At 65.4% G+C, this 53,492-nt stretch carries 52 protein-coding genes (1 of these 52 cut by a window edge); 13 read left to right on the top strand and 39 right to left on the bottom strand.

Annotated features, from left to right (window positions below):
* The 3 genes from QPK29_RS12320 to QPK29_RS12310 form a co-directional block, all read left to right on the top strand.
* On the top strand, nucleotides 1-418 hold a 418-nt coding region (locus tag QPK29_RS12320; protein WP_400189762.1), incomplete at its 5' end, for a helix-turn-helix domain-containing protein.
* Nucleotides 419-827: 409 nt separating this feature from the next.
* Nucleotides 828-3,329 (top strand): cellulose binding domain-containing protein, encoded by a 2,502-nt coding sequence (locus QPK29_RS12315; protein WP_371768425.1) that lies wholly within the window; start codon nucleotides 828-830, stop codon nucleotides 3,327-3,329.
* 19 nt (nucleotides 3,330-3,348) lie between these two features.
* Nucleotides 3,349-3,933 carry a PEP-CTERM sorting domain-containing protein gene (locus QPK29_RS12310; protein ID WP_371768424.1) on the top strand — a complete coding sequence of 195 codons (585 nt, stop codon included), beginning with the start codon at nucleotides 3,349-3,351 and terminating at the stop codon, nucleotides 3,931-3,933.
* Between the two features lie 77 nt (nucleotides 3,934-4,010).
* Here the strand turns inward: QPK29_RS12310 and QPK29_RS12305 are convergent, their stop codons facing one another.
* The 3 genes from QPK29_RS12305 to guaB form a co-directional block, all read right to left on the bottom strand.
* Entirely contained in the window at nucleotides 4,011-4,172 is a 162-nt protein-coding gene (locus QPK29_RS12305) for a site-specific integrase (RefSeq protein ID WP_371768439.1), read from the bottom strand.
* A gap of 396 nt (nucleotides 4,173-4,568) precedes the next feature.
* Nucleotides 4,569-6,179 (bottom strand): glutamine-hydrolyzing GMP synthase, encoded by a 1,611-nt coding sequence (guaA, locus tag QPK29_RS12295; RefSeq protein ID WP_371768423.1) that lies wholly within the window; start codon nucleotides 6,177-6,179, stop codon nucleotides 4,569-4,571.
* 52 nt (nucleotides 6,180-6,231) lie between these two features.
* Complete coding sequence (gene guaB / locus QPK29_RS12290; RefSeq protein WP_056135180.1) at nucleotides 6,232-7,692, bottom strand: IMP dehydrogenase; 1,461 nt, start codon at nucleotides 7,690-7,692, stop codon at nucleotides 6,232-6,234.
* 133 nt (nucleotides 7,693-7,825) lie between these two features.
* Between guaB and QPK29_RS12285 the strand changes: the two genes are divergently transcribed.
* Nucleotides 7,826-8,293, top strand: coding sequence for a DUF4124 domain-containing protein (locus QPK29_RS12285; RefSeq protein WP_371768422.1), 468 nt, complete (start codon nucleotides 7,826-7,828; stop codon nucleotides 8,291-8,293).
* Between the two features lie 4 nt (nucleotides 8,294-8,297).
* On the opposite strand, the gene QPK29_RS12280 is transcribed toward QPK29_RS12285, so the two are convergent.
* Nucleotides 8,298-8,597 carry an RnfH family protein gene (locus QPK29_RS12280; RefSeq protein WP_056135185.1) on the bottom strand — a complete coding sequence of 100 codons (300 nt, stop codon included), beginning with the start codon at nucleotides 8,595-8,597 and terminating at the stop codon, nucleotides 8,298-8,300.
* Nucleotides 8,590-9,021 (bottom strand): type II toxin-antitoxin system RatA family toxin, encoded by a 432-nt coding sequence (locus tag QPK29_RS12275; protein ID WP_056135187.1) that lies wholly within the window; start codon nucleotides 9,019-9,021, stop codon nucleotides 8,590-8,592. Before QPK29_RS12275 ends, QPK29_RS12280 begins: the two co-directional genes overlap by 8 nt.
* A 101-nt stretch (nucleotides 9,022-9,122) precedes the next feature.
* Between QPK29_RS12275 and smpB the strand changes: the two genes are divergently transcribed.
* A complete protein-coding gene (smpB, locus tag QPK29_RS12270; RefSeq protein ID WP_036228601.1) occupies nucleotides 9,123-9,572 on the top strand; it encodes an SsrA-binding protein SmpB in 450 nt (149 codons plus the stop codon).
* A gap of 45 nt (nucleotides 9,573-9,617) precedes the next feature.
* Here smpB and QPK29_RS12265 read toward each other — a convergent pair whose 3' ends face one another.
* The 8 genes from QPK29_RS12265 to QPK29_RS12230 form a co-directional block, all read right to left on the bottom strand.
* A complete protein-coding gene (locus tag QPK29_RS12265; RefSeq protein WP_371768421.1) occupies nucleotides 9,618-10,022 on the bottom strand; it encodes a hypothetical protein in 405 nt (134 codons plus the stop codon).
* A 140-nt stretch (nucleotides 10,023-10,162) separates the two neighbouring features.
* Nucleotides 10,163-10,576 carry a nuclear transport factor 2 family protein gene (locus QPK29_RS12260; RefSeq protein ID WP_371768438.1) on the bottom strand — a complete coding sequence of 138 codons (414 nt, stop codon included), beginning with the start codon at nucleotides 10,574-10,576 and terminating at the stop codon, nucleotides 10,163-10,165.
* A gap of 93 nt (nucleotides 10,577-10,669) precedes the next feature.
* Nucleotides 10,670-11,407, bottom strand: a complete 738-nt coding sequence (locus QPK29_RS12255) for a hypothetical protein (protein WP_371768420.1) — start codon at nucleotides 11,405-11,407, stop codon at nucleotides 10,670-10,672.
* A gap of 81 nt (nucleotides 11,408-11,488) precedes the next feature.
* Nucleotides 11,489-12,685, bottom strand: a complete 1,197-nt coding sequence (locus QPK29_RS12250; RefSeq protein WP_371768437.1) for a multidrug effflux MFS transporter — start codon at nucleotides 12,683-12,685, stop codon at nucleotides 11,489-11,491.
* A gap of 164 nt (nucleotides 12,686-12,849) precedes the next feature.
* Nucleotides 12,850-13,536: a signal peptidase I gene (gene lepB, locus QPK29_RS12245; protein ID WP_371768419.1), complete on the bottom strand. Its 687-nt coding sequence runs from the start codon at nucleotides 13,534-13,536 to the stop codon at nucleotides 12,850-12,852.
* A gap of 99 nt (nucleotides 13,537-13,635) precedes the next feature.
* Nucleotides 13,636-14,604: an alpha/beta hydrolase family esterase gene (locus tag QPK29_RS12240; RefSeq protein ID WP_371768418.1), complete on the bottom strand. Its 969-nt coding sequence runs from the start codon at nucleotides 14,602-14,604 to the stop codon at nucleotides 13,636-13,638.
* A gap of 55 nt (nucleotides 14,605-14,659) precedes the next feature.
* Nucleotides 14,660-14,851 (bottom strand): hypothetical protein, encoded by a 192-nt coding sequence (locus tag QPK29_RS12235; RefSeq protein ID WP_056135200.1) that lies wholly within the window; start codon nucleotides 14,849-14,851, stop codon nucleotides 14,660-14,662.
* Nucleotides 14,848-16,020, bottom strand: coding sequence for a PepSY-associated TM helix domain-containing protein (locus tag QPK29_RS12230; protein ID WP_371768417.1), 1,173 nt, complete (start codon nucleotides 16,018-16,020; stop codon nucleotides 14,848-14,850). Before QPK29_RS12230 ends, QPK29_RS12235 begins: the two co-directional genes overlap by 4 nt.
* Before the next feature lie 105 nt (nucleotides 16,021-16,125).
* Between QPK29_RS12230 and QPK29_RS12225 the strand changes: the two genes are divergently transcribed.
* Nucleotides 16,126-18,300, top strand: coding sequence for a TonB-dependent receptor (locus tag QPK29_RS12225; RefSeq protein WP_371768416.1), 2,175 nt, complete (start codon nucleotides 16,126-16,128; stop codon nucleotides 18,298-18,300).
* On the opposite strand, the gene QPK29_RS12220 is transcribed toward QPK29_RS12225, so the two are convergent.
* The 6 genes from QPK29_RS12220 to QPK29_RS12195 all read right to left on the bottom strand — a co-directional run bounded on the left by QPK29_RS12220 (nucleotide 18,297) and on the right by QPK29_RS12195 (nucleotide 21,066).
* On the bottom strand, nucleotides 18,297-18,551 hold the full coding sequence (locus tag QPK29_RS12220) for a hypothetical protein (protein ID WP_371768415.1): 255 nt from the start codon (nucleotides 18,549-18,551) through the stop codon (nucleotides 18,297-18,299). The two genes, QPK29_RS12225 and QPK29_RS12220, sit on opposite strands and share 4 nt — an antisense overlap.
* Before the next feature lie 90 nt (nucleotides 18,552-18,641).
* Nucleotides 18,642-19,565: an SPFH domain-containing protein gene (locus QPK29_RS12215; RefSeq protein WP_056135209.1), complete on the bottom strand. Its 924-nt coding sequence runs from the start codon at nucleotides 19,563-19,565 to the stop codon at nucleotides 18,642-18,644.
* A 25-nt stretch (nucleotides 19,566-19,590) separates the two neighbouring features.
* Nucleotides 19,591-19,950 (bottom strand): hypothetical protein, encoded by a 360-nt coding sequence (locus tag QPK29_RS12210; protein ID WP_371768414.1) that lies wholly within the window; start codon nucleotides 19,948-19,950, stop codon nucleotides 19,591-19,593.
* Entirely contained in the window at nucleotides 19,947-20,369 is a 423-nt protein-coding gene (locus tag QPK29_RS12205; protein WP_056135214.1) for an NfeD family protein, read from the bottom strand. Before QPK29_RS12205 ends, QPK29_RS12210 begins: the two co-directional genes overlap by 4 nt.
* A 142-nt stretch (nucleotides 20,370-20,511) precedes the next feature.
* On the bottom strand, nucleotides 20,512-20,874 hold the full coding sequence (locus tag QPK29_RS12200; RefSeq protein WP_371768413.1) for a hypothetical protein: 363 nt from the start codon (nucleotides 20,872-20,874) through the stop codon (nucleotides 20,512-20,514).
* Nucleotides 20,875-21,066, bottom strand: a complete 192-nt coding sequence (locus QPK29_RS12195; RefSeq protein WP_056135220.1) for a hypothetical protein — start codon at nucleotides 21,064-21,066, stop codon at nucleotides 20,875-20,877.
* Between QPK29_RS12195 and QPK29_RS12190 the strand changes: the two genes are divergently transcribed.
* Nucleotides 21,065-22,018 (top strand): tetratricopeptide repeat protein, encoded by a 954-nt coding sequence (locus tag QPK29_RS12190; protein WP_371768412.1) that lies wholly within the window; start codon nucleotides 21,065-21,067, stop codon nucleotides 22,016-22,018. The two genes, QPK29_RS12195 and QPK29_RS12190, sit on opposite strands and share 2 nt — an antisense overlap.
* A gap of 61 nt (nucleotides 22,019-22,079) precedes the next feature.
* Here the strand turns inward: QPK29_RS12190 and ppsA are convergent, their stop codons facing one another.
* A complete protein-coding gene (gene ppsA, locus QPK29_RS12185) occupies nucleotides 22,080-24,533 on the bottom strand; it encodes a phosphoenolpyruvate synthase (RefSeq protein ID WP_371768411.1) in 2,454 nt (817 codons plus the stop codon).
* 274 nt (nucleotides 24,534-24,807) lie between these two features.
* Here ppsA and ppsR point away from each other — a divergent pair, with 274 nt between their 5' ends.
* The gene (ppsR, locus tag QPK29_RS12180; RefSeq protein ID WP_056135226.1) at nucleotides 24,808-25,656 is read left to right on the top strand and encodes a posphoenolpyruvate synthetase regulatory kinase/phosphorylase PpsR; all 849 of its coding nucleotides are present in this window, start codon (nucleotides 24,808-24,810) and stop codon (nucleotides 25,654-25,656) included.
* 178 nt (nucleotides 25,657-25,834) lie between these two features.
* Here the strand turns inward: ppsR and QPK29_RS12175 are convergent, their stop codons facing one another.
* The 17 genes from QPK29_RS12175 to rpsB form a co-directional block, all read right to left on the bottom strand.
* Complete coding sequence (locus QPK29_RS12175) at nucleotides 25,835-27,046, bottom strand: EAL domain-containing response regulator (RefSeq protein WP_371768410.1); 1,212 nt, start codon at nucleotides 27,044-27,046, stop codon at nucleotides 25,835-25,837.
* A 51-nt stretch (nucleotides 27,047-27,097) separates the two neighbouring features.
* Nucleotides 27,098-27,889 (bottom strand): TrmH family RNA methyltransferase, encoded by a 792-nt coding sequence (locus tag QPK29_RS12170; RefSeq protein ID WP_371768409.1) that lies wholly within the window; start codon nucleotides 27,887-27,889, stop codon nucleotides 27,098-27,100.
* Nucleotides 27,886-28,557, bottom strand: a complete 672-nt coding sequence (rnhB, locus tag QPK29_RS12165; protein ID WP_371768408.1) for a ribonuclease HII — start codon at nucleotides 28,555-28,557, stop codon at nucleotides 27,886-27,888. The genes QPK29_RS12170 and rnhB overlap by 4 nt, the downstream gene beginning before the upstream one ends.
* A complete protein-coding gene (lpxB, locus tag QPK29_RS12160) occupies nucleotides 28,554-29,726 on the bottom strand; it encodes a lipid-A-disaccharide synthase (protein WP_056135238.1) in 1,173 nt (390 codons plus the stop codon). The genes rnhB and lpxB overlap by 4 nt, the downstream gene beginning before the upstream one ends.
* Complete coding sequence (gene lpxA, locus QPK29_RS12155) at nucleotides 29,710-30,498, bottom strand: acyl-ACP--UDP-N-acetylglucosamine O-acyltransferase (RefSeq protein ID WP_056135241.1); 789 nt, start codon at nucleotides 30,496-30,498, stop codon at nucleotides 29,710-29,712. Before lpxA ends, lpxB begins: the two co-directional genes overlap by 17 nt.
* Nucleotides 30,498-30,983, bottom strand: a complete 486-nt coding sequence (fabZ, locus tag QPK29_RS12150) for a 3-hydroxyacyl-ACP dehydratase FabZ (protein WP_056135243.1) — start codon at nucleotides 30,981-30,983, stop codon at nucleotides 30,498-30,500. The genes lpxA and fabZ overlap by 1 nt, the downstream gene beginning before the upstream one ends.
* Nucleotides 30,980-32,038, bottom strand: a complete 1,059-nt coding sequence (lpxD, locus tag QPK29_RS12145) for a UDP-3-O-(3-hydroxymyristoyl)glucosamine N-acyltransferase (RefSeq protein ID WP_056135245.1) — start codon at nucleotides 32,036-32,038, stop codon at nucleotides 30,980-30,982. Before lpxD ends, fabZ begins: the two co-directional genes overlap by 4 nt.
* Before the next feature lie 91 nt (nucleotides 32,039-32,129).
* Nucleotides 32,130-32,651 carry an OmpH family outer membrane protein gene (locus tag QPK29_RS12140; RefSeq protein ID WP_082577389.1) on the bottom strand — a complete coding sequence of 174 codons (522 nt, stop codon included), beginning with the start codon at nucleotides 32,649-32,651 and terminating at the stop codon, nucleotides 32,130-32,132.
* A 35-nt stretch (nucleotides 32,652-32,686) separates the two neighbouring features.
* Nucleotides 32,687-35,047, bottom strand: coding sequence for an outer membrane protein assembly factor BamA (bamA, locus tag QPK29_RS12135; RefSeq protein WP_160407675.1), 2,361 nt, complete (start codon nucleotides 35,045-35,047; stop codon nucleotides 32,687-32,689).
* 140 nt (nucleotides 35,048-35,187) lie between these two features.
* Nucleotides 35,188-36,546, bottom strand: a complete 1,359-nt coding sequence (rseP, locus tag QPK29_RS12130; protein WP_371768407.1) for an RIP metalloprotease RseP — start codon at nucleotides 36,544-36,546, stop codon at nucleotides 35,188-35,190.
* A gap of 28 nt (nucleotides 36,547-36,574) precedes the next feature.
* On the bottom strand, nucleotides 36,575-37,750 hold the full coding sequence (ispC, locus tag QPK29_RS12125; RefSeq protein ID WP_056135957.1) for a 1-deoxy-D-xylulose-5-phosphate reductoisomerase: 1,176 nt from the start codon (nucleotides 37,748-37,750) through the stop codon (nucleotides 36,575-36,577).
* A 121-nt stretch (nucleotides 37,751-37,871) separates the two neighbouring features.
* A complete protein-coding gene (locus tag QPK29_RS12120) occupies nucleotides 37,872-38,699 on the bottom strand; it encodes a phosphatidate cytidylyltransferase (RefSeq protein WP_056135253.1) in 828 nt (275 codons plus the stop codon).
* Between the two features lie 13 nt (nucleotides 38,700-38,712).
* Nucleotides 38,713-39,465, bottom strand: coding sequence for a polyprenyl diphosphate synthase (uppS, locus tag QPK29_RS12115; RefSeq protein WP_056135256.1), 753 nt, complete (start codon nucleotides 39,463-39,465; stop codon nucleotides 38,713-38,715).
* A gap of 108 nt (nucleotides 39,466-39,573) precedes the next feature.
* On the bottom strand, nucleotides 39,574-40,134 hold the full coding sequence (frr, locus tag QPK29_RS12110) for a ribosome recycling factor (RefSeq protein WP_036228560.1): 561 nt from the start codon (nucleotides 40,132-40,134) through the stop codon (nucleotides 39,574-39,576).
* Nucleotides 40,135-40,162: 28 nt separating this feature from the next.
* Nucleotides 40,163-40,879 (bottom strand): UMP kinase, encoded by a 717-nt coding sequence (pyrH, locus tag QPK29_RS12105; protein ID WP_036228558.1) that lies wholly within the window; start codon nucleotides 40,877-40,879, stop codon nucleotides 40,163-40,165.
* A gap of 101 nt (nucleotides 40,880-40,980) precedes the next feature.
* Nucleotides 40,981-41,889 (bottom strand): translation elongation factor Ts, encoded by a 909-nt coding sequence (gene tsf, locus QPK29_RS12100; protein WP_056135960.1) that lies wholly within the window; start codon nucleotides 41,887-41,889, stop codon nucleotides 40,981-40,983.
* Between the two features lie 146 nt (nucleotides 41,890-42,035).
* Complete coding sequence (rpsB, locus tag QPK29_RS12095) at nucleotides 42,036-42,782, bottom strand: 30S ribosomal protein S2 (protein ID WP_036228556.1); 747 nt, start codon at nucleotides 42,780-42,782, stop codon at nucleotides 42,036-42,038.
* 255 nt (nucleotides 42,783-43,037) lie between these two features.
* Between rpsB and map the strand changes: the two genes are divergently transcribed.
* From map to QPK29_RS12080, 3 genes are all read left to right on the top strand, one after another.
* Nucleotides 43,038-43,862, top strand: a complete 825-nt coding sequence (gene map / locus QPK29_RS12090; protein ID WP_160407671.1) for a type I methionyl aminopeptidase — start codon at nucleotides 43,038-43,040, stop codon at nucleotides 43,860-43,862.
* A 9-nt stretch (nucleotides 43,863-43,871) separates the two neighbouring features.
* Nucleotides 43,872-46,463: a [protein-PII] uridylyltransferase gene (locus QPK29_RS12085; RefSeq protein WP_371768406.1), complete on the top strand. Its 2,592-nt coding sequence runs from the start codon at nucleotides 43,872-43,874 to the stop codon at nucleotides 46,461-46,463.
* Nucleotides 46,464-46,626: 163 nt separating this feature from the next.
* A complete protein-coding gene (locus tag QPK29_RS12080; RefSeq protein WP_160407666.1) occupies nucleotides 46,627-47,373 on the top strand; it encodes a pseudouridine synthase in 747 nt (248 codons plus the stop codon).
* Between the two features lie 3 nt (nucleotides 47,374-47,376).
* Here QPK29_RS12080 and QPK29_RS12075 read toward each other — a convergent pair whose 3' ends face one another.
* A complete protein-coding gene (locus tag QPK29_RS12075) occupies nucleotides 47,377-47,697 on the bottom strand; it encodes a hypothetical protein (RefSeq protein ID WP_056135262.1) in 321 nt (106 codons plus the stop codon).
* A gap of 150 nt (nucleotides 47,698-47,847) precedes the next feature.
* Nucleotides 47,848-51,141 carry a PAS domain-containing hybrid sensor histidine kinase/response regulator gene (locus QPK29_RS12070; protein ID WP_371768405.1) on the bottom strand — a complete coding sequence of 1,098 codons (3,294 nt, stop codon included), beginning with the start codon at nucleotides 51,139-51,141 and terminating at the stop codon, nucleotides 47,848-47,850.
* A gap of 568 nt (nucleotides 51,142-51,709) precedes the next feature.
* Here QPK29_RS12070 and QPK29_RS12065 point away from each other — a divergent pair.
* Together QPK29_RS12065 and QPK29_RS12060 are read left to right on the top strand one after the other, a co-directional pair.
* Entirely contained in the window at nucleotides 51,710-53,212 is a 1,503-nt protein-coding gene (locus tag QPK29_RS12065) for a peptide MFS transporter (RefSeq protein ID WP_371768404.1), read from the top strand.
* 176 nt (nucleotides 53,213-53,388) lie between these two features.
* Nucleotides 53,389-53,492: the start of a phosphate/phosphite/phosphonate ABC transporter substrate-binding protein gene (locus QPK29_RS12060; protein WP_056135271.1), read on the top strand. Its footprint extends 748 nt past the window's final position; only the first 104 of its 852 coding nucleotides appear in the window; its start codon is at nucleotides 53,389-53,391; its stop codon lies off the right edge, out of view.

Below are 53,492 nucleotides of genomic sequence, written 5' to 3'. Positions count from 1 at the left end.
TTTACCTTCACTCATTCGCTGTCATCCTTTCGCGGACGACAGCTTAAACCACCGTCTCAAATTCGGGGTCCACTATACTCCGCCCAGCGCTGGCAGGCATTGGTACGTCACATCGTCAACAAAATTCTTGACGCAGATAGGCCTCCGACCTTCGTCACGGCCACGCTGGCGCCCAGCCAACAGAGGAATCCAGGATAAATTGCGGCTGACGGAAGCGGCCCGCTTATTGTCCGAAAATAGCGGCGCCGCGATCTTGGAGATTGCGTATTCCGTTGGTTATGCCAATGCTTCCTGCTTCAATAAGCTGTTCAAAGAAGAATATGGCTGCACCCCGAAATTGTTTCGATCGATTTCGGCGCAACAATCAGTGCCCGCCTTGGATTTCCCGGCGAAGCCAGCCGCGCACTCGCCGCCCTGACCCTCGTGCACTCCTGACAGTACCAATCGCAATTTCTACAGTTTTATATAGGTTTCGCCTCTATCGTTAGATTCTCTTGGCGCCTCTACGTATGCTCGGGCTGTCGGTCGACGTCCGTCGTCGAGAAAACGCACCGAAAAAAGCGCACTGAATTGTATTTCATATATGTGCCGCCGCTCTGCCCGCGAAAGAAGCCTCGCAAGCAGAGCGGCTACCGCGCCTCGCTCCGCTACCAGTTCCAGGGAGCGGCGGGGCGGCCCAGGGAGCGGGCCGCCCCCACCTTCGGCGCGATGTTCGGACCACCTCGATGAGGTGGGGTGGTCCGTGCCCGCGCAATCATCGATTCGGACTTGTGCGCCGCCGATGGCGGCGGATTGTGAGTTTGAGAATAACAACAAGGGAGATGTATATGCAATTGAAGAAAATGACGGTCTGCTTGGCGGCGGGCTTGCTGATGTCGTTCGGCGCCACGGCTGAGAATTATCACTGGGACAACGTCGCGATGGGCGGAGGCGGTTTCGTCTCGGGCATCGTGGCCAGCAAGAGCGAACGCGGTGTGGTGTACGCACGCACCGATGTGGGCGGCGCCTACCGCTACGACAGCCGGAACGGCCGCTGGGTGGCATTGACGGACTGGATCTCCGAAAGCGACAACGGCCTGATGGGCGTGGAATCGCTGGCGATCGACCCGCGCAACGCGGCCATCGTGTACATGCTGGCCGGCACCGATTACGCCAGCAGCGGCAAGACGGCGATCCTGCGCTCGACCGATTACGGCAAGACTTTCACGGTGACCGACGTGACGGCGCAGTTCAAGACCCACGGCAACGGCATGGGCCGCTCGAACGGCGAGCGCCTGCAGGTCGACCCGGGTTCGAGCAATGTGCTGTTCGTCGGCACCCGCCACAACGGCCTGTTCAAGAGCGTCGATTCGGGCACCACCTGGACCCATGTCGATGGCTTGAATGTGACCGAGACGGACAACGGCAACGGCATCAGCTTCGTGCTGCTCGACCCGGCAAGCGTCAGCCAGGGCGTGGCCAAGCGCATCTATGTCGGCGTGTCGCGTTACGGCTCGGTGGGACCGAACCTGTATCTCAGCAAGGACGGCGGCGTCACCTTCGCCCCGGTCGCCGGCGCGCCGGGCGGCCTGATGCCCCAGCGCGCGGCCATCACCAACAAGGGCCGCCTGTACCTGACCTACGCTAACGGCGCCGGGCCACACCCGCAGTCCGTAAGCGAGCCGATGAACACCGGCGCGATCTGGGAGTACAACACCATCGGCGGCGCCTGGACCAATGTCACGCCGGCTAACAGGACCCATCCGTTCGGCGGCATCAGCGTCGACCCGGCCAATCCGAAACACCTGATCGCCTCCAGCGCGAACACCTATTGGACCCAGTCCACGCAGCCTAGCTACACGTATGGCGACCGCATCTACACTTCGCTCGACGCAGGCCGCAGCTGGACCGACTTGATGGACGGCGGCGGCATCACGATCGACGCCAATGGCGCCGACTGGGTCCACTCATCGATGATCCACTGGGCTGGCTCGATCGAGTTCGACCCGTTCGACACGAAGAGCGCGTGGGTCATATCGGGTAACGGCGTGTACAGGAGCAGCAACATCGACGCGCCCAATAGCGTCTGGAAGTTCGATGTGCACGGCATGGAAGAGACCGGCGTGTACGCCGCCGAAAGCATCCCGGGCGGACCGCTGGTAACCGCCATTGGCGACTACGACGGTTTCATCCAGGACGATCCATCCCAGTACGGTCCGCGCCACACCCCGTCGATGGGCTCGACCACCGGTCTTGCGATAGCGCCACTGGCCACGAACGTGATGGCGCGGGTGGGCAGCGAGCTGTACACCTCGACCAATACGGGGGGCAGCTGGGAAAAGGCGCCGTCGATGATGGCTTCGCGCGGCAACGTGGCCCTGTCGGCCGACGGTTTCGTGCTGCTGCATAGCCCGGAAAATTCGACCACCATCTACCGCTCGACCGATGCCGGTGGCAGCTGGACCGCAGTAGCCGGCCTGTCCGTCAACAACGCGCGGCCGATCGCCGATGGCGTCAACCCGGCCAAATTCTATGTCTACGACAGCGACACCGGCAAAGTGATGGTCAGCACCGATGGCGGCGTCTCGTTCAGCGCCCAGGCCGTGCTGGGCAGCGGCGGCTCGACCTTCCTGCGCGCCACCCCTGGCATCGAGGGCGACCTCTGGGTGTGCCTGGGCAGGAGCCTGAACCACTCGACCGACTCGGGCGCCACCTTCACCCAGCTTGCGGGAGTCGCTACTTGCGGCGGTGTGGGCCTGGGCAAGGCGGCGCCGGATGCCTCCTACCCGACGCTCTATATGTGGGGGTCGGTCGGGACGGCGCGCGGCTTGCTGCGTTCCACCGACAAGGGCGTCAGCTGGGTCCGTGTCAATGACGATGCGCACCAGTATGGCGGCGCCGGCCGCTTGGTCACCGGCGATATGAACACCTACGGCACGGTCTACATGAGCACCAATGGCCGCGGCCTCGCCTACGGCAAGATCGACCCGGCCGGCGACGTCGAGGTGGTGCCGCAAGTGTATGTGGCGCCGCCCAAACCGGCCGAATGCAAGTACCTCGTGACCAACAATTGGTGGGGCGGCGGCATCGCCGAAGTGGACATCACCAACAAGGGCACGGACGTCATCCGCGGCTGGACGGTGAGCTGGACCTACGCCGACAAGTCTACGGTGGGCGACTACTGGAACGGAACCGTCACGGGCACCACGCCGACCTTCAACGCGACTCCCACCGACTGGAACCACGACATCTATCCGGGCCAGACCGCCTCGGTCGGCTTCGTGTTCGGCAACGAGTCGACCGAGAACCCCGTCTCGACGCCAGTCGTGACCGGCGACGTCTGCAAATAATCATCCCAAAGGTATTGTCATGAAAAAAATTCTTACATTCATCGCCAGCCTGGTGCTGGCAGGCGCCGCCCAAGCCGCTCCGATCGGTTTCGAGGACGTGGCCACCGGCGGCGACTTCGCCAGCTTGAGCGATCTGAACCCGTACGCCGGCCTGAACTGGAGCTCCGACTGGTTCGCCGGCGACACCAGCATCGACGGCTACGCCAACGGCGCCCATTCCGGCTCGAACTTCGCCGTCAATGGCTTCGGCGACAACCTGATGAGCGTCAGCAGCGCGTCCGGCTTTAACTTTGCCGGCGCCTGGTTCGCCACGCCGGCAGGCGTTGGCGAGAAGGCTGGCTGGATCAATATCAGCGCCTACGACGCCGCCAACCACCTGATTGGCAGCACCGGCAATTTCGCCATCGGCGACGATTACACGTGGCTGTCCGCGGGCTTTAGCGACGTGGCGCTGTTGAACATTACCAGCGACAGCGGCTGGTATGCGATGGACGACTTCACCACCGCCGCCGCCGCCGCGACGGTGCCCGAGCCCGGCACCCAATTGATGCTGGGGATCGGCCTGCTGGCGCTGGTAGCGGGCCGGCGCAGGTCTTCACTCTGAGATCGCGCATCCCGGCTTTCACACACTTGTGCTCGGGGAGCACACAGAATTCGGAAAAAATCGGGCGCTAAGATAAATTAGGCCGGTTTGATCCGCGTGCGCAGCAGACTGCCGGCCGCATTCTCCTCAAAGCGGCTTGCCTCCTCGATATATCCTTGCGTCGTCCTGTCATGGCGCCAGCCGCCTTGCTTCTTGATGTCGCGGAAGTAGGCGCCGGCGCGGTGCGCGCTGGTGGCCATGCCGCGCCGCAGACAGGCCATCCCGGTCGTTCACCTTGTAAAGCTTGTCCTGTGGTTTGAGATTGCGGAGTTTGTATCGGTCAGCATGGCGTCTGTTCATCAAGGGCTAGAAATGCCATGATCGAAAAGCGCATCATATTTTCATATAAAGCCTTGAATTTAAAGCCTTTATAGAAAACTGATACCATGACAGAACCCGTACGCATCGCATGGTATCGACTGCCGATCATGGCATCGTTGCGAGATCATACCATTAAGAATGCCATGAAAAAACATTGCTTAACCATGCTAATCGTTCCCAGACAGGTGCCAGATAAAATAACAAAAAATCCCGAAAAATCAAGGGCTTAGGTTTTGTTTACTGTCTATCACTGCCAGCAGTTGCTAGACATCAAATCATTCCCACTCAATCGTCGCCGGCGGTTTCCCGGAAATATCGTACACAACGCGATTGATGCCCCGCACCTCGTTGATGATGCGATTGGAGACTTTACCGAGCAGTTCATGCGGCAGATGCGCCCACTGTGCCGTCATGAAGTCCAGCGTCTGCACCGCACGCAGCGCGACGACGTATTCATAGGTGCGGCCGTCGCCCATCACGCCCACCGATTTCACCGGCAGGAACACGGCGAACGCCTGCGACGTCGCTTCGTACCAGTTGGTCGGCGCCTTGCCGGCGTCGATGCCCGGCACGTGCGGCACTTCGAACGGGGTCTTGCGCAGCTCTTCGATGAAGATCGCGTCCGCTTCGCGCAGCAGGTCGGCGAATTCGCGCTTCACTTCGCCGAGAATACGCACACCGAGGCCCGGGCCCGGGAACGGGTGACGGTAGACCATGTCGTGCGGCAGGCCCAGGGCGACGCCCAGCTTGCGCACCTCATCCTTGAACAGTTCGCGCAGCGGTTCCAGCAACTTGAGGTTCAGCGTTTCCGGCAGGCCGCCCACGTTGTGGTGGCTCTTGATCGTCTGGCCCTTCTTGCCCTTGCCGGCCGATTCGATCACGTCCGGGTAGATCGTGCCCTGCGCCAGCCAGCGCGCGGCCGTCAGCTGCTTGGCCTGTTCCTGGAACACTTCGACGAATTCGCGGCCGATGATCTTGCGCTTCTGCTCCGGATCGTTGACGCCGGCCAGGTGGCCCATGAACTGGTCGGATGCGTCGATGCGCAGCACCTTCACGCCGAGGTTCTTCGAGAACATGTCCATGACCATCTTGCCCTCGTCCTTGCGGAGCAGGCCGTGGTCGACGAAGACGCAGGTCAGCTGGTCGCCGATGGCGCGGTGGATCAGCGCGGCGGCCACGCTCGAGTCGACGCCGCCCGACAGGCCCAGGATCACTTCATCGCTGCCGACTTGCGCGCGGATCTTCTCGACGGCCTCGCTGATGTAGTCCGGCATGTTCCAGTCGCTCTTGCAGCCGCAGATCTCGTGCACGAAGCGGCCGATGATGGCTTCGCCCTGCGTCGTGTGCGTGACCTCCGGGTGGAATTGCAGCGCGTAGAAGCCGCGCTCCTCGTCGGCCATGGCGGCGATCGGGCAGCTCGGCGTCGAACCCATCAGCTTGAAGCCCTGCGGCATGTCGAGGACCTTGTCGCCGTGGCTCATCCAGACCTTCAGCATGCCGTGGCCTTCGTCCGTGACGAAGTCGTTGATGCCGTTCAGCAGTTTCGTATGGCCGCGGGCGCGCACCTCGGCGTAGCCGAATTCGCGGACTTTGCCGTTCTCGACCTTGCCGCCCAGTTGCGCGGCCATCGTCTGCATGCCGTAGCAGATGCCCAGCACGGGCACGCCCAGTTCGAACACGGCCTGCGGGGCGCGCGGCGAATCGCCTTCCAGCGTGGAGTTGTGGCTGCCGGACAGGATCACGCCCGAGGCGCCGTAGTTGCGGACGAAATCGTCGCCGATGTCGTAGGGATAGACCTCGGAGAACACGCCGGCGTCGCGCACGCGGCGGGCGATCAGTTGGGTGACCTGGGAACCGAAGTCGAGGATGAGGATTTTCGAGTGCATGTAATTTGACGTTGTATGCAAAAACGCGGCCCGCAGGCCGCGTTGAAGGAACTTATTCGGTACGGTAGTTCGGCGCTTCTTTGGTGATCTGCACGTCGTGCACGTGCGATTCACGCATGCCGGCCGACGTGATCTCGACGAACTCCGCCTTCTCGCGCAGTTCTTCGATCGTCGCGCAACCGCAGTAGCCCATCGACTGGCGCACGCCGCCGACCAGCTGGTAGATGATCGCCAGCACGCTGCCCTTGTAGGCGACGCGGCCTTCGATGCCTTCCGGCACGAACTTGTCGGCCTTGCTCGACGCTTCCTGGAAGTAGCGGTCGGCGGAACCTTCGGCCATCGCGCCCAGCGAACCCATGCCGCGGTAGCCCTTGTAGCTGCGGCCCTGGTACAGGATCACTTCGCCCGGCGCTTCTTCCGTGCCGGCGAACATCGAACCCATCATGACGGTGTGCGCGCCGGCGGCCAGCGCCTTCGAGATGTCGCCCGAGTAGCGGATGCCGCCGTCGGCGATGCACGGCACGCCCGTGCCGGCCAGCGCTTCGGCCACATTCGAGATCGCGGTGATCTGCGGCACGCCCACGCCGGCCACGATACGCGTCGTGCAGATGGAGCCCGGGCCGATGCCGACTTTCACTGCATCGGCGCCCGCTTCCACCAGCGCGCGTGCGGCGGCGGCCGTCGCGATGTTGCCGCCGATGACGTCCACGTGCGGGTACGTCGTCTTGATCCATTTCACGCGGTCGAGGATGCCTTGCGAGTGGCCGTGCGCCGTGTCGACCACCAGCACGTCGACGCCGGCTTTCACCAGCAGGTCCACGCGTTCCTTGTCCTTGTCGCCCACGCCGACGGCCGCGCCGACGATCAGCTTGCCCTGCGCATCCTTCGACGCGTTCGGGTGTTCGTGCGACTTCAGGATGTCCTTGACGGTGATGAGGCCGCGCAGTTCGAACTCGTCGTTGACGACCAGCACGCGTTCCAGGCGGAACTTGTTCATCAGGCGCTTGGCCTCGTCCGTGCCGGCGTCTTCCTTGACGTACACGAGCTTGTCGCGCGGGGTCATCTTGGCGCGCGCCTCGGCGTCCAGGTCCTCTTCGAAACGCAGGTCACGGTTGGTGATGATGCCGACCACCTGCTTGCCCTCCACCACCGGGAACCCGCTGATGCCATGCTGCTGGGCCAGGGCCAGAACTTCGCGGATCTTCATCGTCGGCGGAATCGTGATCGGGTCGCGCAGCACGCCGGCTTCGAAACGCTTCACACGCGCCACTTCGCGCGCCTGGTCGGCCGGTCGCAGGTTCTTGTGGATGATGCCGATACCACCTTCCTGGGCCATCGCGATCGCGAGGCGGGCTTCGGTCACGGTGTCCATGGCGGCGGAAAGCAGCGGAATGTTCAGCGAGATATTCCGGGTCAGCTTGGTGCGCAGTGACGTGTTGGCCGGGAGGACGTTGGAGTAGGCCGGGACGAGCAGCACGTCATCGAACGTGAGTGCTTTCTGGAGGAGACGCATAGTTTATTTCCTATAGGCGCAAAAGCGAATTATACAGAAACTCCAGGAAAACGTCGCAAGCTTGGCAAAAAACGACTGAAATCACCCATAACCGGCGATTGACAGTGGCCGTCCGGCATGGCGAAATCGGACCATGAACCGTTACTCTCTCCTGCTGCTGGCGGCCGTCGCCGTGTCCGCGCCCGCCCTCGCCCAGTACTCCTGGATCGACGACCACGGCATCCGCGTGTTTTCGGACCGCCCGCCGCCGCCCGGCACGCCGCCGTCGCGCATCCTGAAAACGCCGCGCGGCGCGGCGTCGACCGAGGCCACGCCAGCCGAGGCCACCAGGCCCACGGCCCCCACCCTGGCCGACCGCGACGCCGACTTCCGCAAGCGTGCGGCCGAGCGCGAAGCGGACGAGCGCAAGGCCACGCAGGACGCGCAGCGCAAGGCCGACAACGACGCGCAATGCGCCGCGGCCCGCCGCAGCGAGGTCGTGCTGACATCGGGCGTGCGCATCGCGGACATGGACGACAAGGGGGAGCGCGTCTTCGTGACGGACGAAGAAAAGGCGCGCCGGCTGGTGCAGGTCCGGCGCGTGCTGGCCGGATGCCGTTGACGCGTCAGGCAGCCGCCTGCTTCTTGGCCGCGCGCTTGCGCCGCGAATCCTTCGGGTCGGCCACGAGCGGGCGATAGATTTCCACGCGGTCACGGTCGCGCAGCGCGGTCTCCAGCGTCTTCTTCTTGCCGTAGATGCCCACCGGCTGAGTCACGAGATTGATATCCGGGAACGCCGCCAGCACGCCGCTCTGCTCGATCGCCTGCCCGACCGTCGTGCCGGGTGCGACACGCAGCGGCCGGATGAACTCGTTCTGCGGCAGCGCGTACATGACGTAGACTTGCAATTCCGCCTGCTCAGCCATAGATCACCTCGGCACGCTTGCAGAACGAATCGACCATCGTGTTGGCGATCATGCCGAACACGGGTCCGACAAGCTGTTCGAGGATAATGCTCGAGAACTCGTACTGCATGTCGAAGTCGATCTTGCAGGCGTCGGCGCGCAGGGGCTTGAAGCTCCACGTGGCCTCCAGCATCTTGAAAGGGCCGTCGACGAGATGCATCTTCATCTGGCCCGGACGCTGGTTGTGATTCGATGTGGTGAAGCTCTGCTTGACCCCGTGGAAGTTGATTTGCAGGCAGGCCACCAGCTTCTCGTCGCTGTGTTCGAGCACTTTGACGCCGCTACACCAGGGAAGGAATTTCGGATAGTCCTCGACTTTTGCGACCAGATCGAACATCTGTTCCGCGCTGTACCCGAGGAAAACTGATTTGTGCACTACTGCCATTGGTCAACCGTTTGTTATGATGTTGGTTACGTTGCGTCGCGCTCGACATTTCAGAAGCGCGACGACGGTAGTTTAACCGACGCGCGGAAATTAGCGATTTCATGAGTATTATTGACAATAAAAAAGCCTTTTTCGACTACTTCATCGAGGACCGCTACGAGGCCGGCCTCGTACTGGAAGGGTGGGAAGTGAAGGCGATCCGCGACGGCCGCGTGCAGATCAAGGAAGCGTACGTCGTCGTGCGCAACGGCGAACTGTACCTGTTCGGCGCGCACATCAGCGCCCTCACGACCGCCTCCGCCTGGAGCCATCCGGAAGCCCTGCGCACGCGCAAGCTGTTGCTGCACAAGGCCGAGATCGACAAGCTGGTCGGCAAGGTCGAGCGGTCCGGCTACACCCTCGTCCCGCTCAACCTGCACTTCAAGGGCGGCCGTGTGAAATGCGAAGTCGGCCTCGCCAAGGGCAAGAAACAGCACGACAAGCGCGACACGGAGAAAGACCGCGACGCCAAGCGCGAGGTCGAGAAGGCGATGAAGCAGCATCGCCGCTGAGGCTGGCGCCGCGTGGCGCCGGCGCCAGGCCCACGCGTGCGTGCATTAGTAGGTCCGCCTGATATTGACGTTCGGCTCTGGCGTCGCGTCTACCCCGATCGATGTATCGTCGTCGGTCTTCAAGCGGCGGTCGTGCGACTTGTCCCGCATGATTTCGTTCTGCTCCTCACGCTTCTGCGCCTCATACCCTTTTTGCGCTTCTCTTTGGTTCCGGTCCTGTTCCTGCTGAGAGTAGGTTCTTTCATCCTTTGGAAAAATGTCGATTTTCGATCCGGACTGGGTCGATCCGGAGTCGCTGGATCCAGACTGGGCTGAATCGGAATCCGGTGATCCAGACTGGGCCGGTTCGGACTGAGCCGGCTCGGATTGCGTACCTGATTCTGTCTGTGCGTTTGCAACACCCATCATTGCGAGCGACAAGACGAACACACCCCGTTTTTCGAGCATCATGACGTCCTCCAGTGATTGACCCGAATTAGACAGGCGCCGGTAATCCGCGTTCCTGACGGTGTCCTGGCCTGCGATCACGGCCTTGAAAGGCCATCATGTCGTCGATATCGGAGCAGGTACGAGGGTTTGCCAGGCGCTCTTCAGTGCGGCGTTGCCTCCGGCATGGCCGACGAATGGTGGCTCGTGATCAGCCATTTCCCGCCTTCCCACCGATACGTGAACGTGTAGCGGGCATGAACCACCTGCCCCGTCGCGCCGAACGTGAACGTGTACAGGCCGGCGTCCACCGCCGTGTCGCAGGCGATGTCGACGAAGCGCAGGTCGATGACGCCGGACGGCCGGCTCTCCAGGAAGTGCCTGAAGTAGTCTTCCTTGTCGGCCGGCGTCAGGCGCGGCCCGTTCGACACGGTCGGCAACAGGATCGAACGTTCAGCGTAATTGGCAACGACCTGGTGCGGATCGCCCGTCTTGAGCGATGCGTTCCAGCGGTCGAACAGATCGCGGTTGGGATGCCGAGTCCAAAGACCCTGGACGCAAGCGTCTGGCGTGCGCAGACACGCATTGGATGCTCCTTTCGGCGACCATGCCGGTGCATGACAACCGTTGGACAGCACCGATGCTGATCCGTTCCGCGCCCGCGCAGGGCTTTACCGATAACTCTGCAATTCCCGCGATCCCGTCACCAGCGAGCCCGCGGCCGGCGTACCGCCGCTGTAGGCGATTGCCCGCACCATCTTGAGGGTGCGCGTGTCGCCGCCGGACGCATCGCGCCAACGCGTGGCGCTTTCCGTCCGCGTGATGCCGTTGACGGTCCAGGTCGTCGTCGACACGAACTTGTAGGCGCTGAAGGTGCCCGCGGCGATCGTGATCGTCTCGATGCCGGACAGCGTGCCGCTCTGGGTGTAAGTCACACCGGTGCCGCCGTTGCAGGTCTCGGTGTATCGCGTGGCCCAGCCGGCGCCGACGGCCAGCGTTGCCGGTGCTCCCTGGTTGCCCTGGTACGTGCAGTGCGTGACGGCCGGGCCGTTATCGATCGTCATCGCGGCCACCTGCCCGGCCGCGTCGTACTGGAAGTCCGTCGGGTACAGGGTCTGGTCGACCGCGCCGGACACGACGCGGTTGTGCGATGGATCTTCTTCGTGCACGGCGAACGTGCCATCGGCATCGACCGCCGTGACGTCGTCGTCCGCCGTGCGGTTCAACGTGTTGTCCAGGGTGTCGGCCAGCTGGTCGGCATAGACGAGATGTGCGCCCGCTTTCGGCGGCACGAAACGGTAAGTGACCGTTGCCGCCGCCTGCGCCGCGGCGCCGCTGCTACTTCCTCCGCCCCCGCAGGCGCTCAACAGCGTCGCCGCAACCAGACCCGCCAATATCGTTCGCTGCATCGTTCCCTCATTCCACCAAGTCGAATGAGGGATTATTGCCGTGATGATCCCGCCTGGCCACTTACTAATTGGTAACGTTCGTCAGGCCGCCGCCACGCGCTCCCGCGCCATCGCATTGCCCAGCCGGCACGCGCAGAAGCTGGCCACGAGCCCCACCGCCACGCCGCACGCGAGCTTGAAGGCGCTGTCGAACAGCAGCGGCGCGACGAGGCCGGACACGAGCGCGAACGACATCATCTGGATGAACGCCAGCATCGACGACGCGAGGCCGCGGTTGTCGGGGAACAGTCCGAGCGCACTCACCTGGATCGCGGGCATCGCGACGGCGAGACCGAACGTGTAGACCATCAGCGGCAGCACGGCCCACGGGATCGTCACCGTGCCGCCGGCGGCCGCCGTGTAGCCGACGTTCAGCACGCACGCGAGGAGCATCGTGCCGAAGCCGATGGCGCGCATGCGCGGCGCCGGGATGCGCGCGGCGCGCTTGCCGCCCCACGCGGAGCCGATCACCATGCCGCTGATCAGCGGGATGAACATCCACGCGAACGCCGTCTCGGGCAGGTGCAGGATCTCCATCACGAAGTTGGCGGCGGAGCCGATGTACAGCGACAGCCCGCCGAACGCGAGGCCCACGGACAGCGACAGCAGCACGAATTGCGGATGCCCCAGCACCTTCAGGTAGTTGCGCGCGATGGCCACGCCGTGGAACGCGTGGCGCTTCTCGCGCGGCAGGCTCTCGGGCAGCAGCTTCCAGGTCGCGAGCAGCATGACGGTGCCGAACAGCGCGAGGAACACGAAGGTCGCGCGCCAGCCGAATGTCACGTGCAGCCAGCCGCCCAGCACCGGCGCGATCGCGGGCGCGAGGCCGAACACCATCATGATGTGCGACATGATGCGCTGGGCCTCGGCGCCCGTGAAGCGGTCCTGCACGATGGCCTGGCCGATGACGGAGCCGGCGCCCGCCGACATGCCCTGCAGCGCGCGGAACAGCAGCAGCCAGCCGAACGTGGGCGCGAGCGCGGCGCCCGCGGAGGCCAGCGTGTAGACCGTCAGCGCGACCATGATCACGGGACGGCGGCCGAACGAATCGGACAGCGTCCCGTAGAACAGCATCATGAACGCGAACATGAAGAGAAAGACCGACAGCGTCTGCTGCACGGCCACGGGGCCGACGTCGAATGCCCGGCCGATGGCGGGAATCGACGGCAGATAGGTGTCGATGGCGAGGGCGCCGACCATGCCGAGGCAGGCGAGGATGACGGTGAGGAGTCTTTGCATATGCATGCCTTGAATAAAACATCGGCTCTGCAGGATGCGAGCGTCCGAAGGACGAAATTGTAGCGGGATTTACATCAACCGTGCAGCGCGCCGCCGTTCACGAGGCGGCGCGCCGGAACACCGAGGGCACGCAGGCGCAGCCAGTGCCGCCTGCGCGCACGCGATCAGTCAGGATGGTACAGCGACATGCCGAAACGCTCGGTGCGCGGCATCCAGTTGCCCTGGTAGTCGGCCGAGACGAGCACGCGTTCGGCGCGGCCCACGAGCAGCTTGCGCGGCACGAGGCCGATCACGCGCGAGTCGGCGCTGTTGTCGCGGTTATCGCCCAGCATCAGATATTCGCCCCGCGGCACCGTGACGGGACCGAAGGTGCGCGGCGCCAGCACGTCCGGCATGATCTGGATGTGGCGCGGTCCGCGCGCGGCCTTGCCGCCCCACGTCTCGGCCAGCTGCAGCGCGCGCATCGCGGTGCCGCCGACGGAGTCGAGCGAGTGTTCGACGACGCGGTAGTCGGCACCCTTCCCGTTGATGTACAAACGTTCGTTGCGCATCTCGACGACGTCGCCCGGCAGCGCGACGACGCGCTTGATCAAGAGGGTGTTGTCGCGCGGGGAGCGGAACGTGACGATGTCGCCGCGCTGCGGCTCGCCCAGGTGCGCGAGCACGACGTTCGTCAGCGGCACCTTGAGGTCGAACGCGAGGCGGTTCACGAGCACCACGTCGCCTTCCAGCAGGTTCGGATGCATCGACGCGGACGGGATCGGGTTCCAGTCCGCGACCGCCGTGCGGAACACGCCGAACAGGACGAGAAACGCCAGAAAGCCCTTGTTGTTGCGCGCCCAGTTCTTCATTCAGGTCTCCCGCTCGTGGAATGTTCTTGTCGCTCTGCCGATGTTATACGCGCCTTGCCTTAACCGAGAATTAAGCCGCCCGTATGCATGCGCGCCGCGTCACCTGGATTTCGTGCGGAAGAAGCGCCACGCCTCGTCGGCGGTGTCGACGTCGTGATTCATGGGGCCGAGGATTTTCTTCAACAGCCAGGGCAGCTCCTCCTCCGTCGAGGCGCTGATATGGCCGCCGCCGTCGACGCGCAGGAACTCGACCTGCACGCCGGCAGGGTCCGGGCCCCACACCATGCGCGTGGCCGTCGTCGGGTCGTCGGTGCGCAGATGCGGGAAGCGGAAGGTGGCCGGCGCGTCGGACAGGCCGTCCGCCTGCCGCCATGCCGCCACCGTCGCCTCCGCGCCGAGGCCCGAGCCGCGCCCGCGCGTGAGCCAGTTGCCGACCTCGCCCCCGCCGTACGGCGCGATCGGATCGCCCGTCCCGTGCAGGATGAACACGGAGACCGGCCGGGCCGGCGCCGCGCAGCGGCTCCTGGCCGGCATCAGGGCGCTCTGCACGCCGATGGCCGCGAGGCGCGGCGCGAGTTCGATGCCGAGCCGGTACGCCATGCCGCCGCCGTTCGAAAAGCCGAACACGTAGACGCGGCGCGGATCGACCTTGAAGTCCGTCACGGCCTTGTCGATCAGCGCGCCGATGAAGCCGACGTCGTCGGTCGTGGCATTGGTCGCGGCATCGCCGCGGCAGTCGTTCCATGCGACCTTGCCGTCGCTGCCTTTCACGCCCTCCGGTGCGATCAGGAGCAGGTGCTCGCGTTCGGCCAGCTTCGCCCAGTCGCGCGGCGTGTAGCCGCCGAAGCTTGCGCGGCCGAGGACCGCGGCCGCCGCTTCGCCGTGGCCATGCAGCAGGATCACGACGGGACGCTTGCCCGGCGCGTCCGGCGCGCCCGGGTCGAGCACGAGGTAGCGGCGCTCGCCTTCCGGCCGCGCCAGCGTGTGCGCCGCGTACTCGGCGGCATGCGCCGCCGTTGCGGTGATCAGCGCAATGCATGCCGCCAGCCGTGGAATCGAACCTGCCATCTGCCACCTCCTCGTCGAATCGGAACGGCGATGGTCGCACGGGCCGGCGCGGCCGTCACCTCGCCGGATCGACAGGTCGCGCGGGGCGGAACGCGTACCAGGCCCCGACCAGCACCGGCAGCGCCAGCGCGGCCGCGGCGATCACGTCCCACACGCCGTCTTCCAGCAGCCCGGCGACGAGGCCGAACACCGTCGCCGCGCCCAGCAGCAGCGGCATGCCCCACAGGCGGCGAAACGACGCCGTCATCGCACCTCTCCTTCACGTGCGAGCGCGGGCGCGACGTCCGCCTGCGCGCGTGCGGTCCGCGCCGCCGCGCGCCCGCGCCGCAGCCACAGATACAGGCCGCTGCCCAGCACGACGATCGTCGCCACGTCCAGCAAGGCCCACACGAATTTCATGCCGGCGCCGCCGTAGTCGCCGAAGTGCAGCGGCTGCGACAGCAGCAAGGTCTTGAGGTACCACGGCAGCTCCCTGCGGTCCGTCACGGCGGCCGTCTGCGCGTCGACCAGCACCGGCTGGTACAGGCGCGACGTCAGCGCCGCGTCGCCATGCATGTACACGCCGTAGTGGTGCGGGGTCGCGAACGGCGTGCCGGGGAACGCGATGAAGCCGACGCGCATGCCCGGCGCCACCGCTTCCGCATGGCGCACCGAGGTCGCCATCGACGCCAGCGTCGCGGGCGCGGCCTGCCCCGCGTACGACTTCGTCATCTCGGCGATCTCCGTGACCTGCCACACCTTCAGCAACACGTCGGCCAGCGTGTTCACGACACCCGTCGCGCCCACAACGAGCGCCCATGCGAGCGTGACGATGCCCAGCAGGTTATGCAGGTCGAGCCATTTCAGGCGCGCCGTGCGGCCCTGGCGGACGGTCCCGAATTCCAGCTTGCGCATGAACGGCGCGTACAGCACGACGCCGGACACGATGGCCACCAGCAGCAGCAGACCCATGAAACCGAGGAACAGCTTGCCCAGGATAGGATGACCCCACTGGCCCGCGAACAGGTCGACGTGCAGGTGGAAGAGGAATTGCATCACGCCGCCGCCCTCGATCGGCGGCTCGCCGGCGAATTGCGCGGTGCGCGCGTCGATGGCGATGCTCTTGAAGTCCGGGTCGTTCGCGTGGGCGCCCATCGTCAGGAACCACAGCGACGGTTCGTCCGGCTCCTGCGACATGTACATCATGACCTTGTCCGGATAGCGCGCGTGGCCGGCCGCGATCACGCGGTCGAGGCTCGCCGGCGCCTGCGGGGCCGCCAGCCGCGGCGCTTCGATGTCGTTGCCGAGCAGGTGGCCGATCTCGTGGCGATAGATCAGCGGCAGGCCCGTCAGGCACAGCAGCAGCATGAAGACAGTGCAAACGAGGCTGCTCCAGGTGTGGATCCAGGACCAGCGGCGGAGGTATGCGGGAGACATGGGAAGGATTGTTGCGGCTGAGCCTAGATAATAATAGTTCTCATTTACGAATGCAAGAACGCTCCGTATAATGAGAATTATTCTCATTAATCAAACAATATTGCCATGAAGCGCGTACCGTTCCCCCGCACCCTCCTCACGCCGATCGCCCTCGGCGCCCTCCTCCTCGCCGCCTCCGCCTCGGCCCAGACGGCTGACGACAACATCGCCACGGTCGTCGTCACCGCGTCCGCCGACGCGTCGGCGCAGGGCCTGCCGTCCGCCTATGCCGGCGGCCAGGTGGCGCGCGGCGGGCGTCTCGGCCTGCTGGGGAACGTGGACATCATGGACGCGCCGTTCAACGCCACCAATTACACGCACGCGCTGATCCAGGACCAGCAGGCACGCAGCGTCGCGGACGTCGTGCAGAACGACCCGTCCGTGCGCGTGGCGCGCGGCTTCGGCAACTACCAGGAGCTGTACGTGATCCGCGGCTTCGCGGTGAACTCGGACGACCTCGCGTATAACGGTTTATACGGTTTATTGCCGCGCCAGTTCGTGGCCAGCGAACTGCTGGAGCGCGTGGAAGTGCTGCGCGGCGCGAACAGCTTCATCAACGGCGCGGCGCCGGGCGGCGGCGGCATCGGCGGCATGATCAACCTGCTGCCCAAGCGCGCGCCGAACGCCCCGCTGAATGAAGTGACGGTCGGCGTCGAATCGGGCGGCCAGGCTTACGTCGCGGCCGACGTGGCGCGCCGCTTCGGCCCGAACAACCGCGCCGGCATCCGCGTCAACGCCGTCCGCCGCGACGGCGACACGGCCGTCGACCGCGAGCAGCGCGAACTGTCCGTATTCTCCGTCGGCCTGGACTACCGCGGCGACAACTACCGCGTGTCGGCGGACGTCGGCTACCAGGATCATCGACTGCGCAACGGCCGCCCCAGCGTGACCGTGGGTGCCGGCCTCGCGATCCCGGCCGCGCCGGATGCGGACAGCAACTTCGCCCAGCCGTGGACGCACTCGAACGAACGCGACACGTTCGGCACGCTGCGCGGCGAAGTCGACCTGGCGCCGCATGTCGTCGCATGGGCGGCGCTGGGGGCGCGCGAAGGCCGCGAATCGAACGTGATCTCGTCGCCGACGACGACCGGCAACGACGGCGGCACCGTGATGACGCGCTTCGACAACGAGCGCAAGGACAACGTGCGCACGGGCGAGATCGGCGTGCGCGGCGACTTCGCGACCGGCGCCGTCAAGCACACGGTCAGCGCCACCGCGTCCGCGTTCGAATCGAAGTCGGACAATGCGTATGCGTTCGGCGACTTCGCCGGCTGGCGCTCGAACCTGGTCCACCCTGTCGACGTCGCGGCGCCGGCCGCCAATGCCTTCGTCGGCGGCGCGCTCGCGAATCCGCTGCTGACCGCCAAAAGCATCCTGTCCAGCTATGCGGTGGCGGACACGCTGTCCTTCCTGGACGACACCGTGCGCGTCACGGCCGGCGTGCGCCACCAGCGCATCAAGGCCTACGGCTACGACTACAACACGGGCGCGCAGAACAGCGCATACGACGAAAGCGCCAACACGCCGGTCGCGGGCATCGTCTACAAGCCCTTGAAGAACGTGTCGATCTACGCGAACTACATCGAGGCGCTGCAGCAGGGCCCGACCGCAGCGGGCGTCAACGTCATCAACCAGGGCCAGATCTTCGCGCCATACACGTCGCGCCAGAAGGAAGTGGGCGTGAAGTACGACAGCGGCAAGCTGGGGATGAGCGCCGCGCTGTTCTCGACGGCGCAGCCGCTGGGCTATATCGAGAACGGCGTGTTCGGTGTATTCGGCGAACAGCGCAACCAGGGCCTGGAACTGTCCGTGTTCGGCCTGCCGATGCACGGCCTGCGCGTGCTCGGCGGCCTCACGCTGCTGGACGCCGAACAGCGCCGCACGGCGGGCGCAATCAACGAGGGCAAGGACGCGATCGGCGTGCCCGGCACGCAGCTGAACCTCGGCGCCGACTGGGACGTGCCGCAGGTGGCCGGCCTGTCGCTGAACGCGCGCGCCGTTTACACGTCGCACCAGTACGCGGATGCGGCCAACACGCAGAAGCTGCCGTCGTGGACGCGCCTCGACCTCGGCGCCACGTATGCGACACGCGTGCTCGATCGCGACGTGACCGTGCGGGCGCGCGTGGACAATGCGTTCGGGCGGCATTACTGGGCGTCGGCGGGCGGTTATCCGGGCTACGGCTATCTGGTGCTCGGCGCGCCGCGCACGTTCACCGTGTCGGCGACGGTCGACCTCTAAGCCAGGCCGACGTGGATGGCCATGCCCACCCCCGTGGCGACCGTGAAGGCGACGACCGCCACGCCGAGCCAGCGCGACCCGCGGAACCCGCGCGCATCGCTGTCGCCGCGGTACCATAAAAAGCCCAGGTAGCTGACGGCGCCGCCGACGACGGGGTGCAGCTGCGCGGCGGCGTCGGCATGGCCGGCATCGAGCAGGCCCGTGCCGGCCATCGGGACCATGATCCACAACACGGCACGCCGGTGACTCATCGCGGCTCCTTGCGCCGCGGCGAATCCGTCAGCGCGATTCGATGACGTCGGACAGCTTGCGGAAGCGGCTGAAGTTGCCGTTGATCATCATCACGCCTTCTGCGACTTCACGATCGTCAGCGCCGACGCGATCAGGCCGCTCATGTCGCCCATGTCGGCCGGAACGATGATCGAGTTGTTCGTCTTGGCCAGGTTGCCGAAGGCGTGCACATACTCTTCGGCCACGCGCAGGTTGACGGCATCGATGCCGCCCGGCGAGCGGATCGCCTCGCCGACCTGGCGCAGCGCGCTGGCGCTGGCCTCCGCCAGCGCGATGATGGCCGCGGCCTCGCCCTGCGCGCGGTTGATGGCGGCCTGCTTCTCGCCTTCCGAGCGGGCGATGGCCGCTTCGCGCTCGCCGCTCGCGATGTTGATGGCTTCCTGGCGCCGGCCCTCCGACGCGGCGATCAACGCGCGCTTCTCGCGCTCGGCCGTGATCTGGCGCTGCATCGAGTGCAGGATCTCGGCCGGTGGCGTGAGATCCTTGATCTCGTAGCGCAGCACCTTGACGCCCCAGTTGGCGGCCGATTCGTCGATCGCGTTGACGATCGTCGTGTTGATGTGGTCGCGCTCCTCGAACGTCTTGTCCAGTTCCATGCGGCCGATCACGGAACGCAAGGTCGTCTGCGCCAGCTGGGTGATGGCCTGGATGTAGTTCGACGCGCCGTACGACGCGCGCATGGCGTCCGTCACCTGGAAATACAGGATGCCGTCGACTTGCAGCTGCGTGTTGTCCTTCGTGATGCAGACCTGCGGCGGCACGTCGAGCGGGATCTCCTTCAGGCTGTGTTTATAGGCGATGCGGTCGACGAAGGGCACGACGATGTTCAGGCCCGGCGCCAGGGTAGCGTGGTACTTGCCGAGCCGCTCCACCACCCATGCGTGCTGCTGCGGGACGACGTTGATGGTCTTGATGACGAACACGATGGCGACGATGAAGATCACCAGCGCGACGGTTCCGAACGTGAATTCCATGGGTTTCCTTCCTTGAAAAGGTGGGTCAGGCGAGCAGTTCGTAGGCGACGCTGCCGAGCCCCGCCGCGACGACGAGCACGAGGCAGAAGCCGGCCAGGCGCAGCAGCGCGCGGCCCTTCTGCCCGGCCGGACGGCTGCGCACGAGGTAATAAGGCACGGCGACGATCGCGAGCATCACGACGCCCACGTTCAGCAGGGCCGTGCGGCGGTATTGGTGGGCGTCGCTGTCGAGCCGGTACCAGCAGAAACTCAGGAAGCTGAACAGCACCGTCGACAGGACGGCCCAGCCGTTCGACTGGACGCCCAGCGCCATCTCGCGCGCGTCGACGACGCCGAACACGAGGGTCAACGCCACCAGCAGGGTCAGGACGTGCGTCTTGGTCATGGATTGCCCACCACGAGCCGGCTGCCGTGCACCTCGACGATGCGGAATTCGCCCGCATGCGGCGCGACACCCTGCCCGAGCTCCACGTCCCACAGCGCGCCGCGGTACATGACGCGCGCGCGGCCGTTGTCCCAGGCGGGCACGGTCACGCGCTGGCCGATGTCCAGGTTGACGTTGCGGTCGCGCTGCGCATCGGCCCGCGCCGGATGGCCGAAGCGCGAGCGGTGCAGCAGCCCCGTCGCGAGCACGCCGACCACGGCGGCGGCGATCGCCTGCCCGGGACCGCCGGCGCCGGCGAGCGCGACGACGCCGCCGACCGCGAGACCGATGGCGATCATCAGCAGGTAAAACGTCCCGGTGAACAGCTCCAGGATCACGAGCACGCCGGCCGCTACCAGCCAGCCCATCCAGTCAGCCATGGTTCCCTCCGTGGTCGGATCGAAAGATAAAAAACCCCCGCCGCCCGCTACGGGTGACGAGGGTCGCGTGATTGATATCGGGTTCAATGATCGTGTCGGTGATCAAATCGTTATCGCCAGTCTAGCGCGTCTGTGCGCGGAGTCAACGGTCCTGCTTCGGCTTGACGAGTTCGGCGTCGGCCGGCGCGGCGCAGGCACGGGTGCAGCGCAGGTAGGCGTCGTCGCAATTGCCCGCCTTGCCGATCCGGCGCGATTGCGTGCCCGCATTGCCGAGCGCCCGCGCCGCTTCCGAAGGCACCTGCTCCTGTGCCGCGCGCGCCATTGGGTTTTTCTCGGGCAGGTCGAGCAGCGAGCCGCCGTCTTCCCGGGCCAGCTCCTCCGCATTCGCCCGGCATTCTCGCTTCTCGGCGCTGCACATCGACTTGCACAGGCTGGCATCGGCGGCATGACCCGCCCCTGCCCACAGTGCTCCCATCATGATTGTCAACCAGGCCAGGCGCTTCATTCACATCCTCGACAAAACTATTTGCCAAAGTGTAACGTTTTTCCGTAACAAGTCAACAACTTGTTGCTTCAGGCTCAACATCGTGCCCGCGTTGATGCATATCGCGTCGTGACCCGCTTGCCGCGGAAAATCAATTGCCATGCGGAAATCAACGCCAATAATGCGATGCATCGCCTTCTGGAGATCCGCCATGTTCCGACGCCTGCTCGCCGCCTTCCGCACCCGCACGACCGCCGCCGCCCCGGCGCCCGCCATCGACGATGTCATCACGGCCTGTGACGAACACGGCCGCCAGGTGATCATGTCGCGCGAGGAATGGCGCGACAAGGTGCTGCATCCGCAACTCAAGCAGCATTGGGACACGGCGGACGCGTTGTACGGCACCATCCTTACCGCGCTGTCCGACGGCTTCGCGCCCGAGTTGCTGACGGCGGCCGCGCGCCTCGTCGAGATCGACGGCCTGCCGGAACGCAGCCATGTCGCGCACGGCATCGTGCTGCTGGAAAGCGGCAGGCATGACGAGGCCGAGGCCGTGCTGCAGGCCGGCATCCGGACCTGCGGCGAGACGGCCGCGCTGCTCACCAACCTGGCCAAGGTGAAGCACGACCGGGAAGACTCGGCCGGCGCGTCCGACCTGTTGCGGCGTGCCATCCGGCTCGACCCGAACTTCGAGCACGGGTTGAACGGCTGGCTGGCCGTCGAGCGCGCGCGCGCGGGCGAAGCGGGCTTCCTGCAGGCGCTGCAGGAGGCGTGCGCCCTCCCCCGCAGCTGGCGCGCGCGGCTCCTGCTGGCCCGGCAGCACCTCGCCGCCGGCGACCTCCCGGCGGCGCGCGAGCAGTACACGGCCGTGCTGGCCGAGGAGGACGTGGACGGCAGCGCCCTGATGACGATGGCGGCCGACCTGGGGCAGTATGGCCACACGGGCCTGATCGTCACGCTCGTCGGCCCCGTCTACGACCCCACCCGGCACGGTCCGCAGGCCGCGTTCCACCTGCTGCGCGCCTGCCTGGAAACGGAGCGCGTGGCCGAAGGCGAGGCGCTGCTGGGGCGCCTGCGCGCCGTTTCGCCGCCGCCTCTTGCACGCCACCTGGATGAGTTTGAACGCGCGTTCCACCAATTGCACGGATCGGAAGCCCACGCATGAAAAAAGCCGCTGCAAGGTGACCAGCACCTCGCAGCGGCTTTTCATAGGCAGCCGGCGACGCTTACTTCATCGACGCCAGCTTCTGCCACGTATCGATCACCGAGTCCGGATTCAGCGACATCGACTCGATCCCCTGCTCCATCAGCCACACGGCGAAGTCCAGGTTGTCCGACGGCCCCTGGCCGCAGATGCCCACGTACTTGCCCTTCGCGCGGCAGGCCTTGATCGCCAGGGTCAGCATGGCTTTCACGGCCGGGTCGCGCTCGTCGAAGTCCTTGGCCAGCAGTTCCATGCCGGAGTCGCGGTCCAGGCCCAGCGTGAGCTGCGTGAGGTCGTTCGAACCGATCGAGAAGCCGTCGAAGTACTCCAGGAACTGCTCGGCCAGGATGGCGTTCGACGGCACTTCGCACATCATGATGACGCGCAGGCCGTTCTCGCCGCGCTTCAGGCCATATTTCGCCAGCAGCGCGATGACCTTCTCGGCCTGGCCCAAGGTACGCACGAACGGGATCATGATCTCGACGTTGGTGAGGCCCATCTCGTCGCGCACGCGCTTCATGGCCATGCATTCCATCTCGAACGACTCGGCGAAGTCCTCGGCCAGGTAGCGCGCGGCGCCGCGGAAGCCCAGCATCGGATTTTCCTCGTCCGGCTCGTAGCGCGAACCGCCGATCAGCTTCTTGTACTCGTTCGACTTGAAGTCGGACAGGCGCACGATGACGGGCTTCGGCCAGAACGCGGCGGCGATCGTCGCGACGCCTTCGGCCAGCTTGTCGACGTAGAACGCGCGCGGCGACGCGTGGCCGCGCGCCACCGACTCGACGGCCTTTTTCAGGTCGTTGTCGATGTTCGGGTACTCGAGGATCGCCTTCGGATGGACGCCGATGTTGTTGTTGATGATGAACTCCAGGCGGGCCAGGCCCACGCCGCCGTTCGGGATCGACTGGAAGTCGAACGCGAGCTGCGGGTTACCGACGTTCATCATGATCTTGGTCGGGATGGCCGGCAGGTCGCCGCGCGCCGATTCCGTCACTTCCGTTTCCAGCAGGCCGTCGTAGATCCGGCCCTCGTCGCCTTCGGCGCAGGACACGGTCACGAACGTGCCGTCCTTCAGCGTTTCCGTCGCGTCGCCGCAGCCGACGACGGCCGGCACGCCCAGTTCACGGGCGATGATCGCCGCGTGGCACGTGCGGCCGCCGCGGTTCGTCACGATGGCGGAGGCGCGCTTCATCACGGGCTCCCAGTTCGGGTCCGTCATGTCGGCGACCAGCACGTCCCCCGGCTGCACTCTTTCCATCTCGGACGGGTCGTTGATGACGCGCACCGGACCGGCGCCGATCTTCTGGCCGATGGCGCGGCCCGAGGTCAGCACGGTGCCCGTGCCCTTCAGCTTGAAGCGTTGCTGGGAATCCGTCGCCTTCTGCTGCGACTTCACGGTTTCCGGACGGGCCTGCAGGATGTACAGCTTGCCGTCGCGGCCATCCTTGCCCCACTCGATGTCCATCGGGCGCTGATAGTGCTTCTCGATGATGACGGCATATTTCGCCAGCTCGACGACTTCCTCATCTAGCAGCGAGTAGCGGTTGCGCATTTCGATGGGCACGTCGACGGTCTGCACGGAGCGGCCGGCCTTGGCTTCCTTCGTGAACTCCATCTTGATCAGCTTGGAACCGATGTTCTTGCGGATGACGGGCTTCTTGCCCTGTTCCAGCATCGGCTTGTGCACGTAGAACTCGTCCGGGTTGACGGCGCCCTGCACGACGGTCTCGCCCAGGCCGTAGCTCGACGTGACGAACACGACGTCCTGGAAGCCGGATTCCGTGTCGATCGTGAACATGACGCCCGCGGCGCCCGTGTCGGAACGGACCATGCGCTGCACGCCGGCCGACAGCGCGACTTCGGCGTGGGTGAAGCCTTTATGGACGCGGTACGAGATGGCGCGATCGTTGTACAGCGACGCGAACACGTGCTTCATCGCTTCCAGCACGTTGTCGATGCCGACGACGTTCAGGAACGTTTCCTGCTGGCCCGCGAACGAGGCGTCCGGCAGGTCTTCCGCGGTGGCGGACGAGCGCACGGCGAACGACACTTCGGTGTCCGAATCGGCGACGAGGCGGTCGTAGAAGGCTTCGATTTCGGCCTGCAGGCGCGGCTGGAACGGGGTGTCGACGATCCACTGGCGGATTTCGGCGCCGGCCGTGGCCAGCGAGCGCACATCGTCGATGTCCAGGCCTTCGAGGCGCTGGGCAATGCGGTCGCCCAGGGAAGGGCCGCCATCGATACTGTGGTTCAGGAAGTCGCGGAACGCCTGGGCCGTGGTGGCGAAGCCGCCCGGCACGCGCACGCCGGCCTCGGCCAGCTGGCTGATCATCTCGCCGAGCGACGCGTTCTTGCCGCCGACCGACTCGACGTCGGTCATGCGCAGGGTCTCGAACGAGGCGACGTAGACCGCTTCGCTCGTGCCGGCCGCTGTGGGATCGGGCGCCTTCAATACTGCATTCGACAGGTTAGTCATGGTAAAACACCTTTTTGATGATGGAAATCTGTACGGCGGATGCGCCGACGGCCGGATGACGGACGAGCCTGGCTAGGCAGCGGCGGCGCGCCGAGCAATCGTTGCTCAAGGCGGGCTTCGCGCGGCAGGCTGGTCGAGTTTCCGGGGGATTTCTTGTTATTCTTGGCGTCGTAAAGCACAATCCAACAACCCGTTCCCGAGCATTTTACCGCGCGCGCCCGGGTTTCACAGCCCAACCAGCTGCAACTTTGTCATTATCTGTCTAAAAAACATCATGTCTTTCGCTAACACCCCAGGCAGTCCGGGCGCCGCGCGCACCGTTTTCTTCGTTTCCGACGGCACGGGCATCACGGCGGAAACCTTCGGCCACGCGGTGCTGAGCCAGTTCGAGATGCGCTTCCGGCAGATCCGCCTGCCCTTCATCGACACGATCGACAAAGCCTACGCGGCCGCCCGTCGCATCAACGACGCGGCGATCGCCGACAACCAGCGCCCGATCGTGTTTTCCACGCTCGTGAAACACGACCTGTCGGCCGTGATCCGCGCGGCCCAGGGCATGCACATGGACCTGTTCCAGACGTTCGTCGCCCCGCTCGAGCAGGAATTGCGGGTGAAGTCGACGCACACGATCGGCCGCATCCACAACGTTGTCGACACGGAGGAATACAAGAACCGCATCGAGGCCATCAACTTCTCGCTGGCGCACGACGACGGCCAGTCGCACAAGAACCTGGCGGACGCGGACGTGATCCTCGTGGGCGTGTCGCGCTCGGGCAAGACGCCGACCAGCCTGTACTTGGCGATGCAGTACGGAATCAAGGCGGCGAACTACCCGCTGATCCCGGACGATTTCGAACGCAACAAGCTGCCGTCGGCGCTGCCGCAGTTCAAGCACAAGATCTTCGGCCTGACGATCACGCCGGAACGCCTGTCCGAGATCCGCAACGAGCGGCGCGCGGGCAGCAAGTATGCGTCGCTGGAGAATTGCCGCTACGAGGTGAACGAGGCCGAGCAGCTGATGCGGCGCGAGGGGATCCGGTGGCTGTCGTCGACCACCAAGTCGATCGAAGAGATCGCGACGACCATCCTCCAGGAGATCAAGCCGGACCGCCGCGAATACTAGTAACGCAGGGGTCAGCGCAGGGGTCAGCGCAGGGGTCAGCGCAGGGGTCAGCGCAGGGGTCAGCGCAGGGGTCAGAGCCCGGTGTTTCTTTTGGGGCTCTGACCCCGGTTCAAACCCGCGGCGCGTCCGAACACCGGGGTCAGAGCCCAACCAGCAACACCGGGCTCTGACCCCTCTTCTAGAAGAAATGGCGCCAGTCTTCCAGCCAGCCGGGAAATTCGTCGGCCGGCATCGGATTGGCGATGTGGTAGCCCTGCGCATACGTGCACCCGAGCCCCTGCAGGAAATCCCAGTCCTGCCGCGTCTCCACGCCGACGGCGACGGACATGCGATCGAGGCTGTGCGCCAGCCCGAGGCACGATTTCAGCACGGTGCCCAGCTGGCGCTTCTTCGACGCGCCGTCCACGAACGAACGGTCGATCTTGAGTTCCGAGAACGGGATGCGCGCCAGGATCTGCAGGTTCGAGCGCCCCGTGCCGTAGTCGTCGACCGCGAGGCCGAAGCCCATCATGCGCAGGCGCACGAGGCGTTCGATGAAGTCGGCGTCGAAGCTGAGGATAGCGGTTTCCGTCATCTCGAACGTCAGGTAGTCCGGCAGCACGCCGTGGCGCTGCATCGTCGACGTCACCTGGCGGACGAAATGCGGATGCGCCAGCGTCTCCGGCGCCAGGTTCAGGGAAATCGAGATCGGGATGCCCTGGTCATGGTAGCGGCGGCACCGTTCCACCGACATTTCCAGCATCGTCCAGTCGAGGAAGTCGACGCGGTTGTTCGCGTCCAGCGCGCTGATGAAGGACGACGGCCCCAGCACGCCGTGCTCGGGATGGCGCCAGCGGGCGAACGTCTCCAGGCCTTTCACCTGGCCCGTCGCCAGTTCGATCTTCGGCTGGAAGAACGGCTCGAACTGGCGCTTCTGCAGGCCCATGCCCACTTCCGCGAACGTGAAGCTGGGGCCGGGCGCTGCCGCCGGCGCGCGCCGCGGCGCCTGGTAATTGTCCAGCAAGGCCTTGAGTTTCGTGCTTGTGACGGGCTTGGCGGCGGTGCCCAGCAGGTCGACGCCATGCGCCTGCGCGAGGCTCTCGACGGAGAACAGCACGCTTGCCGGCTGGGCGCCGACGACGATCAGCCGCACCTCCGACTTCAGCGCGGCGATCGCGCGCAGCAGTTCCAGGCCGTCCATGCCGCCCAGGTCGAGGTCGATGACGGCGACGTCGATCTTCGGGGTAAAACCCGCCTGCAGGGTGCGCAGCGCCATCGGGCCGTCCGGCACGTCGGTGACGCGCGTGGCGCCCACCTGGCCGAGCGCCTCGATCAGCGCGCGGCGCTGCACCGGGTCCGCTTCCGCGACCAGGAAGTGCAAAGAGTGCAACTGCGTTTGCCCCATGTCCATCATGACTCCGTCTTGACCTGCACGAAGCGTAACCGAACGGGCTTGTCGCGTCTATGCCCGCTGGAGTTTCGTCGTTTGCTGGCGCAGCTGCTCGAAGAAACACACGGCCGCGCACGCGGCGACGTTCAGCGATTCCACGGCGCCCGCATGCGGGATGACGACGCGGTGCGTGGCCAGGTCCAGCAGCGCATCCGACACGCCCTGCCCTTCATGGCCCAGCAGCCAGGCGGCGGGGCGGGACAGGTCGACGTCGTAGATCCGCTCGCTGGCATAGCCGCTCGTCGCCAGCACCGGCACCCCTGCCTTCCGGATCAGGTCCGCCAGGTCGACGTTCTCGAAGATCTCCAGCACGAAATGGGCGCCCATCGCGGCGCGCAGCACCTTCGGCGACCAGCACGACGCGGTGCCGGGGCTGCAATACACCTGCCTGATGCCCGCCGCGCCGGCACTCCTGAGGATGGAGCCGGCATTGCCCGGGTCCTGCACGCCGTCCAGCAGCACGGCCGATTGCACCAGGGCGTCCGGACGAACCGGCCGCGGCGTCTCGACGAGGAACAGCAGATGGATGCCGTGTTCGACCTGCGACAGCGCGCCGAACAGCGCGTCCGGCAGCGACGTGGCCGGCGCCGTCACGCGGTCGACGATGGCGGCCACTTCGGGATTCGCCAGCGCGCCCTCGGACACGATGCAGTGCACGGGCTGCCCGACGAGGTCGAGGTAGGCCTGGCACAGGTGCACGCCGTCCAGCAGCGAACGGCCGGCCTTGCGCAGGGCCTGGCTGCTGCCCGCGAGGTGTTTCAGCTCTTTATAAAACGGGTTGTCGCGGGAGGTCACGCTCTTCATGTTGCTCTCCATGCGGAGAGCTCCCCGAACAGGTCGGGTTCGAGCAACGCACGCACGGGCGCGAAGGTGCGCCGGTGCACCGGACTCGGACCATGCTCGCGCAGGCGCGCGAGGTGCAGCGCCGTCGAGTAGCCCTTGTGCTGGTCGAACGCATACTGCGGATACGTGTCATGCAGCGCGACGAGCGCCGCATCGCGCGCCGTCTTCGCGAGGATCGACGCGGCGGAAATCGCATGCACCTTGTCGTCGCCCTCCACCACCGCGTGCGCGCGGATGTGCGGCGCGAATTGCGGGCAGCGGTTGCCGTCGATGAGGGCGACGGTCGGCACGGTCGCCAGCTGTTCGACGGCGCGGCGCATCGCCAGCATCGTCGCCTGCAGGATGTTCAGCGTGTCGATTTCCGCGTGCGAGCACTCGGCGATGGCCCACGCCAGCGCGTGCTCCCTGATCAGCGGCGCCAGCTCGTCGCGCCGTGCTTCCGTCAGTTTTTTCGAGTCGCGCAAGCCTTCGATCGGACGGGCCGGATCGAGGATCACGGCGGCCGCGAACACGGGGCCGGCCAGCGGGCCGCGTCCGGCCTCGTCCACGCCGCAGACGATGTCGTCCAGCGTGAACGGCCGGTTCTTCTTCGCCAGGCCTGGGTAGAAATCGAAGGTCTTCTTTCTCATGCTTTGCCTATCACCTCGAGCACGGCGCGGGCGCTTTCGCGCGCGCTGTCGCGCAGCAGGCTGTGATGCATTTCGGTGAAGCGTTGCTGCAGCCTCACCCGGTTGTTCTCGTCCGTCAGCTGGAACCAGACGGCCTCCGCCAGCGCTTCCGGCGTGGCCGCGTGCTGCAGGAATTCCGGCACGACGAAGTCGCGCGCCAGGATGTTCGGCAGCCCGATCCACGGCAGATAACCCATGTTCCGGATGAGCAGCCACTCGGCCTGCAAGACCTTGTAGGCGATCACCATCGGCTTCTTGTACAGCGCCACTTCCAAGGTCGCGGTGCCCGAGGCGGCCAGCACGGCGTCGGCCGCCGCGATGCACGCATGCGATTCGCCGTCGACGAGCTGCAGCGGCACCTCATTGAGCAAATTCGGCAGACCGGCCTTCGCCACCAGCTCCATAAAATACGCTTTTTGCCGTTCGCCCGCCATCGGCGCGATGAAGCGCACGGACGGATCCCGCGCCGCCAGCAGTTGGACTGTCCGGACGTAGGGCTCCGTCAGGTACTTGATTTCCGACATGCGGCTGCCCGGCATGACGGTCACGACGCGCGCGTTCTCCGGCAGGCCGAGCTGGCGGCGCGCGGCAAGCACGTCGGGCACCAGCGGGATCGTCTCCGCCAGCGGATGGCCGATGTACGTGACGGGCACGCCGGCCTTTTGATAGATCTCTTCCTCGAACGGGAAGATCACGAGCATGTGCGAGACGGCGCGCCGGATTTTCTTGATGCGCCCGCCGCGCCACGCCCAGATCTGCGGGCCGACGAAGTGCACGGTCGGGATGCCGGCCGCGCGCAACTGCTCTTCCAGGCCGAGATTGAAGCCGGGGTAGTCGGCGCCGATGAACGCGGCCGGACGCTCGGCCAGCAGGCGGTCGCGCAGGCGGTTCTGGATGCCCTTCAGTTCGCGGTAGCGCAGCAGCACGGGCAGCAGGCCGCGCACGGTGAGCGTGTCCATCGGGACGTCCGACGCGAGGCCCTGCTCCAGCATGCGCGGACCGCCGATGCCGGAAAAGCTGACGTCCGGCAGATGCGGCTTGAGGCCCGCCATCAGGCGCGCCGCGAGCAGGTCGCCGGAAACTTCGCCGGCGACCAGCGCGAGCTTCGTGACTTCAGCGGACGATGCCACGGCTCGCGTTGTCGAGGAAGTCGCGCAGCGCGCGGATGTGCTGTGCGGCGTCGCCGGCGGCGGCTTCCTCTTCCGCCAGCCTGGCCTTGGCTTCTTCCAGCGTGAGGCCGGAACGGTAGATGGTCTTGTACGCGGTGCGGATCGCGTTGATCTGCTCGCGCGTGAAGCCGCGGCGCTTGAGCCCTTCGATGTTCACGCCGTGCGCCTCGGCCGGGTTGCCGGAGACGAGGACGAACGGCGGCACGTCCTGCGTGAGGCTCGTGTACATGCCGATGAACGCGTGCGCGCCGATCTTGCAGAACTGGTGCACGCCGCAGTAGCCCGACAGGATCGCCCAGTCGCCCACGTGCACGTGGCCCGCGAGCTGCGCATTGTTCGAGAAGATCGTGTTGCTGCCGACCTGGCAGTCGTGCGCCAGGTGCGTGTACGCGGACATCCAGTTGTCGTCGCCGAGGCGCGTCACGCCGGCATCCTGCACGGTACCGAGGTTGAACGTGCAGAATTCGCGGATCGTGTTGCGGTCGCCGATTTCCAGGCGGGTCGGTTCGCCGGCCCACTTCTTGTCTTGCGGGGCGGCGCCCAGCGACGCGAACTGGAAGATGCGGTTGTCGCGGCCGATCGTCGTGTGGCCTTCGATGACGACGTGCGGGCCCACGACGGTGCCCGCGCCGATGCGCACGTCCGGCCCGATGATCGAATACGGGCCGACTTCGACGGTGGAATCCAGCTCCGCCTTCGGATCGACGATCGCGCTCGGGTGGACCTTGCTCATCACTGTCCTGCCTTCTCGTTCGCGCGGATGGTGCACATCAGCTCAGCTTCGACGGCGACCTTGCCGTCGACGCTGGCGACAGCCTTGTACTTCCAGATGCCGCGCGAGGTGCGCAGGATCTCGATGTCCATCTTGAGCTGGTCGCCCGGCTCGACCGGACGCTTGAAGCGCGCGTTGTCGATGCCGACGAAGTACACGACGGAGTTCTCGTCCGGCTTGACGTTCATGGTCATGAACGACAGGATCGCTGCGGTCTGCGCCAGCGCCTCGATCATCAGCACGCCCGGCATCACGGGCTTGTGCGGGAAGTGGCCGTTGAAGAATTCTTCGTTGGCGGTCACGTTCTTGATGGCGGTGATGGTCTTGCCGATCTCGTAGTCGACCACGCGGTCCACCAGCAGCATCGGGTAGCGGTGCGGCAGGTATTCCTTGATCTCGTTGATCCCCAGGGTCTTGTTGGTCGCGGTGGTGGCTTCAGTCGTCATTTTTGTTCTGATGGTTCCGTCAATTGTTTGATCTGTTTTTCCAGGCTGCGCATCTTCTCGCGCAGCGAGGACAGGTTGCGCACGATGGCGGCGCTCTTTTCCCATTCGGCGTTCTTGGCGAGCGGATAAAAGCCCGTGTACTGCCCCGGCTCGAGCACGGAGCGCGACACCATGCTGCCCGAGGAGATATGGACGTTGTCCGCGATTTCCAGGTGCCCCAGCACCATCGCCGCGCCGCCGAACGTGCAATTCTTGCCGATCTTCGCGCTGCCGGCTACCCCCACGCAGCCGGCCATGGCCGTATTCGCCCCGATGCGGCAGTTATGGCCGATCTGGATCTGGTTGTCGAGCTTCACGCCGTCTTCGATGATCGTGTCGTCCAGCGCGCCGCGGTCGATGGTCGTGTTGGCGCCGACGTCGACGTCGTCGCCCAGCAGCACGCGGCCCGTCTGCGGGATCTTGATGTACACGCCGTTCTCGCGCGCGAAGCCGAAACCGTCGGTGCCGATCACGGCGCCCGAGTGCAGGATGCCGCGCTTGCCGATCCTGCAGCGCGCGTGGAAGGTCACGTTCGCGAACAAATGCGTGTCTGCCCCGATCTCCGCCTCCCGGCCGACGAAGCAGCCGGCGTCGATCCGCACGCCGGCGTCGATCGCGGCGCCCTCCTCGATCGTCACGTTCGGGCCGATATGCGCGGTCGGGGCGATGCGCGCCGTCTCGTGCACGACGGCGCTGGGGTGGATGCCCGGCGGCGGCACGACTTCCTCGAGCGCCACGAAGTACTGCGCGACGCGGGCGAAATAGGCGTACGGGTTGGTGGTGACGATGCGCGCGCCGGCATAGGTCGTGGCGACGGTGGCGTCGTCCAGCGGCGAGACGATCAGCGCCGCGGCGCCGCTTTGCGCGGCCAGGGCGCGCAGTTTGCTGTTGCTGAGAAAGCTGATGTGCGAAGCGCCGGCGCCGTCGAGCGGTGCGATGCCCTGGACCTCGAGGTCCGGGTCACCTACCAGCTGGCCACCGAAGCGTTCGACCAAATCACCCAGTCGAGTGCCCATCGTGGTCGTTCCGTAAAAGAAGTGAAAACTGCCGGCCGCTCAACGAGCCGGCCGGCATCCGGGAAGCGTGTTGGCTCACATGCTCACATGCTTACTTGTCGAGCAGTTTGAGGATCCGGTCGGTGATGTCGATGCGCGGACTGGTCCAGATGGCTTCCTGCAGCACGACGTCGAGGTGTTCCTGCTCGGCCACCTGTTCGATCAGTTTATAGGCTTTCTGCGCGATGGCGGCGCGCTCCTCGTTCTTGCGCTGGAACAGGTCTTCGTTGTACTCGCGCTGCATGCGCTGCACGTCCTTCTCCATGTCGAGCAGCTCGCGCGTGCGCTTGGTGCGATCGACGTCGGAGAGTTTCGGCGCTTCGTCGTCGAATTTCTCGCGGCTCACCTTGTACTTCTGCACTGCGTCGTCGAGCTGTTTCTGGCGCTTGGAGAATTCCGACTGCAGCTTCGCGTCCGCCGCCTTGGCCAGCTTGGACTCGGTCATCAGGCGCTCGGTGTAGACGAAGCCGATGCGGCTCATCCCGCTCTGCGCGGACGCCTGCGCCATCGCACCGGCGCACAGCAGCGCCAGCACCAGGCTACGCGGCAGCGCGGCTAACGATTTTTTCAACATATTCTTCGCAATCCTTGTTTCGACGACAGGCCCGGTCAGAAACCGGTACCCATCTGGAACTGGAAGCGCTCAAGGCGGTCGCCCTCCTTCGCGTTCAAGGGCTTAGCATAACTCAACTTGAGCGGGCCCACCGGGGAAATCCACGACAGGCCGATACCCGCCGAGTAGCGCAGCTGCGACGTGCGGATCGGTTCGTGCTCCTGGTAGATCTGGCCGCCGTCGGCAAAGGTGAACCAGCGCAGCGAGCGATCCTGGCCGCTGCCCGGGAACGGGAACTGCAGCTCGGCGTTGCCGATCACGCGCTTGGCGCCGCCCAGGGCGTCGTACGTGCGTGGGTCGACGATACCGAGCGACGAGCTCTCGTAGCCGCGCACCGAACCGATGCCGCCGCCGTAGAAGTTCTTGAAGACCGGGTACGCGTGGCCGCCGAGGCCCGCGCCGTAGTCCAGCTCACCCTTCAGCGCGAGGGTCATCCAGCGCGTGATCGGGCGGTACCACTGGTGCTCGTACACCACGCGGTAGTACTTGGAGTCGCCGAGGAGGTCGACTTCCAGGTTGGCGCGCTGGTAGCGGCCGCGCGTCGGCGTGATGGCGGAGTCGCGCGAATCGCGGCCCCAGGCCACGGTCAGCGGGATCGCATTCGTCGTCGCCTCGCCCACGCCCGTCGCCTTCGCGATCGGGTCCTTCGAGTTCTGCATCACGAACTGCTGGTACAGCGTCGGCGAGCTCTCGTCCGTCTCGAGGCGGGTCTTTTCCAGGCCGGCGCCGAAGTAGACGGTGTCGATTTCCGAGAACGGCACGCCGAACGTGAGGTTGCCGCCCTGCTGGCGCACGGTGTACGAACCGATGTTCAGCGCCGGCGGACGCGACGTGCGCAGGTACAGCTGGAACGCGCGCGAGATGCCGTCGTCGGTGAAGTACGGGTTCGTCTGCGCGAACGAGATCGTGCGGTTGTATCGGCTGGTGTTCAGTTCGATGCCGACCGTGTTGCCGCTGCCGGCGAAGTTGGCCTGCGTGACGGACGCGGTGAAGGTGAATTTCTCCGCCTGCGAGAACGCGCCGCCGACCATGAAGTTACCGGTCGGCTTTTCGACGACGGCGATGTTCACGTCCACGGCGTCGTTGGTGCCCTGGGCTTCCGGCGTCTCGACCGTCACGTCCTTGAAATAACCCATGCGGTCGACGCGGTCGCGCGACAGCTTCACCCGGTTCGGGTCGTACCACGAGCTCTCGAATTGGCGGAATTCGCGGCGGATCACTTCGTCGCGGGTGATCGTGTTGCCCGAGATGGTCATGTGGCGCACGTACGCGCGCTTGCCCGGATCGACGAAGAACGTGAAGGCGACTTCGCGCTTCTCGCGGTTGATTTCCGGGTTCGCGGTGACGTTCGCGAACGCGTAGCCGAAGCTCGCGAGACGGTCGGCGATGCGCTTGTTCGATGCTTCCTGCAGGTCGCCGGAATACGTCTGGCCCGGCTTCAGCAGGATCAGGTTCTTGAGTTCTTCCCCGCGGCCGAACAGTTCGCCATCCATCTTGACGCCGGAGACGGTGTACTTCTCGCCTTCCGTGATGTTGATGGTGAGGTAGATGTCCTTCTTGTCCGGGGTGATCGAGACCTGCGTGGACTCCACGTTCACTTCCAGGTAGCCGTGATTCAGGTACCACGACTTGATGGTCTCCAGGTCGCCCGTCAGCTTCTGCTTCGAGTACTGGTCGGCCTTGGAATACCACGTGAACCAGCCGGAGGTGTTCAGCTGCAGCAGCTGGCGCAGTTCCTTGTCGGAGAACGCCTTGTTGCCGACGATGTTGATCTGCTTGATCTTGGCGACGTCGCCCTCGTCCACGTTGAACATGACGTTCACGCGGTTACGCTCGATCGGGGTGACGGTCGTGGTGATCTTGACGCCGTACAGGCCGTGCGACAGGTACTGGCGCTTGAGCTCCTGCTCGGCGCGGTCGACGGAGGCCTTGTCGAAGATCTTGGTCTCGCCGACGCCGATGTCCTTCAGCGCCTTGACGAGCATGTCCTTTTCGAATTCCTTGGTGCCGGTGAAGTCGACGGCGGCGATGGCCGGACGTTCCTCGACCAGGACCACGAGCACGCCGTTTTCTTCTTCCAGGCGGATGTCCTTGAAGAAGCCGGTGGCATACAGCGCCTTGATCGCCGCCGTGCCTTTTTCGTCGTCGAAGGTCTCGCCCACGCGCACCGGCAGGTAGCTGAACACCGTGCCTGCCTCGGTCCGCTGGATGCCTTCGACCCGGATGTCCTTCACGACGAAGGGAGCGACGGCGGCGGCGTGACCGGCACAGAGGGCCAGCACGGCTGCGCCGATCATGCTGCGACGGGAGGGCAAGGCAAAACGCGGCTGGGCAAAACGTTCGGGTTGTAAATTCATCGGTTAGATCAATGGGTCAGTCATTGGACAACGTTACTTGTTCTTCGCCGGTGCATGGTCTGCTCGAGCCGAACATCTGCTTAAGCCGGACACTCCGGTGCACGCCGCAGGCGCAGCGTGCATATCGGAGTGCCGTGTGTTCAGAGCAGTCGCACCAGGTCGTTGAAGACGGCAAGCGCCATCAGCATGAACAGCAGGCCGACCCCGGCACGCTGCGCGATCTCGCCGATCCGCGCGGGCAAGGGGCGCCCGGTCAAAACTTCCAGCGAATAATACAGCAAATGGCCACCGTCCAGAACGGGAATTGGTAACAGATTCATTACACCCAGGCTGATGGAGATGAAGGCGATGAACTCCAGGAACGGCTCCAGGCCAGAGCGGGCGGTCTGTCCGGCCACGTCCGCGATCGTGATCGGGCCGGTTACATTTTTCAGCGAGACCTCGCCCACGATCATCTTCGCGATCATCTTGACGGTCATCGCGCTCGTCTCCCACGTGCGCTGCGCACCCTTCGCGAACGCCTCCAGCGGCCCCGCCTTCACGGTCACCATCTCCGGCGCCTGCGCGATCATCAGCTTCACCAGGCCCTTGCCCGACTGCGGATCGCGGTCCGGCGTGAGGGGCAGCACGAGCGACGCAGTGCTTCCTTCCGCGCCGCGCTGTACGCCGACCAGCAGGGTCTTGCCGGCGGCGCCGCGCACGGCTTCGATGAAGTCGATGCCGTCGGCGATGTTCTTGCCGTCGATCGAGGTCACGAGGTCGCCCTGGCGCAGGCCCGCGCGCGCGGCGGCGCCGTCCGGCAGCACCTTGTCGACGCTGGGCCGCGGGCGCCACAGCTGCATGCCGAGGACGCCCAGCACGTCGCTGTCGACGTCCAGGCTGGCCATGCGGTCCGCGGGCAGCACGGCGCGGTACGGCGCCGAGTTCGGGCCAGGCCCGCGCAAGGTCAGTTCAACCGCATGCTTGTCGATGGCGGCGCGCACGATCTCCCAGCGCAGCTCCGTCCACGACTGCACGGGCCTGCCGTTGACGGCCGTGACGACGTCGCCGCCGCGCACGCCCGCCTTGTACACGGCCGACGCCTCCGGCATCGCGCGCAGGCGCGTGCCCGGCTCCTCTTTCCCGTGCATGAACAGCGCCGCCATCACGACGATGGCGAGGATGAAGTTGGCGATCGGGCCCGCCGCCACGATGGCGATGCGCTTCCACACGTTCTGGCGCGTGAATTCGCGCGGCAGGTCCGCGTCGTTGGTCGGCGCGGTCGAGGGATCGCGCGCGTCGAGCATCTTCACGTAGCCGCCGATGGGCAGCGCCGAGATCGCCCATTCCGTCTGGTCCGGACCGAAGCGGCGCGACCACACGATGCGCCCCATGCCGATCGAGAAGCGCAGCACCTTGACGCCGCACAGGCGCGCGACGACGTAGTGGCCCAGTTCGTGAAAGACGATCAGCGGTCCCAGCGCCAGCAGGAATGCCAGCAGGGTGTGGATCAGGTTCATGACACTCTCCCGTCAGGGCCCGCGTTGTTCAAGTGCGCAGCGCATGCACGATGCGTCCGGCCGCGTCGCGGGCACGCGCGTCCTGGGCCATCACGGCCTCGATGCTGGTCGCCTCGCCATGCGGGTTCTCGTCCATCACGCGGCGTACGACGCGGTCGATGTCGCGGAAGCCGATGCGGCGCTCCAGGAAGGCTTGGACCGCGATTTCGTTCGCCGCGTTCAGCAATGCGGGCGCGGTGCCGCCCGCGCGCAAGGCGTCGAAGGCGAGCGCCAGGCACGGGAAGCGGTCGAAATCCGGCTTGTGGAATTGCAGCGCGGCGAACGTCGTCAGATCGAGCTGGTCGACGCCCGACGCGATGCGTTCCGGGTACGCGAGCGCGTGGGCGATCGGCGTGCGCATGTCCGGGTTGCCGAGCTGGGCCAGCACGGAGCCGTCCACGTACGACACCATCGAGTGGATCACGCTTTGCGGGTGGATCACCACGTCGATCCTGTCGGCCGGCGCGCCGAACAGCCAGTGCGCCTCGATCACTTCGAGGCCCTTGTTCATCATCGTGGCGGAGTCGACGGAGATCTTGCGGCCCATCGACCAGTTCGGATGCTTGCAGGCTTCTTCTGGCGTGACATGTTCCAGCGTCTCGACGGCACGCTGCAGGAACGGGCCGCCGGACGCCGTCAACAGGATCCTGGCGACGCCGGCCACGTCCGGCGAACGTGCATACGTGCCCGGCAGCGACTGGAAGATGGCGTTGTGCTCGGAGTCGATCGGCAGGAGTGTCGCCTTGTGCTCCTTGACGGCGTCCATGAACAGCTGGCCGGACATCACGAGCGCTTCCTTGTTCGCCAGCAGGATCTTCTTGCCCGCGCGCGCGGCCGCGAGCGTGGGCGCGAGGCCGGCGGCGCCGACGATGGCGGCCATCACCGTGTCCGTGTCGGGGCTGGCTGCGATCTCGCACAGCGCCGCTTCGCCGTAAGCGACGTCGATCGGGAGGCCGGCCAGCAGGTCGCGCAGGCGCGTGGCCGCGTCAAGCGTGCCGACGACGGCGCGCTGCGGACGGAACACGCGGCATTGCGCGGCGAGCGCATCCACGCGCTCGTGCGCGGACAGCGCGTACACACGGTATTTGTCGGGATGACGTGCCAGCACGTCGAGGGTCGAGACGCCGATCGAACCGGTGGCGCCAAGGATAGTGATGCTTTGCATGTTGCGTTCCATTGTCAAGGTCGTTCCAACATGTGCAGGCAGAAAGGATGACCAGCGCTGAGTCATTCTGGCACGGCGCGCGTCAAGACGGCGCGCCGCCCGCGTTGGAACGGCCTGTGTCTTACAGCCGCGAGCCGATCAGCGCGGCGAGCGGCAGCACGGGGATCAGTGCGTCGATGCGGTCCAGCACGCCGCCATGGCCGGGCAGCAGGTTGCTGCTGTCCTTCATGCCGGCGCGCCGCTTGAGCTGGGATTCGAACAGGTCGCCGACGATGCTGGCGGCCGTCATCAGGACGAGCACGACGGCAAGCACGGGCCAGCCGTACGTGTGCTGGACGCGCACGGCGAAGGTGTGCGCGAAGGCGTCGCCGCCGAACTGGACCGACAGGCCGCCCAGCACGAGCACGGCGATGCCGCCGCCGATCGCGCCTTCCCACGATTTACCGGGCGAAATCGATGGCGCCAGCTTGTGCTTGCCGAACGCCTTCCCGGAAAAGTAGGCGCCGATGTCGGCCACCCACACGATCGCGAGCACGGACAGCAGGAACAGCGGCGAGTGCGAATACAGGTCGACGATGGCCGCGAAACAGCCGACCACGGCGAACGCGTAGACGAGCGACAGCACCGTGTTCGCGGGCGTGCCCAGCGGCGGCAGGCCGATCTTCAGCGACGGCGCGAACCGGGCGATCCACAACGCGACGCTCAGCGCCGCCCAGAACGACAGGTTCGTGTGCCCCGTGAACACGGACATCGCGAACACGGCGGACCACACGAGCGCGATCACGTGGGCGTTGTGCGTCTCCGGATTGAACAGCCGGAAGCATTCCCAGATGGCGGCGCCGAAGAACACCGTCGCCACGACCGCGAACGCCGTGTAGTTGTTGAAGTAAAGGACTGGCAGCAAAATTGCCAGCAGCACGACGGCGGTAATGACGCGGGTTCTGAGCATCAGCTGTGTAGCCTTATTTAGCCTTGTTGGCGACCTGTTCGCCGGTGCGGCCGAAGCGGCGTTCCCGGCTCTGGTAGGACGCGATCGCCGTGTCGAGCGAGTCGGGCGAAAAGTCCGGCCAGAAGGTGTCGGTGAAGTACAGCTCCGAATACGCGAGCTGCCACAGGAGGAAGTTCGAGATGCGCTCTTCGCCGCCGGTGCGGATGAACAGGTCCGGCTCCGGCGCATAGGCCATCGCCAGGTGCTCGGCCAGCATCTCTTCGGTGTACTCGGTCACGCCCGGGTTGGCCGCGACCATCTTGCCCGTCGCCTGCATGATGTCCCAGCGGCCGCCGTAGTTGGCGCACACGGTGACGGTCAGGCGGGCGTTGTTGGCGGTGCGGCGCTCGGCATTGGCGATCATGTCCTGCAGCTTCGCATCGAAGCGCGACAGGTCGCCCACGACCTTCAGGCGGATGTTATTCGCATGCATTTTCGACACTTCGCGTTCGAGCGCGGTGACGAACAGGCCCATCAGGTAGGAGACTTCGTCGGCCGGACGGCGCCAGTTTTCCGACGAAAACGCGAACAGCGTCAGGTATTCCACGCCACGATCCACGCAGGCTTCGACGATCTTGCGCACGGCGTCCACGCCCTTGACGTGGCCGGCCACGCGGGGCAGCAGGCGTTTGGTCGCCCAGCGGCCGTTGCCGTCCATGATGATGGCGATATGGCGCGGCACCGTCGGCGCTTCGGGGACTGCGGTGGTCGAACTTTTGAAAATCATAAATCTGGCCAAATGGCGGCTACAACAAAAGGCGGAACGGACCGGTCAAGCCTGGCCTGCCGGTCCGACGTCCACGACGATATGCGGCATATCATGCCGCAATACGGATCACACCGTCATCACTTCTTTTTCTTTCTCGGCAACCAGCTTGTCGATGTCGACGACGGCCTTGTCGGTCATCTTCTGGACATCGTCCTGGGCGCGGCGCTCGTCGTCTTCCGAGATCGCCTTGTCCTTGACCAGCTTCTTCAGCTGTTCGTTGGCGTCGCGGCGCACGTTGCGGACGGCGATCTTCGCGTCTTCCGCTTCCGACTTGCACAGCTTGACCATTTCCTTGCGGCGCTCTTCGGTCAGCGCCGGGGTCGGCACGCGGACGAGCTCGCCGAACGTCGACGGGTTCAGGCCCAGGTCGGATTCGCGGATCGCCTTTTCGATGACGTTCAGCATCTTCTTCTCATACGGCTGGACCCCGATGGTGCGGGCGTCGATCAGCGTCAGGTTGGCGACCATCGGCAGCGCGGTCGGCGAACCGTAGTAGTCGACCATCACGTGGTCCAGGATGCCGGTGTGGGCGCGGCCGGTGCGAACCTTGGCCAGGTTGCCTCTCAGGGTCTCGATGGATTTCGCCATCTTGTCCTGGGCACTTTTTTTAACGTCAGCTACGGACATGCTGCTCTCCTGTATTTCTAACTATTGATTAAACGTGTACGAGTGTACCCTCGTCCTCGCCCATGATCACGCGCTTGAGCGCACCCGGCTTGACGATCGAGAACACCTTGATCGGCAGCTTCTGGTCGCGGCACAGGGCGAACGCGGTGGCGTCCATCACCTGCAGGTGCTTCGCGATCGCTTCGTCGAACGAGATCTGTTCGTAGCGGGTCGCGTGCGGATCCTTCTTCGGATCGGCAGTATATACGCCATCGACCTTGGTTGCCTTCAATACAATTTCAGCCGAGATTTCCGAACCGCGCAGTGCGGCGGCGGTGTCGGTGGTGAAGAAGGGGTTGCCGGTACCGGCTGCGAACACGACGACCTTGCCCTCTTCCAGGTATTGCAGCGCCTTCGGGCGCACGTACGGCTCGACCACCTGCTCGATGCCGATCGCCGACATCACGCGGGCGGTGATGCCCTGCTGGCGCATGGCGTCGGCCAGCGCGAGCGCATTCATCACGGTGGCCAGCATCCCCATATAGTCGGCCGTCGCGCGGTCCATGCCCTGCGCACCCGGCGCGACGCCGCGGAAGATATTGCCGCCGCCAATCACCACTGCCAGTTCCACACCCAGCTTCGACACCTCCGCGACGTCGGCGACCATGCGCTCGATGGTGGCGCGGTTGATGCCGAACGGATCGTCGCCCATCAGCGCTTCGCCAGACAGTTTGAGGAGGACTCGTTGGTAGGCTGGTTTTGTCATGAATGGGGCTCCTGTGGTCATTGATGTTTCGAGTTCTGTACTGCACCGGACGGGATCGCCACCCGGTTGTAAAAACGGGCCTTGCGGCCCGTTCTCTTTTATTACTGCTTGGCAGCAGCCATCTGGGCTGCCACTTCCGCTGCGAAGTCGTCGACTTTCTTCTCGATGCCTTCGCCGACCACGTACATCGTGAATGCTTTCACGGTGGTGTTGGCGGCCTTCAGCATCTGCTCGACGCTTTGCTTGTCGTTCTTCACGAAAGCCTGGTTGAACAGCGACACTTCTTTCAGGTACTTCTGCACCGAACCGTCGATACGCTTGGCGACGATCTCGGCCGATTGCGGCTGCTTGCCTTCGGCGACGGCCTTGTCGGCGTCTTCCTTGGCTTTCAGCTGAGCAACCGAACGCTCTTTCTCGATCAGCTCGGCCGGCACTTGCTCTGCCGACAGGGAGACCGGCTTCATCGCGGCGATGTGCATCGCGACGTCCTTGCCGACCTGCTCGTCGGCGCCGTCGTAGTCGACGATCACGCCGATGCGGTTGCCGTGCAGGTAAGATGCCAGCTTGCCGGTGGTTTCGAAGCGCTGGAAGCGGCGAACGGTCATATTCTCGCCGATTTTGCCGATCAGTGCCGTACGCACGTCGTCGAAGGTCTTGCCGTCGACCGGCAGGGCGGCCAGGGCGGCGACGTCGGCCGGGTTGTTCTCGGCGACCAGCTTGGCAGCCAGGTTGGCCATGGCCATGAACTCGTCGTTCTTGGCGACGAAGTCGGTTTCGCTATTGATTTCGACCAGCGCGCCGACGTTGCCGGCAACATAAGCCGTCACGACACCTTCAGCCGTGATGCGGGCTGCCGCTTTCGATGCCTTGCCGCCCAGCTTGACGCGCAGGATCTCTTCGGCACGCGCCATGTCGCCTTCGGCTTCGTTCAGTGCCTTCTTGCATTCCATCATCGGTGCGTCGGTCTTGGCGCGCAGTTCGCCAACCATCGCTGCAGTAATCGCTGCCATGTTCATTCTCCTAAAAGTAGGAGCAAGCCGTCGTCTGCGACGTCTTGCATATTATTAATCTGTTCAGGAATTGCTTACAAAAAGGGGCGCTCGAATCTTAGGCTCGGCGCCCCTTTACAGCTCAGCGGGCCTTGACCCGCGGGCAATTAAGCTTGCTCGGAAACTTCGACGAAGTCGTCAGCCGACTTGACCATCTCGGCGACTTCGTTGGTCGCGTTGGCGCGGCCTTCCAGGATCGCATCGGCGACGCCGCGTGCGTACAGGGTGATGGCCTTCGACGAGTCGTCGTTACCCGGGATCACGTGCGACACGCCTTCCGGCGAGTGGTTGGTATCGACCACGCCGATGACCGGGATGCCCAGCTTGCCGGCTTCGGTGACGGCGCCCTTGTGGTAGCCGACGTCCACGACGAAGATCGCGTCCGGCACGCCCTGCAGGTCCTTGATGCCGCCGATCGACTTCTGCAGCTTTTCCAGTTCGCGCGAGAACATCAGCGCTTCTTTCTTGCTCATCTTCTCGACTTCACCCGACTCGATGGCAGCTTCCATGTCCTTCAGGCGCTTGATCGAGGTCTTGATGGTCTTGAAGTTGGTCAGCATGCCGCCCAGCCAGCGCTGGTCGACGTACGGCACACCGGCGCGCTGTGCTTCGGCGGCGATGATGTCGCGGGCCTGGCGCTTCGTGCCCACCAGCAGGATCGTGCCGCGGTTGGCGGCGATCTGCTTGATGGTCTTCATCGCATCCTGGTACATCGCCATGGTTTTTTCCAGGTTGATGATGTGGATCTTGTTGCGATGACCGAAGATGAACGGGGCCATTTTCGGGTTCCAGAAACGGGTCTGGTGGCCGAAGTGAACACCGGCTTCCAGCATTTCGCGCATAGTGACAGACATTGTATTCTCCAGGGTTGGGTCTTGAATGACGGCCGGTACACCCGTTTTCGGGCACCCTTGTCGGCCGCATTCGCGATTTACATTCACAAATTGCTCGATACGGACACGAGCAACCCGAGATTCTAGCGGGATTTGACACGAATTTCAAGCTTGCGCACGCATCCGGCGCTCAAAAAGCGGCGGCGGCCGCCGGCCCGGCGGCGTTATGAATCACATATAATGACCGGTACAGAACTTATCGCAGAACGGATTAATATGGCAATTTCCATCAAGACCCCGGAAGACATCGAGGGCATGCGCATCGCCGGCCGCCTCGGCGCCGAGGTGCTCGACTACATCACGCCCTTCGTCAAACCGGGTGTGACCACCGGCGAACTGGACCGCCTGTGCCATGAATACATGGTCAACGTGCAAGGCACCGTCCCCGCCCCGCTGAACTATGCGCCGCCGGGCTACCCGCCGTTCCCGAAAGCCGTCTGCACCTCCGTCAACGACGTGATCTGCCACGGGATTCCGGGCGACAAGGTCCTCAAGAATGGCGACGTAGTGAACATCGACGTCACCGTCATCACGAAGGACGGTTATCACGGCGACAACAGCCGCATGTTCTTCATCGGCGAACCGTCGAAGCTGGCACGCCGCCTGACGGACATCACCTACGAATGCATGTGGCTGGGCATCAGCAAGGTGAAACCGGGCGCGCACCTGGGCGACATCGGCCACGTGATCCAGCAGCATGCGGAAAACGCGGGCTATTCCGTCGTGCGCGAATTCTGCGGCCACGGCATCGGCAAGGTGTTCCACGAAGAACCGCAGGTGCTGCACTACGGCCGGCCGGGCACGGGCGAGGAACTGAAAGCCGGCATGATCTTCACGATCGAGCCGATGATCAACGCGGGCCGCCGCGAGATCCGCGAAATGCCGGACGGCTGGACGATCAAGACGAAGGACCGCAGCCTGTCGGCCCAGTGGGAACACATGATCCTGGTGACGGAGACGGGCTATGAAGTGCTGACGACGTCGGCCGGCACCCCGCCGCCTCCCGCCATCGTCCAGCCGAAAGACACCGTCGCCGCCTGACCCGCTCCCATGTCCACTGCCACCATCGCCCCGACACAACCCCTGCAGCCGCTGCAATTGAAACAGCGCCTGAAAGCCGAGCGCCAGCTCGTCATCGCCGAGTTCCGCGAGAACGGCAAGCCGGAAAAACTGTTGCGCGGCCTGCGCCACAGCGTCGACGGCGTGCTGGCGGATGCGTGGCACGCGGCCGGTCTCCCGGCGGACGCGGCGCTCGTGGGCGTGGGCGGCTACGGCCGCGGCGAGCTGTTCCCGAATTCCGACGTCGACCTGCTGATCCTGCTGGGCAACCCGCCCGACGCGATCGCACAGGCGAAGCTGGAAAACTTCGTGCAGCTGCTGTGGGACCTGGGCCTGGAAATCGGCCACAGCATCCGCACCGTGGACGAGTGCATGACGGAGTCGGCCGCCGACATCACCGTGCAGACGAGCCTGCTGGAAGCCCGCCTCGTGACGGGCAATGAAACCGTGCTCAACGAGTTGCTGCGCCGCTACGACGAGGCGATGGACCCGCAGGCCTTCTTCCAGGCCAAGACGGCCGAGATGCGCCTGCGTCACGCGAAATACGAATTCACGCCGTTCTCGCTGGAGCCGAACGTCAAGGAAAGTCCGGGCGCGCTGCGCGACCTGCAGGTGATCCTGTGGGTGGCCAAGGCGGCCGGCCTCGCGAATTCCTGGAGCCAGCTCGCGATCCGCGGCCTGATCACGCGCGAGGAAGCGCGCCAGCTGATGGAAAAGGAGCGTGCCTTCAAGGACATCCGCATCCGCCTGCACCTGCAGACGAACCGGCGGGAAGACCGCCTCGTGTTCGACGTGCAGACGGCCATCGCGGAAACGTTCGGCCTCACGTCGACCGGCGAAGGCCTCGATGCACGCCGCGCCAGCGAATTCCTGATGCAGAGATATTACTGGGCCGCGAAGACCGTGACCCAGCTGAACACGATCCTGCTGCAGAACATCGAAGCCTACCTGTTCCCCACGCCGTCGCAGCCGGTGCCGATCAACCCGCGCTTCAACGAAGTGGGCGGCTTCATCGACATCGCCGCGGACGACACCTTCGAATCCACGCCTTCCGCCGTGCTGGAAATCTTCGTGCTGATGACGGAGCGCCCCGACATCAAGGGCATGACCGCACGCACGATGCGCGCCCTGTGGCACGCCCGCACCCTCATCGACGACGCGTTCCGCGCGAAGCCGCAGCACCGCGCCCTGTTCCTGCGCGTGCTGCAGGCGCCCGTGGGCCTCGTGCACGCGCTGCGCCGCATGAACGACATGGGCATCCTGGGCCGCTACCTGCCGAACTTCCGGCGCATCATCGGCCAGATGCAGCACGACCTGTTCCACGTGTACACGGTCGACCAGCACATCATGATGGTCGTGCGGAACATGCGCCGCTTCACGATGACGGAGCACGCGCACGAATACCCGTTCTGCAGCCAGCTGATCGCCAATTTCCGCGACCGCTGGCTGCTGTACGTGGCCGCCCTCTTCCACGACATCGCCAAGGGCCGCGGCGGCGACCACTCGGAACTGGGCAAGGTCGATGCGCGCGAATTCTGCCGCGACCACGCGCTGTCCGAGGAAGACACGGAACTGGTCGTGTTCCTCGTCGAGCACCACCTGACGATGTCCGTCGTCGCGCAAAAGCAGGACTTGTCCGACCCGGACGTGATCCAGTCCTTCGCCCGCCTCGTGCGCGACGAGCGCCACCTGACCGCGCTGTACCTGCTGACGGTGGCCGACATCCGCGGCACGAGCCCGAAAGTGTGGAATGCGTGGAAGGCGAAGCTGCTGGAAGACCTGTACAAGATGACGCTGCGCGTGCTGGGCGGCGAGCCGCCCTCCGCCGACCGCGAACTGCGCGCGCGCCAGCAGGAAGCGCTGGCCACGCTGCGCCTGTTCGGCCTGCCGTCCGATGCGCACGAGGCGCTGTGGAAGCAGCTCGACATGGCCTACTTCCTGCGCCACGACGCGTCCGACATCGCGTGGCAGACGCGCTGCCTGGTCGATAGGCTGGGCCGCGACAAGCCCGTCGTGAAATCGCGCCTGGCGCCGATCGGCGAAGGCCTGCAGGTGACGGTGTACGTGAAGGACCAGCCCGACCTGTTCGCGCGCATCTGCAGCTATTTCGACCGCAAGAATTTCTCCATCCTCGACGCCAAGATCCACACGACGAAGGATGGCTACGCGCTCGACACGTTCCTCATCACGGACGAGAATTTCGCCAACAGCTACCGCGACATCATCAACCTGATCGAGCACGAACTGTGCGAGGTGCTCGTGCGCCAGGAACCGTTGTGCCCGCCGCTGCGTGGCCGGCTGTCGCGCATGTCGCGCAACTTCCCCATCACGCCGACCGTGGACATGCGCCCGGACGAGCGCGGCCAGTTCTGGGTGCTGTCCATCGGCGCCAACGACCGCAACGGGCTGCTGTACTCGATCGCGAGCGTGCTGGCGCGTTATCGCATCAATCTGCATACGGCCAAGATCATGACCCTGGGCGAACGGGTCGAGGACGTGTTCCTCATCGATGGCCAGGCGCTCAATAACCAGCGGGTGCAGGTGCAGCTGGAGACCGAGTTGCTGGATGCCGTAAAAATCTAAGTTAAAGCGTCATTCCCGCGAAAGCGGGAATCCATGCTGAGCCACAGAATTCTGTCATTCGGAAACGACTGCAGTCTGTCACCGGAGTGACTTCGACGCTTCAGCATGGGTTCCCGCCTCCGCGGGAACGACGGTGTTTTCGTTTTCGTATTTATTCGTAACCATGACCGAACCCGTACGCCTCTCCAAACGCATGTCCGAACTTGGCCTCTCCTCCCGCCGCGAGGCCGACGAGTGGATCGCAAAAGGATGGGTGAGAGTCGACGGCCAGGTGGTCTCCGAGCTCGGCAGCAAAGTGCTGCCGCACCAGAAGATCACCGTCGAGCGCCAGGCCGCCGCCCAGCAGGCGAAGCGCGTCACCGTGCTGCTGAACAAGCCGGTCGGCTACGTCAGCGGCCAGGCCGAAGACGGCTACAAGCCCGCCGTCGTGCTCGTGAAGCCGGAAAACCGCTGGGCGGACGATCCGTCGCCCGAGCAATTCCACCCGACGCAGCTGAAGTCCCTCGTGCCGGCCGGACGACTGGACATCGATTCCGTCGGCCTGCTCGTGCTCACGCAGGACGGCCGTATCGCCAAGCAATTGATCGGCGAAGACACGTCCATCGAAAAGGAATACCTCGTGCGCGTGCAGTACACGAAGCCGGGACGCCTGCCGGACGCCGACCTCAAGAAGCTGAACCATGGCCTGTGGATGGACGGCAAACCGCTGCTGCCCGCGAAGGTGCGCTGGCAGAACGACGACCAGCTCAGCTTCACCCTGAGGGAAGGCCGCAAGCGCCAGATCCGCCGCATGTGCGACATGGTCGGCCTGAAAGTCATCGGCCTCAAGCGCGTGCGTATCGGGCGCGTGAAGCTCGGCGAACTGCCGCCCGGGCAGTGGCGGTATTTATGCGCTGACGAGCGCTTCTGACCGTCAATGCGCGGGCCGCATCTGCATCCACGGATCGAGCACGCGCAGTTCATCGAGCACGGCCCGCGGCGCCTCGACGGTGCCGCCGCTGTCCTGGTCCCACTCCAGCCTCAGCTTCGACCGGCCCCGGCGCAAGTCCACGCGGACGTAATCGACCCACGCATCTTCGGCATCGTATTCGAACGTCTTCATCCAGCCGGTCCGCAGCAGCGCTTCGAGCGTCTGGCGCAGTGCAAACGGTGGGAGGTCCGAAATCGTTTCGGGGTGTAACTGGGGGTCGTTGAAGACACCCAGGTATCTGACGAATTGTGAAATCCACGCCATCGCTGCCTCCCAACATCGGTTGACGTTGATTTCAGTCTACTTAGGCGGCAGGCACATTGACGTTCGCTAACGCACATAGCGGAACCAAATGCAGTTCACATATGTCACAATTTTGTAACTTATTGTTTCAACAACGTCGTATGATGAGTTTCAGACAAGAATCTGGTGCAACTCCTCGAGACTGACGGGTTTCGTCAGATGGTGGGAAAACCCCCGGGTGCGGGTCTGGCGCCGGTCGGCGTCCTGCCCCCAGCCAGTCAGCGCCGCGATGCGCACGCCGGCGAAGCGTTCGTCCTGGCGCAGGCGGCGCGCGACTTCGTAACCGTCCATGCCGGGCATGCCCAGGTCGAGCAGGACACTGGTGGGCTGGAACGAGTCGGCCATCGCCAGCGCGGCGCGGCCGTCGTACACGACGCGGACCTCGGCGCCGTCCGCTTCGAGCAGTAACCCGAGCGTATCGGCGGCATCGCGGTTGTCGTCCACGACGAGGATGCGCTGGCCGTGGAATGGTGCGGCGGGACGCGCCTGGCCCAAGGGTGGCGCGTCGTCGTCGACGTCGCGCTCGGGCGCGAGCGGCAGCCGCACGATGAATTCGCTGCCCTGGCCCGGCCCCGCGCTGCGCGCCTCGACGGTGCCGTGGTGCATCTCGACGAGGCTGCGCACCATCGTCAGGCCGATGCCGAGGCCGCCCTGCCCTTTCCCCGCGGACCGGTGGGCCTGGGCGAACATGTCGAACACGCAGGGCAGCGCATCAGCCGGAATGCCGATGCCCGTGTCGCGCACGGTGGCGACGACCTGGCCGTCCTCGCGCCGCGCGTCGAGCCAGATGCGCCCGCCCGTGTCCGTGTACTTGGCGGCGTTGTTGAGCAGGTTCGCAAACACCTGCGTCAGGCGCACGCGGTCGGCCTCGAGGACGAGCGGCTGCTCCGGCAGCGCGACGGCGAGCTGGTGGCCGGCCCGGTCGATCATCGGCTGGCTCGTCTCGACGGCGCCGTGGACGATCTCGGCGAACGGCACCCGCTCCAGCTTCAGCTCGATCTTGCCGCGCGTAATGCGCGACACCTCCAGCAGGTCGTCGACGAGGCGCGCCATCTGCTTCACCTGCCGCCCCACCATCTCGACCACGCGGTCGGCCTGGCGCCGGCCGTCGGGACGGCTCATCAGCTGCACCGCGTTGCTGATCGGGGCCAGGGGATTGCGCAGTTCGTGGGCCAGCGTCGCAAGGAACTCGTCCTTGCGACGATCGGCCTCCTTTAGGGCCTCCTCGGCCTGCACGGCCCCCGTGATGTCGAGCGAGATGCCGACATAGCCACGGTGTTCGCCCTCGCCCGAATGCCAGGGCGACGCATGGGATTCGAACCAGTGCCGGCTGCCGTCCTTCACGACCGTCTGGACACGCTGGGTGTAGGCACCGCGCGTGCGGATCCCGTCGTACACGTCGCGCAGGTACGCGTCCATGTCGGCCGGCCGTGTGATGCTCTTCCAGCCGGTCTTGCCGTCCTCCGCAATCACGGCGTCCGTCACGCAGCGCTGGTTCAGGTAGATGACATTGCCGTCCGTGTCGAACTGGTACACGAGCGCGGGCGACGCGTCGGCCAGCGCGCGGAACCGCCCCTCGCTCTCGCGCAGCGCATCCTCTGCGCGCCTGCGCACGGTGATGTCGTGGAACAGGATCGCCACGCGCGGCACCTGGCGCCCGCCGACCGGGTACACGAAGAAGTCGTACCAGCTGGCCAGCGGCTGCGAGAAGCATTGCGAGCGGCTGGAGACGCCGGTGCGCACGACCTGGGCGCAGGCGTCCAGCCAGCACGGCTCGTGCTCGGGGCGCATGCGCAGCTGGCCCGGCCCCACGTAGGCGATGTTGGCCATGCGCACGGCGGCCGGATTCGCTTCCGCGTAATCGAGGCCGGCGGGCCGGCCCGTGTCGTCGAAGCGGACGGTCGCGAGGAGAAAACCTTCGTCCATGGCCTCGAACAGCATGCGGTAGCGCCGCTCGCTCTCCGCCAGCGCGGCCTGCGTGCGGCGGCGCTCGTCGACGTCGATGTGCATGCCGACCCATTTGCGCACGCTCCCGTCGCGGTTGAACAGCGGCGCCGCGCGCGCATTCGTCCAGCGCCACCCGCCGGACGCCATCTGCACGCGGAACTCGGCGTTCAGGATGCGGCGCGTACCGACGGCCGCGCGCCATTCGCGCAGCGCGTAGGCGCGGTCGTCCGGATGCACGGCCTCGATCCAGCCCACGCCCAGCGACGCCGATTCCGCCTGGCCCGTATAGGTCGTCCAGGTGGGCGAACCGGTGACGACGCGGCCATGGGCATCCGTCTCCCACACGGTCTGCGCGAAGCCCTCGACCATCGCGCGGAACCGTTCCTCGCTCTCGGCGAGGCGCGCCTCCGTCTCCTTGTTCTCGGTAACGTCGATCACGAACAGCACGCAGCGCGCGTTCGCGCCGTCGCCCGAGATGCGCGCGGGCGCGAACAGGCCCCACCAGCGGCTGCCGTCCTTGCGCTTCATCTGCTTCGTGTACGGCAGCGTCACCCCCTTGTCGATGAGGTCGCGCAGCGCGCGCGCCGACACGTCCCAGAACTCGGACGGCGTCATGTCGCGCCAGTTCGGCATCGTGCGCAATTCGGCGCGCGTGTAGCCCGTCATGCGCTCGAACGCGGCGTTGACGTCGTGCACGGTGCCGTCGATGTCGAAATACAGCACGCCGACGGTGCTGATGCTGAGGGTGGCGTCGATGAGGGCCTTGTGTTCGCGCAGCAGGCGCTCGGCCGCGCGGCTTTCCTCGACCTCGCGCTCCAGGTGCTCCTTGGTAGCCAGGACGGGCCGCAGGCGTTCCTCGACCTTGCGCTCGATGTCGCCGCCGCCCGCCTGGTGCGCGGCCGCGGCGAACGCGGCGCAGGTGCGCAGCCGGCGCAGGTCCTCGGCATCGAAATGCGCGCCGTCATCGGCCAGCACGGCCGCCAGCGCACCCGCGGCACCGCCGTGGAGATGCCACGGTACGCCGAGAAACTCGGCCACCGGCACCCCGCAGGCACGCAGCGAAGGCACCGTGTCGGCCGGCTGTTCCAGCAGCACGGCGCCGTCGGCGCGGATGACGGTGCCGCACGCGCACTCGTCCAGGCCCCAGCGCTTGCCCTCGTGCCCGGCGAGCGCGCCGGAGACGACGCACCAGCGCACGGTGCCGCCGTCGCTGCCGTCCGTTCCATCGCGCACCGCCACGACGACCGCATCGGCCCCGCACAGCGCACGCACGGCATCGGCCAGGAGCTGCAGCCCATGCTCCGGCGTGTCGGCCAGCGCCTGCGCCAGCCGCGCCAGCACGGCGCTCTCGGCCGCGCCGTCGCGCGCGGGCAGGTGCGCCGCGCGTTCGCGCAATACCGCTTCGACGACCTCGTCGTCGCGGGCTCCGGTCGCTGCGTCAAATGTCGAGTCGGCCATGGTCGTCGAGTCTTGGTTGCCCACACCCTGCAACCCCAGATTACTTGACAATCCGATCAGCGCCAATCGAATTTCAATCGTGCCCGCCATGTTTAACAATATTTAACGAATTCCGGGGCACGGACGAACGAAATGGTGGTGCGCCTGCCAAATCAAGGTACTTGAACGGCCAGCTTCCCGCTACACGATATAAAGAAGATAGCGATAACAGGCACCGCGAAAGTTTTCATTGCGTTCGCGATGATTACGAACGATCAGCGCACCGGGCCGGGTACACCCGGCGCGCGCTCCGGTTCGTCCAGCCGCACGGGCTTGTTCAGGTGCAGGTCGCACCCGGCCGCCAGCGCCCGGCGATCGCCGATCCCAGGATCACGGGCAGGAAACCGATAGCCGTATGCACATCATGATTTCCGATCACGAAAATCCGAATCTTCTGATTGCAACTTCTGCAAGTTTGAAACAGCTCGCGCGCACGAAAAAAACGCATAACGCCTGTCAGTACAGGCGATACGCGTGTTGCATGATACCCGTCTCTGGCGTAGCATCCACGCTTTGCCGGACCCTTTCCATGAAAACCGAAATCCTTCCCCTCCCCACGCAATCCCGTTCCTTCCTCACCATCGCCCTGATCGAGATGTGGGAACGCTTCGGGTACTACGGCATGCAGGCGCTGATCGTGTACTTCATGGTCCAGCGCCTCGGCTTCGACGACAGCCGCGCCAACCTCGTCTGGAGCGCCGCCGCGGCGCTGATCTACGTCTCGCCCGCGATCGGCGGCTGGATCGGCGACAAGGTCCTCGGCACCAAGCGCTCGATGGTGCTGGGCGCCCTCGTCCTCACGGTCGGCTATGCGCTGATGGCCGTCCCCACCGAGAACACGTGGTTCCTGTTCTGCGCGCTGGGCGTCGTCGTCGTCGGCAACGGCCTGTTCAAGCCGAACACGGCGAACCTCGTGCGCAAGATCTACGAAGGCGACGATTCGAAGATCGACAGCGCGTTCACGCTGTACTACATGGCCGTGAACGTCGGCTCGACGATCTCGATGCTGGCCACGCCGTGGATCAAGGACTACGTCAACGCGACGTACGGCGGCGAGGTGGGCTGGCACATCGCGTTCGGCGCGTGCAGCGTCGGCCTCGTCGTCGGCCTGTTCAACGTGTTCCTCATGCGCGCGACGATCGCCCACGTGGGCTCGCTGCCGGACGAACGCCCGCTCGACGTGGGCAAGCTGGCCGCCGTGCTGGCGGGCGGCGTCGTGATGGTCGGCGTGTCGGCCGTGATCCTCGAATACCGGACGCTGGCCCGCATCTTCGTCTACCTGGCCGGCCTCGTCGTGCTGGGCATCTTCATCCACCTGATCCGCAAAAGCGCGCCGAACGAGCGCGCCGGCCTGACGGCCGCCCTCGTGCTCACCCTGCAGTCCGTGTTCTTCTTCATCTTCTACCAGCAGATGTCGACGTCGCTGTCGCTGTTCGCGCTGCGCAACGTCGACCTGGAATTCAACCTGCTCGGCGCGCACCTGTTCGACTGGTCGCCGGCCCAGTTCCAGGCGCTGAACGCCATCTGGATCATGGTGCTGTCGCCCGTGCTCGCCTGGGCCTACAACACGGCCGGGCGCAGCGGCCGGGACTTGTCGATCGCCGGCAAGTTCGCGCTGGGCTTCTTCGCCGTGGCGCTCGGCTTCTTCGCGTACGGCGTGGCGGGCGCGTTCGCCGTCGGCGGCAAGACGTCGTCGTGGGTGATGGTCGCCGGCTACGGCCTGTATTCGCTGGGCGAGCTGCTCGTCTCCGGCCTCGGTCTCGCGATGGTGGCGCGCTACGTGCCGGCGCGCATGAGCGGCTTCATGATGGGCGCCTACTATGTCGCCACCGGCATCTCGCAATACCTGGGCGGCGTCGTAGCCAACCTGGCCAGCGTGCCGAGCGACGTCACGGACCCCTTGCAGACCCTGCCCATCTACACGAGCCTGTTCAACAAGCTTGGCGTGGGTGCGCTCGTCTGCACGGCGATCGCGCTGGCCGTGCTGCCCCTGATGCGCAAGCTGTCGGCCACGCACCACGCGCACAACTGACCGCATGGAGGCGCCGACCGGCGCCTCCCGGGCTCGAGCGCCGCATCTTTCATGAGAAGGGTGTCAATACCACATGGCGCCAACTTGGCAAAACGTTTCGGCTTGTTGCAAACTGGAAATATGTTATATTCGCAACATGCCGGCCGACACCTCCGCCGGCGCCACGTCAACGAGCCATGTATCGTCCTTACTTCGTCCGCCCTCTCCTGGCCGTCGTGGCCTGCCTGTCCGCCGCCGGCGCCGTCCATGCCGCGCCGCCGGCCTACGATTTTTCGCCGGT

Source organism: Massilia orientalis (assembly GCF_030411975.2).
GTDB lineage: Bacteria > Pseudomonadota > Gammaproteobacteria > Burkholderiales > Burkholderiaceae_D > Telluria > Telluria orientalis.
The sequence above is the reverse complement of the archived record's forward strand: the minus strand, read 5'-3'. Positions and strand labels throughout refer to the sequence as shown.

Coding starts and splice junctions, on each gene's coding strand:
- QPK29_RS12315 (WP_371768425.1), top strand. CDS start 828: ATGCAATTGAAGAAAATGACGGTCTGCTTGGCGGCGGGCTTGCTGATG.
- QPK29_RS12310 (WP_371768424.1), top strand. CDS start 3,349: ATGAAAAAAATTCTTACATTCATCGCCAGCCTGGTGCTGGCAGGCGCC.
- QPK29_RS12305 (WP_371768439.1), bottom strand. CDS start 4,172: ATGGCCACCAGCGCGCACCGCGCCGGCGCCTACTTCCGCGACATCAAG.
- guaA (WP_371768423.1), bottom strand. CDS start 6,179: ATGCACTCGAAAATCCTCATCCTCGACTTCGGTTCCCAGGTCACCCAA.
- guaB (WP_056135180.1), bottom strand. CDS start 7,692: ATGCGTCTCCTCCAGAAAGCACTCACGTTCGATGACGTGCTGCTCGTC.
- QPK29_RS12285 (WP_371768422.1), top strand. CDS start 7,826: ATGAACCGTTACTCTCTCCTGCTGCTGGCGGCCGTCGCCGTGTCCGCG.
- QPK29_RS12280 (WP_056135185.1), bottom strand. CDS start 8,597: ATGGCTGAGCAGGCGGAATTGCAAGTCTACGTCATGTACGCGCTGCCG.
- QPK29_RS12275 (WP_056135187.1), bottom strand. CDS start 9,021: ATGGCAGTAGTGCACAAATCAGTTTTCCTCGGGTACAGCGCGGAACAG.
- smpB (WP_036228601.1), top strand. CDS start 9,123: ATGAGTATTATTGACAATAAAAAAGCCTTTTTCGACTACTTCATCGAG.
- QPK29_RS12265 (WP_371768421.1), bottom strand. CDS start 10,022: ATGATGCTCGAAAAACGGGGTGTGTTCGTCTTGTCGCTCGCAATGATG.
- QPK29_RS12255 (WP_371768420.1), bottom strand. CDS start 11,407: ATGCAGCGAACGATATTGGCGGGTCTGGTTGCGGCGACGCTGTTGAGC.
- QPK29_RS12250 (WP_371768437.1), bottom strand. CDS start 12,685: ATGCAAAGACTCCTCACCGTCATCCTCGCCTGCCTCGGCATGGTCGGC.
- lepB (WP_371768419.1), bottom strand. CDS start 13,536: ATGAAGAACTGGGCGCGCAACAACAAGGGCTTTCTGGCGTTTCTCGTC.
- QPK29_RS12240 (WP_371768418.1), bottom strand. CDS start 14,604: ATGGCAGGTTCGATTCCACGGCTGGCGGCATGCATTGCGCTGATCACC.
- QPK29_RS12235 (WP_056135200.1), bottom strand. CDS start 14,851: ATGACGGCGTCGTTTCGCCGCCTGTGGGGCATGCCGCTGCTGCTGGGC.
- QPK29_RS12230 (WP_371768417.1), bottom strand. CDS start 16,020: ATGTCTCCCGCATACCTCCGCCGCTGGTCCTGGATCCACACCTGGAGC.
- QPK29_RS12225 (WP_371768416.1), top strand. CDS start 16,126: ATGAAGCGCGTACCGTTCCCCCGCACCCTCCTCACGCCGATCGCCCTC.
- QPK29_RS12220 (WP_371768415.1), bottom strand. CDS start 18,551: ATGAGTCACCGGCGTGCCGTGTTGTGGATCATGGTCCCGATGGCCGGC.
- QPK29_RS12215 (WP_056135209.1), bottom strand. CDS start 19,565: ATGGAATTCACGTTCGGAACCGTCGCGCTGGTGATCTTCATCGTCGCC.
- QPK29_RS12210 (WP_371768414.1), bottom strand. CDS start 19,950: ATGACCAAGACGCACGTCCTGACCCTGCTGGTGGCGTTGACCCTCGTG.
- QPK29_RS12205 (WP_056135214.1), bottom strand. CDS start 20,369: ATGGCTGACTGGATGGGCTGGCTGGTAGCGGCCGGCGTGCTCGTGATC.
- QPK29_RS12200 (WP_371768413.1), bottom strand. CDS start 20,874: ATGAAGCGCCTGGCCTGGTTGACAATCATGATGGGAGCACTGTGGGCA.
- QPK29_RS12190 (WP_371768412.1), top strand. CDS start 21,065: ATGTTCCGACGCCTGCTCGCCGCCTTCCGCACCCGCACGACCGCCGCC.
- QPK29_RS12195 (WP_056135220.1), bottom strand. CDS start 21,066: ATGGCGGATCTCCAGAAGGCGATGCATCGCATTATTGGCGTTGATTTC.
- ppsA (WP_371768411.1), bottom strand. CDS start 24,533: ATGACTAACCTGTCGAATGCAGTATTGAAGGCGCCCGATCCCACAGCG.
- ppsR (WP_056135226.1), top strand. CDS start 24,808: ATGTCTTTCGCTAACACCCCAGGCAGTCCGGGCGCCGCGCGCACCGTT.
- QPK29_RS12175 (WP_371768410.1), bottom strand. CDS start 27,046: ATGGACATGGGGCAAACGCAGTTGCACTCTTTGCACTTCCTGGTCGCG.
- QPK29_RS12170 (WP_371768409.1), bottom strand. CDS start 27,889: ATGAAGAGCGTGACCTCCCGCGACAACCCGTTTTATAAAGAGCTGAAA.
- rnhB (WP_371768408.1), bottom strand. CDS start 28,557: ATGAGAAAGAAGACCTTCGATTTCTACCCAGGCCTGGCGAAGAAGAAC.
- lpxA (WP_056135241.1), bottom strand. CDS start 30,498: ATGAGCAAGGTCCACCCGAGCGCGATCGTCGATCCGAAGGCGGAGCTG.
- fabZ (WP_056135243.1), bottom strand. CDS start 30,983: ATGACGACTGAAGCCACCACCGCGACCAACAAGACCCTGGGGATCAAC.
- lpxD (WP_056135245.1), bottom strand. CDS start 32,038: ATGGGCACTCGACTGGGTGATTTGGTCGAACGCTTCGGTGGCCAGCTG.
- QPK29_RS12140 (WP_082577389.1), bottom strand. CDS start 32,651: ATGTTGAAAAAATCGTTAGCCGCGCTGCCGCGTAGCCTGGTGCTGGCG.
- bamA (WP_160407675.1), bottom strand. CDS start 35,047: ATGAATTTACAACCCGAACGTTTTGCCCAGCCGCGTTTTGCCTTGCCC.
- rseP (WP_371768407.1), bottom strand. CDS start 36,546: ATGAACCTGATCCACACCCTGCTGGCATTCCTGCTGGCGCTGGGACCG.
- ispC (WP_056135957.1), bottom strand. CDS start 37,750: ATGCAAAGCATCACTATCCTTGGCGCCACCGGTTCGATCGGCGTCTCG.
- QPK29_RS12120 (WP_056135253.1), bottom strand. CDS start 38,699: ATGCTCAGAACCCGCGTCATTACCGCCGTCGTGCTGCTGGCAATTTTG.
- uppS (WP_056135256.1), bottom strand. CDS start 39,465: ATGATTTTCAAAAGTTCGACCACCGCAGTCCCCGAAGCGCCGACGGTG.
- frr (WP_036228560.1), bottom strand. CDS start 40,134: ATGTCCGTAGCTGACGTTAAAAAAAGTGCCCAGGACAAGATGGCGAAA.
- pyrH (WP_036228558.1), bottom strand. CDS start 40,879: ATGACAAAACCAGCCTACCAACGAGTCCTCCTCAAACTGTCTGGCGAA.
- tsf (WP_056135960.1), bottom strand. CDS start 41,889: ATGGCAGCGATTACTGCAGCGATGGTTGGCGAACTGCGCGCCAAGACC.
- rpsB (WP_036228556.1), bottom strand. CDS start 42,782: ATGTCTGTCACTATGCGCGAAATGCTGGAAGCCGGTGTTCACTTCGGC.
- map (WP_160407671.1), top strand. CDS start 43,038: ATGGCAATTTCCATCAAGACCCCGGAAGACATCGAGGGCATGCGCATC.
- QPK29_RS12085 (WP_371768406.1), top strand. CDS start 43,872: ATGTCCACTGCCACCATCGCCCCGACACAACCCCTGCAGCCGCTGCAA.
- QPK29_RS12080 (WP_160407666.1), top strand. CDS start 46,627: ATGACCGAACCCGTACGCCTCTCCAAACGCATGTCCGAACTTGGCCTC.
- QPK29_RS12075 (WP_056135262.1), bottom strand. CDS start 47,697: ATGGCGTGGATTTCACAATTCGTCAGATACCTGGGTGTCTTCAACGAC.
- QPK29_RS12070 (WP_371768405.1), bottom strand. CDS start 51,141: ATGGCCGACTCGACATTTGACGCAGCGACCGGAGCCCGCGACGACGAG.
- QPK29_RS12065 (WP_371768404.1), top strand. CDS start 51,710: ATGAAAACCGAAATCCTTCCCCTCCCCACGCAATCCCGTTCCTTCCTC.